Below are 57,671 nucleotides of genomic sequence, written 5' to 3'. Positions count from 1 at the left end.
CAAAGCCGGGAACTTCGCGATCGACGGAAAGACAGCCTTCTCCGCCTTCGAGGTACGTATTTTCAACGGAATGGCTGATTATTTTGGGATTAAACAGCATGTATTCATAGTGTTTCCCATGATCGTCGTCCAGCAACAGCGCAATCATCCGTTTGCTGATGGCGATCTGCGGTGCTGCCAGACCGATACCGGCGCGCAAATTGAATTTCTCAGCGGTTTCCTTATTTTGGCTGTTTTTTAGAAATTCGAGCATTTTTCTCAATGTCTCTTTCTCATCGCCGGTTGCCGGAAGCGGGACTTCCTTGGCCGTCTGTCGAAGAATGGGGTTGCCCTCCCGTATAATGTCGTCCATTGTAATCATGATTGATGCCACTCCTTTATTTCCATCCATTAATTCTGTAAGTACAGTGTATCATTAAAATCGGGCTATGTTTACTATGCTGTTTGAAAGGAGGCATCCGGGCCGTCCGTCCGCTTCCGTTTAAATCGGCAGCCGATGCCTGTCGGGAAGCCTCACGTTTGACTTAGCCGAATCAGGTATTATAAACTGAAAATGTGCTTTATGTCGCAGTTTATTTTTTCCTGACTAGGAAAAGTAAAAACGACAGATAAAGAGAAAAATCCCACTTCTGAGAGGCAGGACTGCCGGTTCTCCGCGCGGCAGGTCTCGGAAGATGAAAGCGCTTTTGTGATATTTGTCATTTTGTTTTTCAAAAATGAAAAACACATTCTGAAGGAGAAGGTGGAAATATGTCTGCAAAAAATTTAGAACAGATCGAGGATCATTTTCAAACCTTCCGGATCCTCGACGAACAGGGGCGCGTCGTCAATAAACAGGCTATGCCCCAATTAGAAGATGAAAAACTTAAAGAACTGATGTTTCGCATGGTCTATACAAGAATATGGGATCAGCGCGCACTTTCATTGAATAGACAGGGGCGTCTTGGTTTCTATGCACCGGTTGCGGGAGAGGAAGCTTCGATGCTGGCCAGTGAGTTTGCGATGGAGAGAGAGGACTGGCTGCTTCCGTCTTATCGCGATATTCCGCAGCTGGTGTGGCACGGGCTGCCGCTTTACAAGGCCTTTTTGTACTCACGCGGCCATTTTGAAGGCGGACAGATTCCGGAAGATTGCTATGCGCTGATGCCGCAGATTATTATCGGCGCGCAGTGCACACAGACGACGGGGATTGCGCTCGGCCTGAAAAAGAGGGGAAAGCGGAACGTCGCTTTTTCTTATTTCGGCGACGGGGCCACTTCTCAGGGTGATTTTTATGAAGCATTGAACTTCGCGGGCGTTTATAAAGTTCCGGCGGTCTTTATCAGCCAGAATAACCGCTTCGCTATTTCCGTTCCCGTTGAGAAGCAGACGGCGGCGAAAACGTTGGCGCAGAAAGCACTTGCTGCCGGGATTAAAGGCGTTCAGGTCGATGGGATGGATCCGCTCGCCGTCTATGCGGCGGCCAGGGATGCGCGCGAGCGGGCGATCGGCGGGGACGGGCCGACTCTGATTGAAACACTGACCTATCGGTACGGCCCCCATACCATGGCGGGAGATGATCCGACCCGTTATCGGACCAAGGATCTGACGAGCGCATGGGAAAAAAGGGACCCGCTGATCCGTTTCAGAATTTTTTTACAGAATCTGGGGCTCTGGACGAACGAGGACGAGGAACAAACGGTTGCCAAGGCAAAGGAAGACGTTGCTCTCGCACTCAAAAAAGCCGATACGGTGCCGAAGCAAAAGGTCAGCGACCTGCTTGACAATATGTATGAAAAACCGACGCAGAATGTACGGGAACAGCTGGCCAAGTACAGAGAGAAAGAGGGGGAGCAATGATGGCACAGATGACGATGATTCAGGCCATTACGGATGCGCTTCGCACGGAAATGAGGAATGATGGCGATGTCCTTGTTTTCGGCGAAGACGTGGCAAAGAACGGGGGCGTTTTTCGGGCGACGGAGGGACTCTACGATGAGTTCGGCGAAGACCGTGTTTTCGATACGCCTCTTGCTGAATCCGGAATCGGCGGTCTTGCCCTCGGGCTTGCGCTCCAAAAATACAGACCGGTTATGGAGATCCAGTTTTTCGGTTTTGTTTTTGAAGCGATGGACAGCGTCGCTTCGCAGCTTGCGCGTCTGCGTTACCGGTCGGGCGGTGTTTATCAGGCGCCTGTGACGATCCGTTCTCCCTTCGGAGGCGGAGTCAAGACCCCCGAATTGCATGCGGATAATCTGGAAGGATTATTCTACGAATGCCCGGGACTGAAAGTGGTGATCCCTTCTAATCCCTATGATGCGAAAGGGCTGCTTATTTCTGCGATCCGCGATAATGATCCGGTGCTTTTTCTTGAACATATGAAGCTGTATCGTTCGTTCAGGGAAGAAGTTCCCGAAAATGAATATACGGTCGAAATCGGCAAGGCGAAGATAGCGAGGGAGGGCTCCGATATATCGATTATCACTTACGGAGCAATGGTGAGGACCTCGCTGAAAGCCGCCGAACAGCTGAAAAAAGAAGGCATTGACGCCGAAGTGATCGATCTGAGAACGATCAGCCCGCTTGACGTCGAAACGATCGCGAAATCCGTTAAAAAAACAGGCCGGGCCGTAGTTGTCCAGGAAGCGCAAAAGCAGGCGGGCATTGCCGCCCATGTAATCGCGGAAATCAATGACCGCGCCCTCCTGTATTTAGAAGCGCCCGTCGGCCGCGTCACCGCACCGGACACAGTTTTTCCGTTTGCGGCTGCAGAAGATGTCTGGCTTCCGAATGAGAACGACGTGATCGGCAAGGTAAAGGAAATTGTCGGGTTTTGACATTTTCCATAGAGAAAAAAAAGAACCGCGCTTTAAACATGAGAAGGAGGGAAGCCCCGTTGGCCTATTTATTTAAATTGCCGGATATCGGTGAAGGAATCCATGAAGGCGAGATCGTCAAATGGCTTGTCAGGCCAGGCGATCAGGTAAAAGAAGATGATCCGCTTGCCGAAGTACAAAATGATAAAGCAGTTGTGGAAATTCCTTCCCCGGTTGACGGGAAGGTGCTGGAACTGAATGCTGAAGAAGGCGAAACCGTTGAGGTAGGAACTGTGATCGTTACACTGGAGTCGGATACAAATCAAAATGAGCCGGATCCGGCACAGGAGACAGCTTCCGTTCCGGAACAGGTATCGGGGTCCGGAAAAGAAGAGACTGTGAAAAAGGATCATGTCCGTGCGGCTGCCTCGGATGACCAGCCGTCGCGCCGTGTCATCGCCATGCCATCCGTGCGGAAATATGCCAGAGAAAAGGGAATCAATATTGAAACTTTGAAGGGAACGGGGAAAAACGGCCGCGTGCTCCGGGAAGATGTAGATCACTTTATCGCGCCGGCGAATGAACCGCGGCCGTCCGTTCCGGAACGTGCGGAAGAGGAATCTGAGCCGCCGGTACAGAAGTTTAACGAAGGCGGCTTTCCCGAAACAAGGGAAAAATTTATCGGCCTCCGGCGGGCGATCGCCAAGGCAACCGCTCAATCAATGCGGACAGCGCCGCACGTCACCCTGATGGATGAAGCCGATGTCACGAAACTCGTCGCCCACCGAAAACTTTTTAAAGAGGAAGCAGCGGAACAAGGCGTGAAACTGACCTATCTTCCTTATGTCGTCAAGGCGCTCATTGCCGCGCTCAAAGCTTTTCCGGTGATTAATGCGGCTCTTGATGCAGAACATCAGGAAATCGTCTATAAGCATTATTACAATATCGGAATAGCGACCGATACCGAGGCCGGTCTCGTTGTTCCCGTCCTTAAACATGCGGAAGCGAAATCGATGTATGAAATTGCCGGGGAAATTAAAGAAATGACAGACAAAGCCAGAAGCGGAAAACTGGCCGCGGAGGAGATGAGGGGCGGGACGTGCACGATAACGAATATTGGATCCGAAGGCGGGCAGTGGTTTACGCCGGTCATCAACCAGCCGGAATCGGCGATACTGGGAATCGGACGTATTGCGGAAAAGGCTATTATCCGCGATGGAGAAATTGTTGCGGCACCTATGCTTGCTCTGTCCATGAGCTTTGACCATCGCCTGATCGACGGTGCCACGGCTCAACGGGCAATGAATAAAATAAAAAGGCTGTTATCTGATCCACAGCGCCTAATTTTGGAGGGGTAAAAATGGTTGTCGGGGAATTTACGACGGAAGCTGACACAGTTGTCATCGGAGCAGGCCCGGGCGGTTATGTAGCCGCGATCCGTGCCGCTCAGCTTGGCCAGAAAGTCATTGTTATTGAAAAAGAACATGTCGGAGGAGTCTGCCTGAATGTCGGCTGTATTCCTTCGAAAGCACTGATTTCAGCCAGTCATCGTTTTGAGCAGACAAAGCATTCAGATGATTACGGAATCAAGGCCGACCATGTTTCACTGGACTTTCTGAAACTCCAGGAATGGAAAGGGACGGTCGTCAGCCGTCTGACCGGGGGCGTCAGAAGCCTTCTCAAAGCGCATAACATCGAACTTGTAGAAGGAGAAGCACTATTTGTGGAGCCGGATGTGGTCCGGGTCAATCATGGCTATGAATCGACGCGCTACAAGTTCAACCATTGCATCATCGCTACAGGCTCCAGTCCGATCGAAATTCCCGGTTTCAAATGGAGCGACCGGGTGCTTTCATCCACCGCGGCTCTGGCCCTTAAAGAAGTGCCGAAGAAGATGGTGGTGATCGGCGGCGGCTATATCGGCATTGAGCTGAGTTCTGCCTATGCCGGTTTCGGCACCGAAGTGACCATTCTTGAGGGGACGCCTTCGATTCTCCCGGCATTCGACAAACGCTTGATTGCTCCCGTAAAGAAGAGGCTGAAAGCCAAGGGCGTCACAATCTTCACAGAAGCGATGGCAAAGGGAGTCGAAGAGACACCGTCCGGCGTAAAAGTGACGGCCGAGATCAAGGGAGAAACCAAGGCTTTTGATGCGGATTATGTCATGGTTACGGTCGGCCGGCGCCCGAATACGAAAGATCTGGGTCTTGACCTGGCCGGAGTCGAAACAACGGAACGCGGCCTGATCAAGGTTGATAAGCAGGGAAAAACGACATCGGAAAAAATTTATGCAATCGGGGACATTGTTCCCGGGCTCGCCCTGGCACATAAAGCTTCCTATGAGGGAAAGGTGGCTGCCGAAGCTATCGGCGGTGAGTCTTCAGAAGTGGATTACCGTGCGATGCCGGCCGTTGTCTTTTCAGATCCGGAGATTGCGACCGTCGGCCTGTCGGAGGAGCAGGCAAAGGACGAGGGCTACGAGGTTAAATCCGGCCAGTTCCCGTTTGCGGCAAACGGCCGGGCACTTTCGCTGGGTGAAACGGACGGTTTTCTGAAAATTGTCGCCCGTGCGTCGGACGGCCTGATTCTCGGAGCACAGATCGTCGGAACCAATGCGAGCGACATGATCGCGGAATTCGGATTGGCGATTGAATCCGGAATGACGGCAGAAGATGTGGCGCTGACGATTCATGCGCATCCGACGCTCGGCGAGATGGCTATGGAAGCGGCCGATGTCGTTCTTGGAAAACCGATTCATATAGCTAAATAATCTTTTGGCGGGAACGGGCGGAGGGCGGCTTGCTTCACCGCCTGTTTCCTGCCGGCCATTATTCAGCGGTTTATAAAACATGAAATCAAAACTTTTTTAAGTCTTTGCGGATCCGCGGGCATCGGAGTGTTCATGGCAAGCGACGGCCGAAGTGCTTTAAATCGCCGGGGCGGGCTTGATTTTTCAGAATAAATGGGTTCGGCACTTTGAAAAAACAGGAATTTTTAATAGCAATATGAGCGTTTTTTCAGCATAAACTAAAGCAAAACCCGATTGAAAACTGAATATTGAGCTTTATTAAATGTCCCTTTTTTGAAAGCTCTCTTGGAAACGATAATGGAAGGGATGTGGCGGCTGCCATGAAGCAACTGAATCAAACCCTTAACAGGAAAGATGCCGAAAAGAGAATCCCGATTGTGCGCATGGAAATTGATGCGGAATTGGCGCTTTTACACAGGGCGATGCAGCAAAAAGACGCTGAGACGATAAAACAGTGCAAAGAGAAGCTGGAAGAATTAAGGCGCGAAATGATTCTTTTGGAGATTTGAGCAGGATACGGATTGCGGACCGCAGGTTTGACCGTTCTGTTATTTTTCGTCATGGCTGAAGACAAAGATAAAAGTCTGCCCGTTCGATACCGAAGCCCATTTTAATCATCGCAGTCAGGCGGTGATTTTTCTTTTTGCAGCAAAATGCGTTACTATTTTAAGTAATAAAGAAGCACACGGAAGGGCCTGGAAGTGTCCGCCTTGCGCGGAAACGGGAACCCGCCTGCGAGGGAGCGATCAAATGAATCAAAAAGACTGGCTGATTCTTGAGAAAAGGGCGACAGAATGGATAAAGGAGGCGGGAGAACGATTAAAGCAGTCATTCTCCGCGCCTCTTGAAGTCAGCTGCAAGAGTGCCCACAACGATCTGGTTACAAATATGGATAAGGAAATTGAGAAATTTCTGGTCGGAAAGATAAAAGACTATTACCCAGATCATAAAATCGTTTCGGAAGAGGGCTTCGGGGATGCTCCGGGTTCGACGGACGGCGTCGTCTGGTTTCTCGATCCGATTGACGGAACCATTAACTTTGTGATGCAGCGGCGCTTTTTCGCCATATCCATCGGCGTCTACGAGAACGGGGCCGGCAAAGCAGCCTTGATCTATGACGTGATGGCCGGCGAGCTGTTTCACTGTCTTGCCGGGAACGGGGCCTTTCGCAACGAAACACGGCTTGCGCCTCTGAAAAAAGTCGCTGTTGAGGACGCCCTGATTGATCTAAGCGCGACATGGATCAAACCGAACAGACGGATCGATCAGGATATTCTCACGGATATCGTCCGCAGGTGCAGCGGTACCAGAGCCTACGGGGCGGCTTCTATTGAGCTGGCTTACGTTGCCGCCGGGCTGATCGACGCCTACTTTACCATGAGATTGTCGCCGTGGGATTTTGCCGCCGGACTGATTCTGATCGATGAAGTCGGCGGAACCGCAACACGGGCAGACGGAACCGCGATTGATCTGCTTTCCGTCACGTCGATACTGACCGCCGGTCCCGAGCTTCACGGGGCGATCGCGCGGCACATCGGCCGTCAGACGGCATCCGGAAAGTTTCTGAACGAACCGCATTAAGATAAGACCCGGCGTAAAGCCTTGTTTCTGACAGCCTTACTTTTTCGGCGTCCGTGACGCCTGCTGTTTCGCTTTGATAAAGAATCCGAGCCACATGAACAGGATAAAGGCAAAAGCGGCCAGCAGAGCCAGCAGACCGTTTCCGTAGGCGATGGCTCCGGCGACCCCGACTAAAGCGGCGACAACCAAAACGGCCAGAATAGCGAGAAAAACATTCATCATAATGAGCACCTCCACCAACAATCATAATCGGAGAAAGAAAAAAGTACAACGGACGTGTATCCGATTCAACCAAGAAATAATTTTTCAAAGAAATATGATAGTTTGACAAAAAGGCTTCCTCTGTGAGAAAATAATTTGCATGTGTATTTTACGGAATAAATTATTTAATTATAATCAGTCATTGGAAATAAATGAGGAGAGTTAAAAGAAATGACAAAACGCAGGGAAGAATTGAGAAATATTGCGATTATCGCACACGTCGACCATGGCAAAACAACGCTTGTCGACAAGTTGCTGATGCAGTCGGGGACGTTCCGCAAAAATCAGCAGATCCATGAACGGGCGATGGATTCAAACGCAATCGAAAGGGAACGCGGCATCACAATACTGGCGAAGAATACGAGTCTGACTTACAAGGACCATACGATAAATATTGTCGATACCCCGGGTCATGCCGATTTCGGAGGAGAAGTCGAGCGGATCATGAAAATGGTCGACGGCGTGCTGCTGCTGGTCGACGCTTTTGAAGGCTGTATGCCTCAGACGAGATTCGTTCTTAAAAAGGCTCTGGAGGAACATCTGAAACCGATCGTTGTTGTGAATAAGATTGACAAGCCGATGGCAAGGCCCCGCGAAGTTGTGGATGAAGTGATCGATCTATTCATCGATCTGGGTGCCGATGAAAGCCAGCTGGAATTCCCGGTAGTCTATACTTCGGCAGTTAACGGCGTTGCGGGCACCGATCCCGACCATGTCGATCAGGATATGAGCGTTGTTCTTGATATGATTCTGCGGGATGTACCCGCTCCGGTCGACAATCGCGACGAGGGTCTGCAGTTTCAGGTAACGATGCTCGATTATAACGATTACGTTGGCCGCATCGGCATCGGGCGGATCTATCGCGGCAAAATCAAGGTCGGCGAGGAAGCGGCGCTGGTTAAAAACGGCGGAAAAAGCGTTGAAAAATTCCGGATTACAAAGCTTTTCGGATTCCATGCGCTTAAAAGAACCGAAATTAAAGAGGCTGCCTCCGGGGACATCATCGCGATCACGGGAGTCTCCGATATTGATATCGGCGATACGATTAATGATGTTGATAAAATTGAACCGCTTGCTCCGCTCAGAATTGATGAACCGACGCTGAAGATGACTTTCCTTCCGAACACGAGTCCCTTTGCCGGACAGGAAGGCAACTATGTCACAAGCAGAAAGATTGAAGATCGTCTGATGGCGGAAATGGAACGCGACGTCAGTCTGAAAGTGGAACTTAATTCCGATTCGCATGATTCATGGATCGTTTCGGGACGCGGCGAACTTCACCTTTCGATCCTAATCGAAACCATGCGCCGTGAAGGCTTTGAGCTTTCCGTTTCGAAGCCGAGCGTCATCACCCGGGAAGTTGACGGCAAACTCTGCGAGCCTTATGAGTCTGTTCAGATCGACGTGCCTGAGGAATACGTCGGGGCTGTCATTGAATCGATGGGGACACGGAAGGCTGAACTCAAGGACATGAGACAGGAGCAGCCCGGACAGACACGGCTGGTATTTATGATCCCTTCCCGCGGACTGATCGGCTATAACCGGCAGTTCATGGCCGACACGCGCGGTTACGGAATTCTGAATCATTCCTTCGATCACTTTGCTCCGTTTATTAAGGAGGAGATCGGCGGACGCAGGAACGGCGTGCTGATTTCTATGGACCAGGGACAGACGACGGCTTACTCTCTGGCGGCTCTTGAAGACCGCGGCGAGATGTTTGTCGGGCCGGGCGTCAGTGTCTATGAAGGGATGATTGTCGGCGAGCACAACCGTGAAGATGATCTGACCGTCAACGTGACCAAAGCCAAGCATGCCTCGAATGTCCGGTCGTCAAACAAGGATCAGACCGTGACCTTAAAAGAAGCAAGAAAAATGTCTCTTGAGGATTCGCTGTCTTATCTGAATGAGGATGAATACTGCGAGATCACGCCGAAGAGCGTCAGGATGCGTAAAAAAATCCTGAATAAAGGCGAGCGCGAGCGCTTTGAGAGACGAGGCAGCAAGATTCCGAAATTTAACGGCTGATGCCGATTGATTATGAAAAAACGTCTGCAGTTTTTCTGCAGACGTTTTTTCATGGTTAAAGCGTGCATTTCAAAGAAAGTCATATCGGCATTTTTCCGGCCGTCATCCGCGCCGCCGCTTACGCCGCGAAAGGATTTTTACCGTTCTTTGCTGCTTTTTTCCCCTTTTGCAGGCAAATGAAGGGTGAATTTGCCTGTCGCCCAGCGTGCTCTTGTCCGTTCGCCGATTCGTTTCGAACAATCTTCGCACATAAAAGTATGAATAGGCCGGTTTCTCAGACGTTTGGCGACTGCCGACTGATCATCGAGCTGGCAGATTTTTCCGCACAAAACGCATTTGACCCGCATATCTCACAACCCCCTTTGTCCTACCTATCAAGTATAGCAGGTTTTCATCTTTTTTATGAGAAAGATGCAGGCAGGGTCCGGCCGGCCGACTGATCATCCCTGTCCGCAGGGCTTAGGGATTAATGCGACATGGAAAAAAGTTCTTTACTGTTACTATAAGTTAATCATAACAATGGGTAACCGGATGGTTCAGCAGGCGATCTGCCCAGTGCAGATACCGGTGCCCGATCCCCTGTTTAACGGATTCCGCTTGCATCAGGCGAGTCTGCAGCTCTTTTGCCTGAATTAAATAGTTCAATGAAGCAGTATAGTTTCTTATGGACAGTGAATGCCTGGCTGATTGTTGCGAGGCAGTCTCTTATATCGCAGATGATTAAGAAAGTGGCCCAAACTTATAAAACATAATATAGGCATACTTTTTTATCTTTCGTTGTTCTCATATTCAGTGGCCAGTATGCGGGCTTCTTAATTGCAATTATTTTACTGACCTTTGACGAAGTGTTTGCGTTTCCGGCGATACCGGCCATAATCCGTTCAATGGCGCCAATGGGGCAAAAAGGATCCTATCAAAGCTTTGTGACTATATCATCCACCGCCGGAAGAGCGATCGGACCAGTGATAGGAGGAGCTATCGCTAAACAGATGTCCAACGCTTATCTCTATATTGTGATCATTATTTTGCTGGAAGTATCCGCATTCATATTTCACTGCTTGTTAAAACATGTTGGCTGTTATTGATTGGCGAAGGTATGCACATGAAACATTGCCAGAATTAGCTGGTAGGGTAACCGCAAATTCCGATATTTCAGATTAGAAAGCTGATCCTAATTGAATTTATCTGAACCAGGAATATATTTTAAGTAGCACTGTACGACATTTTGTTTAGCATTACATTATATTAGGTATCTTAAGCTCATTTTCCTGCTGGGCCGTCAGCCGATGAACGGTTTTTCCTGAGGCCGTCAATCTTTCGCAAGAAGGAGAGCGTTTCCGCGATCAATAACTTCCCTAACAATTTGATAGATCAGGTGCAACAGAATCGGAATCGGGCGCGGCGACCGAAACCCCGTGCGCAGCGACCGATAAATTGCTGTGAGCGAGAAAAGAAGCGAACGCCGGCTGAAAGCCATCCCCGTAACGGCGCGAAAAATCGCGAAAACCGCCCCGACCGAAACCCTGGCTGCGACGACCGAAAACCGCCCAATGCTGACCGAAACCCTCTCCGCGCTGACCGAAACCCCGTGCATGTCGACCGATAAATCCGGTGCGACGACCGATAAACTGCTGTGAGCAAGAAAAGAAGTGAAAGCCGGCTGAAAGTCATCCCCGTAACGGCTCGAAAAATCGCGAAAGACGCCCCCGACCGAAAACCTGGCTGCGACGACCGAAAACCGCCCAACGCTGACCGAAAACCTGTGCATAGCGACCGAAAACCGCCCAACGTTGACCGAAAACCTGTGCATGTCGACCGAAAACCGCCCCGCCCCGACCGAAAACCCATGCATAGCGACCGAAAACCGCCCGGCTATGACCGATAGACTGCGGCAGTGGGTGGATCCATCAATTGATGCTTTGGCCGTTACTGCCGATATTCTGCTATCTACTAATGATATTTTGCATTTTTCCTGTTGATGAGTGGCGTTTTACTGATATCCGGCATTTTCCGGCAATTTTCATCACGATTCGCAGGCATTCGTGCGGGCCGGAGAAAAAGATCGGACCCATGCACCGCCTGTCCGTGCCGGATAGCCTTCTTTTTCAGCGGAATCAAGCTCCATCCGCATGAACGTTCAAAAAAATAGACTGCCATCCGTGCCAAACGATCGCTTTTCGGAGAATTAATGGTGTTTCCGCGCCGCTCATTCGGGCACGGAAGAGGCCCCGGAGAGGATGTTTTGTCTCATTTTACCGTTTATAGAAAGAGTATCCTTTGCTTTTTAATGCATTTTCCCTATCCCGTGATTATTCTTGCAATTTCAAGATAGGGAATGTAAGATTAAACATAGATGTTGAATGAGACAGGGGGGATCAGATTGTCCACCGGAATGGCCATAGGTGAACGTGAAAAAGCCCATGAACTGCTGAAAGCCGATGCGCAGAAAATTTTGCAGCTTATTGGGGTGCAGATGGAGAATTTGACAATGCCCCAGTGTCCGCTTTATGAAGAAGTGCTGGATACGCAAATGTTCGGCTTATCACGCGAAATTGATTTCGCGGTTCGTTTGGGTCTCATTCGTGCCGATGAAGGAAGAGAACTGCTTGGTTCTCTTGAGCAGCAGGTTTCCGCTCTGCATGAGGCATCGACACACAAATAAATTAATCGCTCAAACTTGTACTCGTTACATTCCGTAAGGGGTTGGTTTGGGCTTTTTTTGCACTAGCAGCCTATTTTCGATCGGAAAGGAAGACCGATCGTCAGACGTGTCCTGTCTGGGCTTCCCATTCGGTTTGCGGCATCGCCCTGAATGCTCACGCCTTATCCGCGCATTGACATGATTCCGGCTTTAAAGGGTGATCTCGGTGCCCCGCGGAGAAATGAATTAAACAGGTGACTTGCATGATTAAGAAACTATTTCGCTACTACGATTATTCTTTGCTTGTTGTGATGCTCCTCCTTGTCGGTTTCGGGCTGATCATGGTATACAGCGCCGGCAGTGTGTGGGCGGATCTTGTCCTTAAGAAACCTTCGGATTATTTTTTTGTCAGACAGTTTGTATGGTGCCTGATAGCCGTTCCGGTAGGAATTTTCGGTATGCTGTTCCCTTATCAGGCTTATCGGTCTTTCGTGAAACCTTTGATTATTGTTTCGCTTGTTTTGCTTGTTCTGCTGTATTTTGCCGGTAAAACCGTAAACAGCGCTCAGTCGTGGTTCAGCGTCGGTACGGTAAGCTTTGAACCGGCGGAAATCGTGAAAATTACTTTGATCTTTTATCTGGCTTCTGTTTACTCGAATAAGCAGAAATCCATTTCCGATTTTAAGACATCCGTGCTCCCCCCGCTTATTATTGTCATGGTATTCTTTATTCTGGTTGCCTTGCAGCCGGATCTGGGGACGGCTCTGATTCTTATTTTTATTTCCGCGGTCATGGTATTGTGTTCCGGCTTAAAAATCAGGCATCTCTTTTTTCTGGCTGTTTCCACGGGCGGGTTTATCAGCCTGATGTTTGTTAAATTTCTGTTTAATTATCAGACCCAGAGATTTCAGGCCGCCTATGATCCGTTTTCAGTTGCGAGCACAACCGGTCGCCAGCTGATCAACTCCTACGTTGCCATTGCGGCCGGCGGTCTGACGGGCCGCGGATTAGGAAACAGCATTGAAAAGACGGGATTTTTACCGGAACCGCAAACGGATTTTATCATTGCCATCATTGGCGAGGAACTGGGGCTGCTCGGTATCCTTTTTGTTATACTATGCATCGCCTATCTGGTCTTTAAGGGATTTGTGACGGCGATCCGCTGCAAGGATGTCTTCGGCAGCCTGTTGGCGATCGGTATTTCCAGCATGCTGGCGATCCAGACATTTATTAATCTCGGCGCTGCGACAGGGCTCATTCCTATTACCGGCGTCACGCTGCCCTTTATAAGTTACGGCGGCTCATCATTGCTGATTATGATTTTTTCAATCTGTGTTTTGATAAACATATCTGCTTTTGTCAATATGAGGAGATCAAGCGTTACAACAGAAAGGGAGAAAGAGAATGTCACAACGCTCTATTAAAAAGCTGCTTGTTGCCAACAGGGGTGAAATTGCCATTCGTGTATGTAGAGCATGCACTGAACTCGGCATCCGTACGGTCGCCATCTATTCGAAAGAAGATATCGGCTCCTATCATCGCTATAAAGCCGACGAGTCCTATCTGGTCGGCGAGGGGAAAAAGCCGACCGAAGCTTATCTTGATATCGAGAACATTATCGAGATTGCCAAAGCTCACGGCGTTGACGCCATCCATCCGGGTTATGGTTTTCTGTCGGAAAATGCGGACTTTGCCAGGCGATGCGAAGAGGAAGGGATTCTTTTTGTCGGCCCGAAGCCTGAACATCTGGTGACCTTCGGGAACAAATCGACGGCACGGGCGGCGGCGGAGCGCGCAGGAATCACGGTGATCCCGGGTACCGGGGGACCGGTAAATTCCGTAGACGATGTCAGGCGTTTTGCCGCGGCGCACGGTTTTCCGATCATTATCAAGGCCGTGCTCGGCGGCGGCGGACGCGGCATGCGCATTGTCCGCAGCAATGAAAGCCTGGAGGAAGCGTTTGTGCGGGCCAAGTCCGAGGCCAAACAGACTTTCGGCAAAGAGGATGTCTATGTCGAACAGTACCTCGACGATCCTCGTCACGTCGAGGTTCAGGTCATCGCCGATCAGTCGGGAGAAACGGTGCATCTTTTCGAAAGAGACTGTTCCGTTCAGCGGCGCCATCAGAAAGTCGTTGAAGTTGCGCCGAGCCGGGGGCTGGGCGATAAACTGCGCCACGATATCTGTGAGGCAGCAGTCCGGCTGATGAAGAGCGTGAACTATCTGAATGCCGGGACTGTGGAATTTCTCATTGTTCCTTCCGGTAAATTTTATTTTATTGAAGTCAATCCGCGCGTTCAGGTTGAACACACGGTAACGGAGCTGATTACGGGGATTGATATTGTTCAATCGCAAATACTGATTGCTGAGGGATACGGCCTGCACGAAGATCCGGTCCTGATTCCCGAGCAGAAAGATATTCATACAAACGGTTATGCCATTCAGTGCCGAGTGACGACGGAAGATCCAAGCAATAATTTTATGCCGGATACGGGGAAAATCGTTGCCTACCGCAGCGGCGGAGGGTTCGGCGTGCGCCTCGATGCAGGAAATGCGTTCACCGGTTCCGTGATCACGCCGTACTATGATTCTCTCCTGGTCAAGCTCTCTACTTCGGGAAGGACGTTTAAGAGTGCCGCGGCCAAGATGCTGCGCAACCTTAAGGAATTCCGCATCAGGGGCCTGAAGACCAACATTCCTTTTCTGGTCAATGTGGTCCAGCATCCGGATTTTCTTTCCGGACGTGTCACGACAACGTTTATTGACACGACACCCGAGCTGTTCGTATTTGAAAAAAGCCGCGACCGCGGAACGAAAATGCTGACCTATATCGGCAACGTGACGATTAATGGATATCCGGGGATTCCCAAAAATAAAAAACCGGTGTTCGACGTTCCGCCTCTTCCAGATGTAAAGCTTTCCGATGCCTTTCCGAGAGGAACGAAGCAGATTCTTGAGGAAAAGGGAGCCCGTGGCGTTTCGGAATGGATTAAAGCGCAGCAGCATGTCCTGCTTACGGACACTACATTCCGCGATGCGCATCAAAGCCTGCTCGCCACGCGCGTCAGAAGCAGGGATATTGTCCGCATCGCGGCACAAACGGCGCATTTGCTGCCCCATCTGTTTTCGGAAGAAGCGTGGGGCGGCGCGACGTTCGATACGGCCTACAGATTTCTGAGAGAAGATCCATGGGCAAGGCTGCGCGAGATCCGCAGAAGAATGCCGAATATTCTCCTTCAGATGCTGCTCCGCGGGTCCAATGCCGTCGGCTATAAAAATTATCCGGACAATCTGATTAGAGAATTTGTCAAAGAGGCCGCTGCAGAAGGCGTCGATGTTTTCCGTGTCTTCGACAGTCTCAACTGGCTGGAGGGTATGCGGGTTTCGCTGGATGCGGTGATTGAAAGCGGGAAAATTGCCGAAGCCACCCTCTGTTACACAGGCGACATTCTCGATGGTTCGCGAACAAAATATAATCTGGATTATTATAAAAAACTGGCGAAGGAAATGGAAAATGCCGGAGCACATATTCTCGGCATTAAAGATATGGCCGGCCTGCTGAAGCCCGAAGCCGCCTACCGGCTCATCTCGACGCTGAAAGATACGCTGACGATTCCCGTTCATCTTCACACGCACGACACAAGCGGAAACGGCGTTTATACGTACGCCCGCGCGGTGGAAGCAGGTGTCGATATTATCGACGTCGCGGTTGAGGCCGTGGCGGGCACTACGTCGCAGCCGAGCGTCAATGCGCTTTATTATGCCATCGGCGAAAGCGAGCGGCGTCCGCAGGTTGATATCGGCGCTCTGGAGTCGCTCAGCCACTACTGGGAGAAAGTGCGCCGTTACTATTTTCCGTTTGAAAGCGGCATGAAGACATCTAATGCCGAGATATACAGGCTGGAGATGCCGGGGGGCCAGTACAGCAATCTTCGTCAGCAGGCGATCGCCGTCGGGCTCGGCACACGCTTTGAAGAAGTTAAAGATATGTATCGCCGGGTCAACCTTTTATTCGGAGACATCGTGAAAGTGACCCCTTCTTCAAAAGTGGTCGGAGACATGACTCTTTATATGGTGCAAAATGATCTGACTGAGGACGATATTTTTGAAAAAGGCGAGACGCTGGATTTTCCCGATTCGGTCGTTAACTTTTTTATGGGCGAAATCGGCCAGCCCTATCAGGGCTTTCCGAAAGAGTTGCAGAGTATTATCCTGAAAGGCAGAAAACCGTTGAACGACCGTCCGGGCAAGCATCTGGAACCGGTAGATTTTAATGATATCCGGACAATGCTTGAAGAAAAGTTTGAGCGCGACTTTAATAAAAGTGAAGTGCTGTCGTACGCGCTCTATCCGAAGGTATATATTGATTATCTGCATTTCTGTGAGACTTACGGCCGGCTTGCTGTCCTCAGCACGCCGACGTTCTTCTACGGGCTCCGCCTCGGCGAAGAGGTTGCTGTCGAAATCGAAGAGGGAAAGACGCTGATCGTGAAATTGATCTCGGTCGGCCAGCCGCATAAGGACGGAACGCGAACCATTTATTTTGAACTCAACGGCCAGCCCCGCGAAGTCTCGATTAAAGACATGAACATCCAGTCGACGGAAGTCGTTCATTCGAAAGCCGATAAAAATAATCCGATGCAGATCGGGGCTTCGATGCCCGGCACGGTCATCAAGGTGCTCGTTTCTTCCGGCGAACGTGTAAAGAAGGGCGATCATTTGCTGGTCACTGAAGCGATGAAAATGGAAACGACCGTTCAGGCACCGAGCGACGGTATCATTAAGAAGCTTTATGTGGGTGAAAATGATGTTATTGAGACGGGCGACCTGATGATCGAGCTGACGGATTAAAGCGGCAAGAAGCTGAATAATTAAAAAAGGAGAGGAGCGTATGCTCCTCTCCTTTTTCGGCATTCAACATAAAGTAATGCAGCAGCTGCTGCGGGTCATCGGTGTTCCGGTCCGCCGGTTTTCCTCAGACTGAGCATCAGCAGAATCATCAGTAATCCGAAGAAGCAGGTGACAAACAGGGAATGCAGAATTAAAGAATAGAGTGCCATATGCGACTTAATAATGATGATTCCGGAAACAGACTGAAGAAGGACGAAAATGAGCGATAGAAACAGAGTGACGGACAGGCTGGGAACGTTTTTATAGCGTTTTAAGCAGACAACCAGCGTAACGATCAGCCAGAGCAGAATAATGAACGCCAAAACGCGGTGCAGATACTGGACACCCGCTTTGCTGACGAGCGGCTGCGGGAACAAGCGCCCGTTGATGAGCGGAAAGTCCGTGCTTCCGAGAGTGGATCCCGTATGGCGGACGAAGGCGCCCGAGTAGATCAGAATGTAGGAATAAATGCTCAGCAGAATAAAGTTCCAGCGCATGCCGTGGTGAATCGGCGGCGCGATCCGGCGGGCGTGCGGCCCTGTTCCCTCAAAAACAATAAAAGCGATCAGCAGCATGCTGGCGAACGAAAGCAGCGAGATGCCGAAATGGAGAGCCAGGACGGGACCGGATTGTCCCCAGACGACTGCGGCCGCCCCGAGAAATGCCTGAAGAAAAATAAAGAAGACGGAGGCGATCGCCAGAAACTTTGTTTCTCTCACATGTTTCAGCCGGATCCAGATCCAGACGGCCTGAACGACAGTTAAAATTGATGCTATTCCGGAGACGATCCGGTGGCTGAACTCAATCCACGTCTGCTGTTTATCCGCGGTCGGAATCACCTGTCCGTTGCAGAGCGGCCAGTTGTTTCCGCACCCGTAAGCCGATCCGGTATTCGTCACGAGAGCGCCCATCAGTATGACAATTAAAACGGACAGTACACCTGCGATGCTCATAATTCTCAAGTAGCGGTCTTTCATATGTATCCTCCTGTTTTCCTATGCTTCGGCAGCATATAAAGGCATGATTCATAAAGCTTTTTACAGTTATATTCTAACAGATCCGGGATCAATTGCGAGAATGTCGGCCTTTATTTTGTACGAGCATTGTCGGCTCATCGCAACGGATAAGTGATTAATATCATTGTACTTTATTGAAGACAAAGCGGCGGCCTTCATTTATAATAAAACTGGGCGTGAATTATTCAGAACGGATTGCAGATAAAAGGTAAGTTTCCATTTACATTTAAACGATATGAAATCGGGAGCTCCGGTACGCGGCAATTGCCGTACCGGATAGGGACCGGATGAAGTGCCGGCTATTTCTTGGAAGGAAGGTCTGAAAATGAATAAAACGATTGTATCCGGACAAACATTTGAAAAGAAAGAGACGCTTGAGTCTGCCGACGCCGTCGGCATGACGTTTAAAGATGTTTTGACAACGGTAAAAATGGGAATTGTCAATTCAAACCTGATTACCGTTTTTACGGGTGTCTGGCTTGCGCTCTATTTCACTCAGCAGCCTATCTCCTCTTTTATTTTCCCGGTTCTTTTTGTTCTTGTCGGAACCGGGCTGATTATCGCGGGCGGATGTTCTTTGAACAATTATATTGACCGTGATATTGATCAATTAATGGAAAGAACGCAGGAGCGCCCCTCGGCGACAGGCAGGTTTGAAGGAAAGAAAGTCTTGACGATGGGAATCATTCTATCGTTTGCCGGGCTTGCGGCGCTTTTCGCAGCTTCCCAGACGTCTGCCTTGTTCGGCCTGATCGGCTTGATCGTTTATGTTATTATTTATACCCTGTGGCTGAAACGGACGCATTCGATCAATACAATTGTCGGGAGCATTGCCGGGGCTGTGCCGCCGATTATCGGCTGGGCGGCCATTGATCCTTCGCTTAATTCGCCCGTTCCCTGGCTGCTGTTCATGATCATGTTTCTCTGGCAGCCTCCCCATTTTCTTGCCCTGGCGATTAAGCGTGTCGAAGAATACCGGCGTGCGGGCATTCCGATGCTGCCGGTCGTGGCCGGATTCGGGATAACGAAGCGTCAGATGATTATCTACGTTGCCGTCCTTGTTCCGGTTTCTCTGCTTCTTTATTCGCTCGGTGCCGTTTATACAGCGGCCGCGGTGATTCTGGGCTTTGGCTGGCTGGCTCTTTCTGTGTACGGACTATATACGAAAGACACGGTAAAATGGTCGAGAATCATGTTTGTCGCCTCGCTGAACTACATGACGCTTCTGTTCCTGGCGATGATCGTTTCAACGTTTTTATAATTGCCGGCAGCCGAAGATAACAAAATACGAAGAGAGGGGCGCCGGCCGGCGTCCTTTTTTTGTTGTACCGAATTGTACGGCTGGACAGAAACGCCGCGTGCTGCGGGACCCGCCCATCTGTGCCGGGGATCCGGCGAAGCCGTGCTTTCTAATTTCTTTTCCGGGACAATAGACTAGTAAGTGAATGTTCGGGAAGGAGAGTGGAAACAAATGGCGGTTATCAGAAAAATGACGGCAGCGGATACAGAGGCATTTCTGCGCTTCAACCGCATATTGGGCGACGAGGCGAAATATATGCCTTTTGCAGGGAATGAGTGCCCAAACGCTGCTGCGCCGATGCATAAACGTCTGAAAGAAACAGAAAAATCGGTGCACAGCGCATGGTTTGCAGCCGAACATGACGGACAATTGATCGGTTTTACGGCTGTATTGGGCGACGGAAGGGAACAGATCCGTCACCGGGCGCGGACGGTGACAGCCGTCCTTCAGGCGTGGAGGCGGTTGGGCTACGGCAGGCTTCTGCTTGAAAAAGCCGAAAGCTGGGCAAAAGAAAATGATATTTTCCGACTGGAACTGACCGTTATGTCGGTCAACCGTCCGGGCATGCTGCTGTATGGGACGGCCGGCTATCAAGTGGAGGGGACACGCAAAGCGGCGGTTGTTCTGGACGGGAAACGCGTGGATGAATTTTATATGGCCAAGCTTCTCCAATGATCGTCTGACGGTGCAGACTCCTTATGTGTTTAGCGGCAGCGGGTTTTGGCGAAAATGATGCTGGATGACGAAGGAGGAAGCTTGATGAAAAGATCGGCCTTTTTCAGGTATCTTAGTTTTTTTTTCGCTGCTTTTGCCCTGACTGCCGCCTGCACTTTCATTACGCATGCGAGTACTGTTCAGACGGCGGAAGAACCATCGACATCGTCTTCTCAAAACGGGGATCATTTTTCTCCTGTCAATTCCCCGGAACGGCTGCTGGCCAATCGGATTAACGGAGAAAGGAAGAGGGCCGCACTGCCCGCACTCAAAGCTGACTGGGATCTGTTCCGGTTCGCACGTTCGTCTGCCGAAGATCTGGCTGCGGGACGGAGCGAAAAAGTCGATGTGGCGAAGCTGACCCGCCTTTTTGGCCGCGGCGGCGGTCAAGTCGTGGCATTGGTATTTCGCGCGTCCCTTAACGCACACTTTTCTCCGGCAGCAGAGCGTCTGGCCGACCATGAGGAGCGGCTCATCAAGAAAAAGACGTTAAAAAGAATCGGAACCGGCTACGCGACCGGGAAAAAAGGACAGGTCTGGGTGGTTCTTCTGTCCGAATAGATAAAAATGAGTATTCCTCTCCCCTCACGTATTCTGTTGGGCCGCGGCGTGAAAGCGCCGTCGATTTTTCCGAAAAACGATCGGTTTGCATGAGCAGCAGTCTATGGCTCTGAATGTTCAAGCGGACGGCGATTTATTCCTCAGAAAAGAGGGGTATTCTGCACGGACGTCATAAATGACGACTTATCAACCGCGGCAGGCCGTTTATCGATCGTTAGAAGCCGTTTATCGGTCATGACATCCGGTTTATCGATCGTTAGGTGCCGTTTATCGGTCATGACACCCGGTTTATCGATCGTTAGAAGCCGTTTATCGGTCATGACACCCGGTTTATCGATCGTTAGAAGCCGTTTATCGGTCATGACATCCGGTTTATCGATCGTTAGAAGCCGTTTATCGGTCATGACACCCGGTTTATCGATCGTTAGAAGCCGTTTATCGGTCGTTAGAAGCCGTTTATCGGTCATGACACCCGGTTTATCGGTCGTTAGAAGCCGTTTATCGGTCATGACGCCCGGTTTATCAGTCGTTAGGTGCCGTTTATCGGCCGCCGCCGGCGCTTGATCGATCTTCAGCCGGTACACCCGGTTATCAACCGCGGGAGTCTATCGACTGTTGCCGAAGTTTATTAATCGCGGAAACACGCTCCGTCTTTCAAAAGATAGATGATTTCAGGAAGAGTCGATCATCCATTGACGGTACAGCGGGACAAAGAGCTGAAGGGATACCCAAATAGATAAAAATCGGAAGGCGTTCATGGAAAAATTCCGTACTGAAACAACTCTTTTCCCTGCCAAACGCAAAAGTTGATATAATGAAAAAAAGTATTTATGTTTCAGAAGGAGGAAATGATGTTCCGGAAAATCAATCTGATCATTTTTTCCATAGCCGTTATTGTTTTTGCCGGATCATTTTTAATGAATTCCGGGAACGATCCCGCATCCGGACGAAACATTCAGATAAACAGTCATCGGACATCGGCCATTGCCTCTGACAGCCGTTCCGGCCCAACCGTTCCGAAGAGCGGAATACAAACATTCATGGGGAAGAGCCAGTCCGATATACTGAAAACGTTAGGAAAACCGGAGCGCATTGACGATACCAAGTACGGTTATCAATGGTTCATTTATGGAACAGGAAGTGAAAGCTACTGCCAGATCGGCATTGATCAGACGACGCACCGTGTGACCACCATCTATGCGCTCGGGAAAAAACTGCCGACAGCGCCGTTTGTGATCGGGGGGCAGTCTAGGACAAGTTATAACAATGTCCCGCTTCAAAATAACATTTCTCTGGCCTACAAGGGAACGGACATTGATTTTAATTTAAGTGAAGCAGACATGACGACCCGTCCGCTGATCAAGTTCGGCGGCATCTGGGTCCAGCTGACTCATGATCATGTGACGAACAGTCTGGTCGGCGTGCGCTACATGTCTGCCGATGTCCTGGTCAGGCAGCATCCGTATTCCATGAGCTATCTTGGCCGTCTGCCTGCGGACCCCGTTCTTTCCGGCCGGGATTGGCAGGCTGTCGATCAGGCGGAAGACCGGGAAATTTTTGATATCAGCAATCTTCTGCGGCTGCGTTTCAAAGAACAGCCGCTGAAATGGAGCGATGCCGCTTACCTGGCGGCTTATCAGCACAGCGAGGAAATGAAGCAGAAAAATTATTTTTCCCATGAGTCAAAGTGGTCGGGAGATCTAAAGACACGTCTTGAAAAGGAAAACATTCTGTTTCAGCTGGCAGGCGAAAATATAGCGGCCGGGTATCCGGATGCCATTGCGGTCACGCTTGGATGGCTGAACAGCATCGATCATCGAAAAAATCTATTGAACGGCGCTTTTACCGAATTGGGTGTCGGATCCTATCAAAATTATTACACACAGGATTTTGTGAAGCCGATGAATCCGTAAATGAAAACGTGCCGCGGGAAAATCCGGAACGGCCGGCCGCCGATATTTTTTGAATTTTGGGCGCACATCTTTTCCGACAGACGATTATGATGATCGTAGAAGGGCTGCAGAAAGGAGTGTGCGGACAAATGGCTGAGCAGAAAACGAATGAAGCAATCAAGCGGTTTAAATTGTTTCTGCGCGCTCATCCGGAAATCGTCAATCATGTCCGAAGCAAAGGGAAAAAATGGAGCGATGTTTTCGATGATTGGGTGATTTTCGGCGAATCGCATGAAATCTGGAAAACATACGGCGTAGATATCGAGAAGAAAAAAAAGGAAACGAAGCCTGCATTTAACTGGAATAAAGTACTGAATGCCGTTGATAAAATAGATACCAAACAGTGGCAGGAAAGGCTGGATACAATAAGCGGGGCGCTGACGGGCATTCAGACGTTTATCGGACAGTTTACGCAGGACGGCGGACAGAGCGGCCGCGCGGGGCAGGACGGCGGACAAAATGTTTCCGGAAGCACTTCGCCTTCCCGGCCTTCCGGCGGGACAGGCGGAGAGCAAAGACCATTTTTCTTTCGAAGGGATTGAGGCAATTGAGGCGCGAAGTACAACGCTACCTGGACGAGAGGCCCGAGGAGAGACTGTTCGTGCGCCTGCATCCTGAATGGTACCGCAAGCTCAGCCGGTCCCCTCAGGATCTGGCCGGGCTGAAGCGGGAGGCCGATTTTTTTTTCGGACGAACATTCGGCCAGAGGCTCGACAGACTGAACAGCCAGGCAAATATGCTTTTGCTGATGATGAGCGTCGCCCAGGCGATGGGCGCGGAAAATGAGAAAAAGGCCGGGCCGGGCGGAGGAAGTGAAGCGGCTGATCCGGCATGAGCTTTCCGCGGCACGGGTACTAACAGGATATAAGCCTGAATGGAAGTTTCCCTCCATTTGTTGTATATTTTAATTAAGCCGGAGGTGACAGAAATGATTGCGACGATAGAGAATACGTCTCTCCTCGACGAGACGGACGGTCTGGCTCAAATGTTTGTTCATTCGGAGCCATATGCCCATTACGCCGATTCAAGGGCGAAAATGGAGCAGGACGAGACGGCGCAGGCGCTGATCCGGCATTTTATCCGGATCAGGGAAAAATATGATGAGGTTCAGCGATTCGGGCGCTACCATCCGGACTATAAAACAGTGATCCGGCAGATGATGGAAGCGAAACGTGCCGTCGACCTGAACCCGCTCGTCTCCGAATACCGGAGAGCAGAGAAAAAGATGGAAGATTTGCTTGGACAGGTCAGTTTGCTGCTTGCCCGTGCTGTTTCAGATTCCATCAAAGTCCCGACAGGCGATCCGTTCTTTGATCGGTCCTGCGGGACGGGATGCGGTTCCGGCGGCAAATGCGGGTGCCGTATTTGAAGGCCGGGCGGGCTGTGAACCCGAAATGAAAACAGACAAAGAAAAATAGATAAGCTGATTCAACAGGGGTGGTTGCGGCAATGCCTTTTCAGAAAAGAGACGGACTCGTTATCTGGCTTCATAATCTAAAATATTTGCGCGTTCTGAGACGCTACGGTTATGTCCACTATGTATCGAAAAAGATGAAATATGCGATCTTGTATTGCAATAGCGAAACGGCCGATTCTGTTATCAGCCAGCTGTCCAGAATGAAATTTGTTAAGAGTATCGAACATTCACAACTGCAGGAATTGCGGACGACTTATGAAAACGGAAAAACAAAAAGAGAAGAAAGAGATCAGATTTACAATTGCTAAAAAATGCAGTGAACGGCAGCGGCAGAAGGGCCGTACTTCCCGGCCGGAGAATCCGGTACAGGCAATTCGGGAGAAAAGCCGCTTGAACAAAAAGAAACCCGCAGAAATCTGCGGGCTGTCTTAACGCATCGATTGATGCAAGACAATGGGAGAGGAGAAACCGGCGGAAAACTTATGGGGAAACGTAAGCATCCGCGGTTGGGTCAACATCTTAAAGGATGCTGCCAGCTCCTATTATTCACTCGTCCCATGGATTCTATACATCGTAAGCAGCGATTTTTCGGGACAGGCACGGGAGGAAAATCAGTGAGAGTCATTGCCGGAGAAAACAAAGGGAGGACGCTCAAGCCGGTTGGCGGCCGTCTTACCCGTCCGACTACGGACAAAGTTAAGGAAACTATTTTTAACATGATCGGACCTTTTTTTACGGGCGGAAGAGCCCTTGATCTTTACGGCGGCAGCGGCGCTCTCGGACTCGAGGCTTTAAGCCGGGGGGCGGACGTTGCCGTTTTTGTCGACAAAGCCGGTCCCGCCTGCCGTGTTATTCATGAAAATATTAAAAATTGCCGCTATGATAACCGTTCGGCCGTTTTACAGCTTGATGCCGCCAGGGCGATTGAGCGGCTGGCGGGTGAGGGAAAGCGCTTTGATTATGTTTTTCTCGACCCTCCCTATGCGAAACAGCACCTCTCAAAGGATATTGCCAGGATGCTTGAAACAGATCTGCTGTCCCGCGAAGCCGTTATTGTCGTTGAGCATGAAAACACGGTATTGCTTCCCGAACGTTTCGAACCGAATCTGATTCGCTGGAAATATCGGACGTATCAGGGAAAAACAGCCGTTTCGATTTATATTTTTCAGCCTGAAGACCGGGGAAGTGAATCCGTTGAGTGAAAGAGTTGCCGTTTATCCCGGCAGTTTTGACCCGATCACATTCGGCCATCTGGATATTATCCACCGCGGCATGACCGTTTTCGATAAAATTATCGTTGCCATCCTGAACAATCCGCGGAAGAATCCGCTGTTTACGGTAGATGAGCGTGCCGACCTGCTGAGACAGGCAACGGCCGGCCTTCCCGGCGTCACGGTGGATTCGTTTGACGGCCTGCTGATGGACTATGTTCGGGAGAAGAATGTCCACATCGTTCTTCGCGGCCTGCGGGCAATTTCCGATTTCGAATACGAGCTGCAAATCGCTTCAATTAATAAAAGCCTGTGCCCTGACATTGAGACGTGTTTTATGATGACAAGCAACAAATATTCTTTTCTGAGTTCCAGTATGGTTAAAGAAGTCGCGAAGTACGGCGGACCTGTGCATGAATTGGTTCCCCATGCTGTCGAAAAAGCATTGAAAAAAAAGTTTGTATAAGAAATAAGAGTCCTGCGAAAGGGAGAAAAAGGCTGAAGCGGAGCCGGGCGCTGCGCCTTGCCTTCCTGCCGCCGGCATCTATCGGAATGCTGTCGGGCGGGAACGGCCGCTGCGCCTACGCTTTCATTTCCACAGGAACGGGATGTCTTCATACTGCGTGCAGCACGTGTTTCCGCGGTGCGGACGGGAGTGACGCGCCTGTTCGGAGTCCTGCTTCGGAGCCATCCCTCCCCAGTGGAAGAGCTTTTTTCGGGACCTCTCTGCAGCGGCTATTTCTGGTGCGGCGATCCGATCGTCCTTTTCAGAAGGATCATGATAAAGATCAGCAGCACGCTCACGGTGACCCAGGGGCCGAGGGCAGAAGCACTGCCTGAAAGAACTTCGGATCGCGGACTGAAGGCCAGTGCCGTTTCGTTTTTCAGTTTTTCGTCTATATGAAGAAATCCGTACAGAAAGAGGGCGGCAGCGCCGGAAAAGAAGGCGTGGAAGAGCCGTCCGATGAGAAAGGGTTTGGCGCTGAGTCCGGCCTGCGAAAGGATACTGACGGCCTGGGCCTGTATGGAAAAACCGCAGAAACCGAGCAGCGCACTTGCCAGCACGACCCGTTCGATCAGCGGAGCCGGCCACCCCCCTATCTGGCGGACGCCGATGGTCAGTTCGAAAATACCGGGAACGGCGGCAGTGCCGAGATCCGGTTTGAATCCGGCAATGCCGAGAAGAAAACCGAATGCTTTCGCAAGCAGTGCCGAAACGCCGATCTGGATCATCAGCTGATTGATCATGGAAAAAAGGGCAATAAATCCGCCGATCGTAAGCAGGATGCCGACTGAAGAAGTAACGGCGTCGCCGAGTGCTTTTCCGAATGGCTGATATCGTTTCAGCCGCTCCTGGTGCATACTGCGCAGCGCTTTTGAAAACACTGAATGGTGAAGGCGCTCGTCGGCCGCTTTGTCTTTTCCGGGTTTGTAGCAGCGCATGATCAGCCCGACGCCGATGTTTCCGATGTAGTGAGCCAGTGCAAAGACAAAGCCGAGTACGGCCTGATGAAAAAATCCGATGGCGGTGACGCTGAATAGAAAGAGCGGATTGCTGAAGTTTGTGAAGCTGGACAGCCGCTCCGCCTCGATTTTGGTCAGTTTCTTCTCTTCGTACAGCCGCGCGGTCATCCGTGCACCGGCCGGGAAACCGGAGACGAGCCCCATCATAAAGACGAATCCTCCGATTCCGGGCACTTTAAAGATCGGCCGCATGATCGGTTCCATCAGGACGCCGGCAAAGGTGACAACGCCGAATCCGATCATGAGTTCGGAGAGAACGAAGAAGGGGAACAGCGCCGGGAATACTTTGTCCCACCATAACTGCAGTCCCTGGAGCGAGGCGTTGACCGCTACGGTCGGATATTTAACCATCAGAAAAGCCAGCCCCGCAGAACCCGCCGCGAGGAAATAGGTAACGCTCCTTGAACGGTTCATTGTCTCCCCTCCTTTTTTTGTTTGTATACGAGTTTGTTCGAAAAGGAGGACAAAGGGGGCCGAGGTCAGGCAAAGCGCCATGTCCTGCGGCATGCCTGACTACTGGCCCGGTCCCGGGCGTCGAAGGTCGGGAAAGCGCAGCTTCAGGCTGCCTGCGCGTGCTTTCACAGGATGTGATAGCTTCAACGTTTTGTACAGGACGTACGCGTTCTTAGTCGAAGTTTCCCTGTTAAATACGTGAGGAGCGGAGAAGCAAGCTGACGCGGAACTTCCACAGGATGTGGTGACTTCTGCGGTGCACAGGACGTGTGCGTTATTAACAGAAGCTCCTTTTTACTTTTTTCCCGGACTTTTCGAACACCCATTTATATGGGAAACAGCAACCTGTCCATTCATCACTATACTGAAAAGCGGGCACAGTTAGACCATCTAGTTGATTGAATAAATAAACCAATGATTCCGTTCATATGGATGATACGGAAACGGTGCCGGTCTTCATGGACCTGTTTTTCCGGAGCGTTGCCGTCCATTTTAAATGAAAGCAATCATTCACGAAACGGGGATGGCGAATATTTCACAGCGCAAAAAAAGAATTTTACGTTGGACAATCCTGATAGTCGTTCTGGTTTTACTTGCGCTGAATTTTGTCAGGCTCCCATATTACGTTCAGAGCCCGGGTAACGCCCAATCGATGGCGAAGACGGTGAAGGTAGCCGGCGGACATCGGGTAAACGGGGAATACAGGCTCGTGTACATATACCTCGGCCAGGCGAATATTTACCAGTACTTATGGACGAAATACGGCGGAAACAAGTACGTCACACTTGTTAGTGAAAATCAGGTAAAAATTCCGAACGAGAGCGATGCCGCTTATAATCTTCGCCAGGAAAACTATATGACATCCGCGCAGCAGAGCGCGACTTATATGGCTTATAAGGCGGCGGGGAAAAAACCGAAGCTGATCAGGGAAGGAATTTTGATTCTGGACGTTATGCCGGGGATGCCCGCCGCAAAAGTACTGAAGCCGGGCGATCTGATCATCGGTATGGAAGGCAGAAAGATTTCTTCAACCGGCGATCTGGAGGCCCTCCTTAAAAAGAAAAAATTGGGTGACCGATTTAAGCTGACGATTTCCAGAAATAAGCAAACAAAACAGGTTGCGGTGCAGATTGCAAAATTTCCTAAAGATCTGATCGGCAGCGGAAAAAGCAGCGGGATAGGAATCGTTCAGAGCGATCAGATAAAGGTAAGCGTCGATCCGCCGGTTCAATTTACGATCCAAAATATCGGGGGCCCTTCCGCCGGACTGATGATGACTCTTGAAATTTACGATCAGCTGACGCGTGCAGATCTGGCCAGGGGACGGGATATTGCCGGAACGGGAACCATTGAAATGAGCGGCGCTGTCGGACCGATCGGCGGGATCGAGGATAAGGTGGTCGGCGCTGCCAAATCCGGTGCCGGCGTTTTCTTTGCTCCGACTGCGGATCATGAATTTGAAACGGCAAAACGAACGGCGAAAGAAATCGGATCGCAGATGAAAATCGTTCCCGTAAAAACCTTTGCGGATGCCGTGAACTATCTGCAGCGCACAAAATGATTGGAAACGGGCTGTGGTTCCGCGCGTCAGCCGCCGGCGCCGATGAAGCGCCCGTTTTTTTCGTCATAGCGGATGGGCGCATGGCTTGTTTCCGAAGAATAGGAAAGCGGCGGCTGTCCGTTACCGGAAAGGAAGTCGTAGAGCTTTGCCGCTCTGATATCGAGATCGAGAAGAGGATCGCGGTGCTTTCTGATTTTGGCAATCAGCGGCACTTGAAGGTCCTTGCGGATCGCTGCGAGATAGTTCTGCCCCTTTCGGCTCATGCCGAGCAGGCGCAGATACGGAACTTCTCCGGCGGCTGCCGGCTGCCGGGCTTCGCTCTTGAGGGTATTGGTCAGGACGTGAACCGAGAGGCGCTGCAGCCTTGCCCAGGTGTAGCGTTTTGTTTTCACGGCCGCGATAAAGCCGTTAAAGCTGTCTGCGCTGCCGATGCGGGACAGCAGCCGATGTTCGATGCCTTCTTCCATTTCGTAAATGAGGGAAAGCTGCTCTGCGGTCGATGACAGCAATTTGTATTTAAGGAATGGGAAAAAGGTTTCCCATTCCGTCAATCCGCCGAATCTGTTTCTCCTCTCCAGAGAAGAATAGACATAGGGCGGAAGTTTATTTTGAAGATTGGCGGGGGATCGGCCGCCGAGAAGATAGCTTCGGATGCTTCTCGCGCTGGCGATCGGGGCATCGTTTGCAAACGTTCTGTCGCTGTGTCCGCTTTCCTGCCGGCGAATGGTCAGCGGGATCATGCTGCTTTTTCGATCGTGAATTGCTTCAATGTAATGGAATCCGAGGCTGTTGTTCGGCTGTGTCAGGTCGACAAATTCTCCTGCCGCCGCCGATGAGAGCAGCCGATAGGCGGCAGCGTGGGCATTCGGATAGCTTATGCCTTCGTGGAGCGCCTCTTTGAGCGTTTGATCGTAACGGGCTTTGTTGTTTTCAATCAAGGAAAGAGTCTGAAAAAAAGGCTCGATCCGGCCGATTTCGCTTCCGAAGGCCAGATGAGTCGCGCCCAGCCGATCCAGTATGGAAACGGCACCGCGAGCAAAGACATCGGCCTTCCCGACTGCAAAAACATAAGGGAGCTCAATGACCAGATCGATGCCGGCCTGAAGGGCCATACGGGTCCGCTCCCATTTAGAGACGAGCGCCGGTTCCCCGCGCTGCAGAAAGTCTCCGCTCATCACCGACAGGATAAGATCGGGGCGGAGCGTCTGCCGAAGCGTATTCAGCTGATAGAGATGTCCGTTGTGAAACGGATTGTATTCGGCAATGATTCCGGCGATGTGCATATGCATCTTCCTTTCCGCCGCTTTTAGTTGAACGGCCGGCAAAAATCATTTTACCATATTTTTTCCCCGACAAGAAATTGGCGCCGGCAGAGAGGCTGTGATAATCTAAATTCAGGCGGAATGCGTGGATTGACATTCCGCAGGGCGGAGATTATAATTACATTTGTTGTCTAGAGGTGGTTCAGTATGTCTTTATCATGGTCAGTACCCGATTTGCTTCAGCACAAGCAAGAGGGATTGAGTTTTCACGAAGAAGTTGTATTGCCTCTGGAATTGTTTCGCGCAGATCCTGAAATACGGAGAATGTCGCCTATTGACGTAAAGGGCGTTGTTGAATTTTCAAAACGGTCACTCACTTTTCACCTGCAGATCAGGGGCAAGATGGTGTTGCCGTGTGCTGTGACTCTGGAAGATGTCGATTACCCCTTTAAAATCAATTCGTCTGAGACGTTTTTGCTTGCCGGAGCCGCAGAAGATCCGGCGGTAAAAGGCGAATTTGTTCACAGTATTGAAGAAGAGCGTATCGACCTCGTGCCTTATTTGGTGGAAGCGATTATGGTTGAAAAACCGATGCGTGTCGTCAGTGAAAAAGCGAAAGCCGATCTGCATATAACGGGAGAAGGCTGGACGTTTGTTAAGGGCGGCCAATCGAAACGGCAAATAGATCCGAGGTTTGAAAAACTGAAGAAGTTTTTTGATGAATAATTGTTTGAGGGGGTGTGAACCGTGGCAGTACCTAAAAGAAGAACATCTACGACTCGCAAAAATAAACGCCGCACGCATTTTAAGCTGGCCGTTCCGGGCATGGTAAAATGCGACAATTGCGGAGAATATAAGCTGGCTCATCGTGTATGCCCGAATTGTGGCTCATACAGGGGCGAAGAAGTCGTTGAAAAATAATAGGCCATTCGAATGAAGAGCGTCGGCTCTTCATTTTTTTTTACAATGTTTTTTTTCGGGGCCAATGAGCGGGGAAAGGAAAGTCCGTCTCTCTCTCTTTACCGGGGCCGTCCGGAGGCGTGCGGCGCATGTTTCACCGCAGAAAAAGCTATTAATATTGCTTGAACATTGCCTGCCCCATCAATTGCTTGCCCGGGCGATGGGGCGGTCTTTTTTGAGCATCGCCGGGCCCCCATATTTCGAATCTTAACTGCATCGGCGGTTGCCCTTTTGTGACAGCCTCGTTTTTTTTAAACTTCTCTTCTCAACCGTTCAATCTTCTATTTCAGGGGCTGAAAACTTAGAGAAAAATCCGGCCTTCTCTTCTACCGATCCTATCATCCGCATATTGATGGAAAAGGAGCAATTCTCATGCTTCCGATCTGAGAGAAAAGAGGGGAAATCAATGCCGTCCATTCGACAGGATGCTTGGTCGCACACTGAAGATGTGAGACTTGCGGAAACCATTCTTCGGCATATCGGTGAAGGAAGTACACAACTGGCTGCATTCAAGGAGGCGGGCAGCCTTCTCTCGCGAACCCCCGCAGCCTGCGGGTTTCGCTGGAATTCAGCCGTGCGCAGACAATTCGAGAAAGAAATGAAAGAAGCAAAAGAGAGACGCCGTGCCTATAAAAAAAGAAAGAAGGCGGCGAAAATCCCGGAGCAGGCGGAAATTGTTTCAGAGTCCGCGTCCCCCGAACCGGCTGTTGCCGAACCTTTCATTAATCAGACGATCCGCTTTCTGAACCGGCTGAAAACGGATTCGGGCGCGAGCCTTCCGCACGATGTGAAAATTCAGCTGGAACGGCTCAAAAGCGAAAACAGAGTGCTCGATGAGGCATACAGAAGACTTGAAAAGGAATATTCCGGACTGAAGAAAAACTATGAATCACTCCTGAATGTTCTGGAAATTGTTGATCAGGCAAGAGCGAAGATGCCGAGGGGCGAAGAAAGAGCAGAAATAAAAGATCAAGCCCGTTGAAACGGACCGCACGAAACAGGCGCACCCGCAAGACTCCGAAAAGATGAAATGCAGCAGACGAAAGTCTCAGCCATTTGATCTTTTTTTGTGTGCAGCGGAGTTCTAGGAGGAATCTGCTTGCCCGGATCAGGCACCGTCCGGTATATTCGATCATTTTCAGTTTCCCGGGGAGGAAATCCTTAAAATCAAAACGAATAATTAAAATAGAGTGGTGCAAAGTGGGGGATTGTGGTACAGTAAGACAAAGAGGAGGCGGATCCCGATGTTTATGGGATCGTTCAATCACAGCATAGACATCAAAGGACGCCTTATTATTCCCTCGAAGTTTCGTGAGGAGCTGGGGGAAACATTTGTGATGACACGCGGTCTCGACCAGTGCCTTTTTGTTTATCCGATGGAGGAATGGCATCGAATTGAAGAAAAACTGAAAGCTCTTCCGTTCACCAAGAAAGACGCACGGGCATTCACACGTTTTTTTTTCTCGGGAGCGTGCGAATGCGCATTGGACAGGCAGGGCCGCGCCTCGATCGGCAGTGTGCTTCGCGATTATGCCAAACTGGAAAAAGACTGCGTGATCATCGGGGTATCGAGCCGGTTGGAAATTTGGGATGAAAGTACCTGGAAACATTATTATGAACAGTCGGAAGAATCTTTCAGCGATATTTCGGAAAGCCTGCTTGATTTGGATCTGTAATTTTGAAAAAGGATCGGTTTATCTGTCGGACAGGAGCCGGGTAGTATGTTTGAACATATCACAGTATTAAAACATGAAGCAGTTGACGGACTGGCTGTTAAACCGGACGGGGTGTACCTGGACTGTACACTGGGCGGCGGCGGCCACAGTGAAGAAATCGTCAAAAGATTGCGGAACGGCCGCCTTTATGCATTCGATCAGGACCAGGAGGCTCTGGATGCCGCGGAACAGCGCCTGAAAGACTACCGTTCCCAAATAACGTTTATTAAATCTAATTTTCGAAAGATGAAGAGTGAACTGGCGGAAAGAGACGTCCGGCACGTCGACGGAATTCTTTTCGATCTCGGCGTCTCCTCTCCTCAGTTCGATCATGCCGAAAGGGGATTCAGCTATCAGCATGACGGGCCTTTGGATATGCGGATGGACAGGGATCAGGATCTGAGTGCCGAGACGGTCGTCAATGACTGGCCTTATGAAAAACTGACTCACATTTTTTTCATGTACGGTGAGGAACGTTTCTCCCGGCAGATCGCGAAAATGATTGAGAAGCGCCGTGCAGAAAGCCGGATTAAAACGACCGGAGAACTGGCCGAAATTGTGAAAGAAGCCATACCTGCTCCTGCGAGACGGACGGGCGGCCATCCCGCGAAACGCGTTTTCCAGGCACTGCGCATCGCTGTCAACGATGAACTCGGCAGTCTTGAAGAGGCTCTTTATCAGTCGCTGGAACTGATAAATATAGGCGGAAGAATTTCCGTCATCACGTTTCAGTCGCTCGAAGACAGACTTTGCAAACAATTTTTTAAAAAATACAGTGAACCGCCTGAGTTGCCGCCGGGTCTTCCGGTGCTTCCGCTTAACGCTCTTCCTGTTTTGAAAAGAATCGGCAGGAAGCCGGTCCTTCCATCGGAGGAAGAACTGAAAGAAAATCACCGTGCACATTCGGCAAAATTAAGAGTGGCAGAAAAAATAAGAGCGATTAAGGAGGAGACCGTGTGATGAGTCAGACGCAACACGCACCTTTATTAGGACAGGGACAGGCTGAGACAAAAAGACGGGCCGCTGCCGAGCCGGTCACTGTGACCCGCCACATCAGCAAAGGGGAAAAATGGCTTTGGGCATCGGCCGGCGTTGTCGTCTTCTTTCTTGCTCTGATGATGGTCATTAATCAGACCCGAATTTTCATGGCCTCGAAAGATACCGCCATTCTGCAATCCAGGCTGGACAGTCAGTCGAAAACCACACAGCAGCTGCAGGCCGACGCGGACAGCCTGAGTTCTCCGGAACGCATCGTCAGCTTCGCAGAGAAACAACTGGGCCTGAAACTGGATATAAAAAATATCAAAGTGCTTCCATAAGGTGGTTCAGTCGGATGATTCAGAGAAAAAGAAAATCAATGAGTTTTTGGGCAGCAGCAGTCGGCGGGATTTTTATGCTGGCTTTTTTTATCCTTATCGGCCGTTTTGTATTTATTGCCCAGGGGAAAGAAATCGACGGCCATAATTTGATCCAGGTCGGAAAAAATCAATGGTCGGATTACGAAGTTGTTAATGAAAAGCGGGGAACCATTTATTCAGGCGACGGCCGGGTCCTTGCCGAAGATGTCCCCGCCTACACACTTTATGCCGTAGTCAGCTCCAAAGCCGATTCATATGTCAAAGATAAGGTGAAAACAGCAAGCGAGCTCGCCCCGATTCTGAACATGAAGGAATCGGCTGTGCTGGCTATTTTAAATAAGAAGGCTTATCAGGTCGAGTTTGGATCGAACGGGAAAATGCTGAGCGAGGCCAAAAAAAGTCAGATCGATCGTCTCAAACTTCCGGGAATCGGTTTCACGACCGAATCGGAACGTTTTTATCCCGAACAGTCCGGTGCCGCCTACACGATCGGATTCACACGGCCGAGCGCCGACGGCAGCCAGCAGACCGGTGTGCTGGGCATTGAGCAGTCACTGAATCGCTATTTAACAGAAAAGGACGGAATGGTCCGTTATTACCGAAGCCTGGGCGGCGTTCCGATTCCGGATGAGAGCCGGCAGATCACCCAGGCATCGCCCGGCAACGATGTCCATCTGACTTTAAATACTCAGATACAGACTGTGCTCGATCAGGCAATGACCGGCGTTTATAATACGTATAAGCCGTCAAGTATGATCGGCATCGTAGCCGATCCGAAAACGGGGAAAATTCTTGCCCTTTCCACTCTCCCCGATTTTAATCCCAATCTGCACAATATTACACAATTTAACAATATTGCCATTTCATCGCCCTATGAACCGGGATCGGTCATGAAAATTTTTACTGTTGCGTCGGCGATTGATTCCGGCTCATTCCACGGCACGGCGACGTACAAGTCGGGAAGCTATACGACCGCAGGCGGAACGATACACGACTGGAATTATTCCGGCTGGGGAATGATAGACTTCGATCAGGCGTTTGAACTGTCATCCAATGTCGGCATGTCCGTTCTGACCGATCAATATCTGGGGCCGGACAAGCTCGGCGCTTATTTAAAAAAATTCGGATTCATGCAGAAAACGGGTATAGATCTTCCCGGCGAAAGTTCCAGTCTCGTCAATTGGGGATCGAAAATTGATAAATTGGAAACATCGTTCGGCCAGTCATCCGCGTTCACAGCGATGCAGATTGTCCAGGCGGCGACGGCGATCGCCGACAACGGAACGATGATGCGGCCGTACGTGGTCGATAAAATTGTCAATCCGGATACGCACAAAACGGTTCTGGCAAACCATCCGACGGTAGCCGGCCGCCCGATATCGGCACAGGCGGCGGAACAGACACGGGCGCTGATGCGCCAGGTCGTCAGCAATAAGAATGTCGTTAACGGATACGGAGCGACCGGAACACTTTACGATCTGCCGGGCTATGATGTGATTGGAAAGACCGGCACCGCGCAGATTGCGGAAAACGGCCAGTATTTGACCGGGAAAAACAATTATGTTTATTCTTTTCTCGGCATGGCGCCGCAAAACGACCCGAAAGTCATCGTCTACGTTGCCGTCAAACAGCCGCACCTGAAGCCGACCGATACCGGAGAAGAACCTGTGGTGAACGTCGTAAAACCGGTCATGAGCAGTACGCTTGAGTATATGCAGGTTCAGAAAAAAACGACCGCAACCGTCAATCAGCAAAACAATAGCTCCTCCATTCTTAATCAATTTATCGGGAGTCCGATCGACCAGGCCGTCCAGTCATTGAAGGCCAAAGGGTTCGATCCGGTCGCTGTCGGTACGGGTCAGGTTGTCGGCCAGATGCCCTATCCGGGAGAACAGCTCATTAAAGGCAGCAAAGTGATTCTCTTAGGGAGCGGGACAGGGAAGATGCCGGATCTGACCGGATGGTCTCTTGCAGACAGCATGAAACTGGCGAACGCCGCCGGTATGAAACTGACTGCTAAGGGAGACGGATTTGTCGCTTCTCAGAAACCGGCTCCCGGTTCGATTATCAAGGCAGGCGATACACTGGCTGTTGAGTTAAAACCTCAATAAAATCAATTCCGGCAACAGCGCTAAACAGCTGCCGCCGGCCTTCACGGGCGAACGTCCGTGAAGCAGGAAGAGCCCGTTCTATTTTTCCGGTCCTGCACATATGGGTAGGACAAGGAGAGATGGGAGGGGCTCGTTTTGCGTTTATCGAATGCGAAGGTAAGAAAACGGCTGCTGCTGATACTGATACTGGGTCTTGTCGTGTTTGCGGTCTTTATCGGGCGTCTCGCTTATGTGCAGATTTTCCAGAACGGCTGGCTGACAGGAAAAGCACTGGATTCGTGGAGCCGCGAGATTCCTTACGAAGCGGAGCGCGGAGAAATTCTCGACAGTCAGGGCAAAGTACTGGCGGCCAATGTGAGCAGCCCTTCTGTTCTGGTCGTGCCGAAGCAAGTGCGCAACCCGTCGCTGACCGCTGAGAAACTGGCAAGCGCCCTGGGCATGTCCAAACAGACAGCTTTAGCGGACATTACAAAAAAGCAGTCGATTGTCCGTATTACACCCGAAGGCAGGAAAATAACGAATGACAAAGCAACGGCGCTTAAAGTACTGGGGCTTCCGGGCGTCTTCATCGCCGAAGACTTCAAGCGGAACTATCCGAACGGCAACTATCTGGCCCATGTGCTCGGATTTACCGGAATTGACAATCAAGGGCTTACCGGGCTGGAGTCCTATTATAACGATGGATTGAAGGGACAGAACGGACATGTCTCTTTCTACTCGGATGCTCAGGGGAACCGGATGTCGAGCCTGAAAGATCAATACATTCCCCCGAAAAGCGGGTCCAATCTGATGCTGACGATTGATTCGCGCGTTCAGTCGATTATTGAACGTGAACTGAATAACGCGATGGCCACGTATCACCCCGACAGTGCGCTCGCCATTGCGATGGATCCGAATAACGGCGATATCCTTGGCATGTCGTCGAAACCGGATTTTAATCCGGCAAACTATAAAAACGTTTCTGCTTCGGTGTATAATCACAATCTGCCGATCTGGAAAACCTATGAACCCGGATCGACTTTCAAGGTCATTACACTGGCTGCGGCTTTGCAGGAAAACGTCGTCGATCTGAATAAAGATCGCTTTTACGACTCCGGAGCAATCAGCGTCGGCGGCACGCAGCTGCATTGCTGGAAGAAGGGCGGGCACGGATCGGAAACTTTCCTGCAGGTCGTGCAAAATTCATGCAACCCGGGCTTCGTCGCTCTCGGGCAAAGGCTGGGTAAAGACCGGCTGTTTTCCTATATAAATAAATTCGGATTCGGCGAAAAGACGGGCATTGATTTACCGGGCGAGGGGAAGGGCATCCTTTTTAATAAAAATAAAGTCGGTCCCCTGGAACTGGCGACAACGGCATTCGGCCAGGGCGTCTCGGTTACGCCGATTCAGCAGATCGCGGCGGTTTCCGCGGCCATTAACGGCGGATACCTTTACGAACCGCATCTGGCCAAAGCGTGGCTTGATCCGAAAACGGGACAAATGATCGATCGGATCCAGCCTGTCATGAAGAGACAGGTTATCTCTTCGGCAACGTCGAAAAAGGTCCGGGACACCCTGGAAAGCGTCGTGGCGCAGGGAACCGGGCGCAACGCTTATGTGGAAGGCTATCGCGTCGGCGGAAAAACGGGAACGGCTCAGAAAGTCAATCCGAACGGCGGAGGCTACATGGCCAATAATTATATCGTTTCATTCATGGGATTCGCTCCGGCAAATGATCCTCAGATCGTCGTCTATGTGGCGATCGACAATCCGAAAGGAACGATTCAATTCGGCGGAACCGTCTCGGCGCCGATTGCCGGAAAGATCATCGGCGACAGCCTGAGCGCGCTCGGCATTAAAAAAACGGGCGGCGGCATAGAGAAACAGGTCAAATGGCCGGATCAGCCGTTGATTAAGGTACCCAATTTTGTCGGCATGAGAAAGGAGGAACTGATGAATTCGGTGACCGGTCTGAGGCTGGAAGAATTAGGAAAGGGCGATGTCGTGACGCTGCAGTCGCCGAAACCGGGCACTAAGGTCAAACAAGGTTCAACAATAATGATATACTTAGGTGACAAAAAGAAACCGTGAGATTACAATAAGCAATGGACAGAGAGCCGGGCGCGCCTCGTGCCGGGCTCTCTGATATACATAGGGGAAAATCCGCGCCGGGCGCGGATCGGTCCTGTATGTCGTCCAATTTATCCAAGTATAGTTAAGGACGTGTTTTCGATGAAATTGGCAGATTGCCTAGAAGCGCTGACTGACTTCAGGCAAGATGGAGAAGGAAATCCGGACATAACCGGAGTGACTGTTGACTCCCGGAAAATAAAGCCGGGTTGTTTGTTTTTTTGTATCAGGGGCCATCAGGCAGACGGTCACCGCTTTGCCGAACAGGCTGAGAAAAGGGGAGCGGCGGCAATTGTTGCCGAGGAGACAATCGCCTCAGATGTTCCCGTTATTTATGTTAACGATACGCATCGTGCTTTAGCGATGATCGCTGATCACTACTACGGCCATCCAAGCCACAGCCTTCATTTAATCGGCGTTACGGGAACAAACGGGAAAACGACGATTACTTATCTGATTCAGGCCATTCAGGAAGCGGAAGGGATCAGAACCGGACTGATCGGGACAATGGGGATGCGCTATAAAGATCATTTTGTTCCTGTCGACAATACAACACCCGAAACTCACCTCATTCATGAAAATCTCGCATTGATGAAAAAAGAAGGGGCGGATTCCGTCGTTATGGAAACTTCATCAAATGCGCTCTATGACGGCAGGGTCCGAGGCTGCGATTTTAATATCGCTATCTTTACCAATCTGACCGAGGATCATCTCGATCTTCACGGGTCGATGAAAGATTATATGTATGCCAAAAGCCTGCTCTTCTCACAGCTCGGCAATCGCTACGGGAATCCAAGGGAGCTGAAGGCCGCCGTGCTCAACGCCGATGACAGGGCATCCGAAGTCTATAAGCATATGACGGCGGCTCATGTAATGACTTATGCCATCGATCACGAGGCCGATTTTCGGGCCTCTTCGATACAGATTAAACCATCGGGAACGTCGTTTACTCTTTCGGCTAAGGGTGAAAATTATCCGGTGGCGATGCGGTTAATCGGAAAGTTCAGCGTTTATAATGTACTCGCCGCGTTTGCCGCCTGTTCGCTGAAGGGGCTGGACATCGCGGGGATGATTCGAACCGTGGAACAGATCAAAGGAGTACCAGGCCGCTTTGAAACCGTCAACGCCGGCCAGAATTTTACCGTCATTGTCGACTATTCCCACACACCGGATAGTTTGCAAAATGCCCTGTCGACGATTAAGGAATTCGCTGAAAAGCGCGTGATCACCGTTGTCGGATGCGGCGGAGACAGGGAACGGGGCAAGCGTCCGATCATGGCGAAAATTGCCGTGGACAACAGCAATCTTGCCGTTCTCACTTCGGATAACCCGCGCACGGAGGATCCGGCAGCGATTATTCGTGAAATGGAGGCGGGCGTCACCGGGCGGCCCTATAAAAAAATGACGGACCGCCGTGAAGCGATCAGATTTGCGGTGCGCCAGGCTGCGGAAGGTGATATCATATTAATTGCCGGAAAAGGGCATGAGACGTATCAGATCATCGGGACAGTCAAACATCACTTTGACGACCGGGAGACAGCGAAAGAAGCGATCATTGATCGGATGAACGAGACTCCATCTGCCGAATGATCCGTTGCCGACCGCAAGACGGCATTCATAACTTTTTTATAAAAGGAGATTTCCGAATGGGTATTGGTGTGGATTTAATCATGGGGCAGGCCATTCAAACGGCGGGCGATACGGGGAGGCTGAGCCGTTTTACGGTCATGACGGACAGCCGCAAACCGGTGATGAACGGCCTTTTTGTCCCCCTGGTCGGCGAACATTTCAACGGACACCGTTATCTTAAGCAGGCGATTGAGAACGGGGCCGCGGCTTCCCTGTGGATGGAAAGAGAGCCGCGGCCGACGGATATTCCTGCGGATTTCCCGCTGTTTTTCGTGGGTGATACTTTGGAAGCCCTTCAGGGCATAGCGAAAAGCTATTTATACCGCTGTCGGCCGAAAGTCGTTGCTATTACAGGGTCCAATGGAAAAACAACAACCAAAGATATGGTTTACGGTATTTTGCGTAAAACATTCAGGACATATAAAACACGGGGCAATCTGAACAACCACATCGGCATGCCGCTGACGATTCTTTCGATGCCTGAAGACACGGAAGTGCTGGTGCTCGAAATGGGGATGAACCATTTTGGGGAATTGACTTTTCTCAGCCAGCTGGCAAAACCCGACATCGCAATTATCACGAATATCGGTGAATCGCATATTGAATTTCTGGGCAGCAGACAGGGAATTGCCAGAGCCAAACTGGAGATTACGAACGGGCTCAGGCGGGGAGGAACTTTAATTATCGACGGAGATGAACCGCTTCTGTCCAATATTCACACGAAAGCTTTTCGCATTGTTTCATGCGGCTACAGCGATGACTGCGACTGGGAAATCACGGAGGTGAAGGAGCGTGCGGACGGTTACCGTTTCTCTCTCAATCATGGAGAAAATGTTTACACGGTCCCGGTGCTCGGCCGGCATAATGTGAAAAATGCGGTCTATAGTTTAGCTGCGGCGCGAATTCTCAATGTCAGCCGTCCGTCAATTGAAGAAGGCCTGAGCCATTTAAGTCTGACACAGATGCGTTTTGAAAAAGTCAGAGGCCTCAACGGCAGCCTGTTAATCAATGACTGCTACAATGCGAGTCCGACCTCGATGAGAGCCTCCCTGGAAACGCTCAAAACGCTTGGCGGCTTTGAAAAGCGCGTGGCCGTTGTCGGCGACATGTATGAGCTCGGAAGGGATGAGGAGCGGCTTCACAATAGCGTGGCCAGGGTGCTGACTCCTCCTCTGACGCATGTCGTTACCATTGGGAAAAAGGGCGCCTGGATCGTTGAACCCTTGCAGACAAGTGAAAAAGATCGGGCGCTGAGCGTCCGCTCCTTTTCGGCAAAGGAAGATGCCCTGCCGTATTTGAAAATGCTGCTCGATGATCGGACGGTCATGCTGTTTAAAGCCTCCAGACTGCTTCAGCTTGAGGAACTGGTCAAAGTATTGAGCGGCAGCCCGTTGCCGCAGAAATTATCCAGCGATTGATCCGGGGCCGGACATCGGCTATTATTGCCCTGAAACACGCCGGAATTCAGAAAGCTTTTTAATCAGTTCTGTGCCCGGACAGCCGGCCGGCTTCGGATGCAGATTTTGCGGACTCCGGACACCTTGGCGCCCGCAGGCGGAGAAATGTCTTTTTTCCGAAAAACCGGCCGCTCTCTCCTTCGGCATTCACTGATCACGCACCTAAAGGAGCGAAACGATTCATGACACTGGTTTTGTTGTTTGGTTTAGCGATATCATTTCTTATCACGCTTGTTTTTGCCCCCTTTTTTATACCCATACTAAGGAAGATGCACTTCGGGCAGTACATCAGGGAGGAAGGGCCGAAAAGCCACATGAAAAAGGCGGGGACCCCGACAATGGGCGGCGTCATTTTTCTGATCGGGCTGATCGGCAGCCTGCTGATCATGGCATTGAAATACCACATGGCAACGGAAGAAACCTATATGCTGCTGTTTGTCACGCTTGGATTCGGTTTGATCGGTTTTGTCGACGATTTCATCAAAGTCGTTATGAAACGCAATATGGGTCTGACGTCGAAGCAGAAAATGCTCGCACAGTTTATCGTTGCACTTGTTTTCTGGGTAATTGTTGCGCGATTTAACTATTCGACGTATCTTTCCATTCCGGGAACGGCCTGGATGATTGATCTGCACTGGCTGTATCCTCTCTTTGCCCTATTCCTGCTGATCGGCGTCCCGAACGCCACCAATCTGACGGACGGCATGGACGGACTGCTTTCCGGACTCGCATCCATTGCCTTCGCAGCTTATGCGATTATTGCTTATTTTTCGATGAATCTGGGCGTTGCCGTTTTCTCGGCCGCCATGCTCGGCGCTCTGCTCGGCTTTCTGATTTTCAATGCCCATCCGGCCAGGGTATTTATGGGCGATACGGGATCTTTGGCAATCGGCGGGGCGCTTGCGGGGATCGCGATTCTGACAAAAACGGAAATTCTGCTGGCCGTGATCGGCGGCGTTTTCGCGATTGAAACGCTGTCGGTCATCATTCAGGTCGTCTCATTTAAGACGACGGGACGGCGTGTATTCAGAATGAGTCCGATTCACCACCATTTTGAGCTTTCAGGATGGTCGGAATGGAAAGTTGTGACGGTTTTCTGGCTTGTCGGGCTGGTGCTTGCCGTCATTGGAATCTATTTGAAAGTGGGGCTGAGCGGTTGAAAAAATCAGATAAATACCTGGATAAACGAGTGCTTGTGCTTGGACTGGGCAGAAGCGGCTATGCTGCAGCCAAATTAATGAAAAGTCTCGGGGCGGACGTCACGGTGAACGACCGCGGGAATCTTGAAGGGAACCCTCACGCGGCCGAGCTGAAAAAAATCGGCATCCGTGTGGTCGGCGGCGGGCACCCGCCCGATCTTGTTGATAAGGAACTGGCGGTCCTGATTAAAAATCCGGGGATTCCCTACAGCAATCCGCTTGTTCAGAAAGCCCGGCAGCTGGGCATACGGATCATCACCGAAGTCGAAATAGCGTACGAACTGTCCGATGCTCCGTTTATCGGCATTACCGGATCCAACGGGAAAACGACGACAACAATGCTTCTCGGGGAAATGATGAAGGGCTCGGCCGCCGTGCCGATTGTTGCCGGAAATATCGGGACCGCGCTGACCGGAATCGTTGGGGAAGCAACGGATAAAAATGTGATTGTCGCCGAGTTGTCGAGTTTTCAGCTGCTTGGAACGGAACAGTTCCGTCCGAAAATCGCTGTTGTACTGAACATTTTCGATCACCATCTGGACTATCACGGAACCGTTGAAAATTATGCGCGTGCCAAGGCACGCATTACGGTTAACCAGACAGCGGACGACGTACTCGTCTATAACGCCGACAGTGAACGGGTTGTCTCTTTTATTGCCGGAAAAACAAAGGCGCGGAAGGTCCCTTTTTCGATGACCGGCAGAACGGAGGACGGCGCTTATATCGAAGACGGAGCCATTTATTTTCGGACGGAGCGGATTCTTGAATGCAGCGAAATGGGGCTGCCGGGCACCCACAATCTTCAGAACGCGCTTGCCGCCGTTGCGGCGGCAAAAATATGCGGCGTACCGACGGCGCATATTGTCCGGATATTGAAAACATTCACGGGCGTCCGTCATCGCCTCCAATATGTCAATGTCACACGGGGCAGGACGGTCTACAACGATTCAAAGGCGACGAACATACTGGCAACGTCGAAAGCGCTGACTTCTTTTCCCGGAAAATCGATCGTGCTGCTGGCAGGCGGACTGGACCGCGGCAATACGTTCGATGCGCTGATCCCTTATTTAAAAAAGGCCGATATCAAAGCGGCGCTTCTTTTCGGCGAGACAAAAGACAAACTGCGTGATGCCTGCGAAAGAGCCGGCATTGCGCGGGTTGAAAATGTTGAAAATGTCGAGCAGGCCGTTCCGGAAGCTTTCCGCCTTTCCGGGCCGGGCGACGTCGTTCTCCTGTCGCCGGCCTGTGCCAGCTGGGATCAATATGACTCATTCGAACAACGGGGTGACATCTTTATTAGCGAAGTGAATAAGTTTAGATAAGGACAGGTCGGTCTGCGGCAGTTCAGCAGGCGACTCGAGGGCCTGATCTGAACGGAGTGTTGTGCATGCCCGAACATCGATCGTCACCGGACCGTTTGCTGCTTGTCGTTGCTTTCGCCCTTTTGGCTGTGGGGCTGATCATGGTATATAGTGCAAGCGAAGTCTGGGCTTCCTACAAGTTCGGAGGAGATTCGTTCTACTTTTTTAAAAGACAGCTTCTTTTCGCTGCGATCGGAACCGTGCTTATGTTTATGGTGATGAGGATTGATTATCGGATCTGGCGTTCGTGGGCGAAAGTCGGCATGGCTGTCTGCTTTCTGCTGCTGATTCTCGTGGTGATCCCGGGAGTCGGCCTTGTGCGCGGGGGGGCGAGCAGCTGGCTCGGAGTGGGAGCTTTCTCGATCCAGCCTTCTGAATTCATGAAAGTTGCCTTGATCATTTATTTGTCCAGACACCTTTCCGAGCATCAGCCGGCGCTTCGCTATTTCAGAAAGGGCCTGCTGCCGGCCCTTCTTCCTGTTTTTCTCGCTTTCGGGCTGATCATGCTTCAGCCCGATCTCGGAACGGGGACGGTGCTTGTTCTGACCTGCATTACCATGATATTTGTCGCCGGAGCCCGTATCCGCCACTTTGCCGTTATGGGAGCGGTCGGAGCGGCCGGAGCGGCTGCACTGATCCTGTCGGCGCCTTATCGGGTTAAGCGGCTGACTTCGTTTGTTAATCCATGGCAGGATCCGCTCGGAAGCGGATTCCAGATTATCCAGTCGCTGCTGGCTATCGGGCCGGGGGGGCTGCTCGGATTCGGGCTGGGCCAGAGCAGACAGAAATATCAATATCTTCCGGAGCCGCAGACCGACTTCATTTTCTCGATTATATCGGAAGAACTGGGGCTCATCGGGGCCGCGGCTGTACTGCTTCTCTTCTGCATGCTGCTCTGGCGCGGCCTGCTGATCGCGATGAAAGCGGACGACTTGTTCGGAACATTGCTGGCCGTCGGAATTACGGGCATGATCGCCATCCAGGTGATGATCAATATCGCTGTCGTCACAGGCCTGATCCCGGTGACCGGAATCACGCTGCCTTTCCTGAGTTACGGCGGATCATCGCTGACTCTGATGCTTGTGTCGATCGGCATACTGCTGAACATCAGCATGTCCGCCCGGCAATAGACAATGTGAACAGCAAACTCTGTTTTATGCGGTCGGTCTGCATAACGGGTTTGCTGTTTTAATCAAAAGAAAATAAAATAGAATTAACGGAGAAGAAAGCGAACAGCGTTTAAAACCCTTCTTCCCGAAGCACCGTATTATCCGATAGATGAGAGAGGGGGAGAGCCGTGGACAGGAAAAAAGTCGTGCCGCTGGAAGACCGGCTTCCGCAATTAAAAAAAGAACGGAAACAAAAGGCAAACCACCGTTTTGTTCTTTACGCATCCTTCTTTTTCCTTCTGCTATTGGTTGTGGTCTATTTTCAGTCTCCGTTCAGCAAAGTCAGCCAGCTTTCCGTATCGGGCGAGCAGCTGGTCAGCTACAGCCAGGTCGTTCAGGCCAGCGGCATTTCCGACCGGACACATATCTGGGATGTCCGGCCCGCAGCCGTTGAAAAACAGATTGAAAAGCTTCCGACCGTCCGGACCGCTTCCGTCCGGGCCGAATTTCCAAACCGCGTAACGATTCGGATACAGGAATACGAACGGAAAGCTTATCTGGAAAAGAACGGCGGATACTATCCGATTCTTCAGAACGGCGCGCTGCTTGCCAAAATTTCCGGCAGCAGGCTGCCTGTTGATGCGCCGGTGTTATACGGTTTCAGCCGTCAGGCCGATTTAAGGGCGGTTACCGAGGGATTGGCGAAGATTCCTCAGCAGGTGATTCATAGCATTTCCGATATCCATTACATATCCGCTCCGACGGACAATGACAACCTGATGCTTTATATGAATGACGGCAACCGCGTAGTTGCCAGTACGAATACTTTTGCTAGGAACATACAGCTTTATCCTGAAATTGCCGCCAGTTTGCCCAAGGGAGCGCACGGGACGATTCATCTCAGTGTCGGCAGTTATTTTGTCCCCGACAGCACGCAAGGCAGCGCCGGAAACTGACCGGAGACAGACGAACAGCACGGGAAGAACCGTCCTGCGAAAAAATTCGGATGGATTAATCTTCTGAATTTTATGTCTTTAACCGGATTAAAAGAAGTTTTCAAATGGATTACTAATCGTGATTATGCCTTTTCTAGTCTACCAAGTTGGTGTAGACTAGAATTTAGTTCTAGTTTCATCGTTTGCTCTTTTAATTTGGGAATGAAAAAGTAAGGGATTCTCTTCATTTTATTCTCAAGAATGCCGATGAAAACATGTAGAACGGGATGATTTTTTGTTTTATCGATTAAAATAAAGGGATATGTTCTGTTTTGTAGAATACAAAGATTAAGGTGTGTTTCTATAATGAGGAGCAGAAAGCGTTGGGTTGAAAATAAAATGAGCCTTCCTTTGTCTTTCAGAAGTCCAGCCATTTATCACTCGATCCAAACATCCCGAATAGAGGAACAACGGATGCTCAGGTAAAGGGGGTGCCACAGAATGAACAGCGAGGATGTATTTGTTAGCCTAGACATCGGTACGTCCAGTATTAAGGTTGTCATCGGAGAAATGGCCGGCGAATCCCTTAACGTCATTGGTGTTGGCGAATCTGTATCATATGGGATCAGGAAAGGTTCTATTGTTGATATCGATGAAACGGTCCGGTCCATTCAGAATGCCGTGGAACAGGCTGAAAGAATGGTGGGTCTGAATATTAAAAGCGTGATCGTCGGTGTTTCCGGAAACCATATCCAGCTAAGGCACTGTCATGGTATTGTAGCTGTCTCCAATGAGAATCATGAGATTGGCGATGTCGATATCGCAAGAGTCATAGATGCCGCCCAGGTCATGTCCATTCCTCCCGAGCGGGAGATCATCGACGTTGTGCCGGAACAGTTCATCGTTGACGGAGTGGATGAAATTCACGACCCGAGAGGAATGATCGGGGTCAGGCTTGAGATGGAAGGAACGCTGATCACAGGATCCAAAACTGTTCTCCATAATTTGCTGCGTTGCGTGGAGAAGGCGGGATTGCAGATTTCGGATGTCTGCCTGCAGACACTTGCGCTCAGTTCGGTTGCCCTGTCCAAAGACGAGAAGAATCTCGGTGTCGCCCTGATCGATATAGGCGGGGGAGCGACGAGTGTTGCCGTTTTTGATCAAGGATCTCTGCTTTCCACATTCGAGCTGCCCATCGGAGGAAATCATATTACAAAAGACATATCGATTATTCAGCGAATTCCCACGGATGAAGCGGAACAGCTGAAGGTCAAGCATGGCGCGGCCTTTGTCGGAATCGCATCCGAGGAGGATACTTTTACGGCTTCGCAGATCGGCAGCGCCAAAAAACAGATGCTCAATCAGGAAGAGCTTGCGGAGATCATTGAAGCAAGGATGGCGGAAATTTTCGATATTGTCCGCGAAGAACTGGAAAGAATCGGAATTTACGATCTTCCGGGCGGCTTTGTGCTGACCGGCGGCGTGACGGCTATGCCCGGCGTGCTGGATCTTGCGGTCAATAAACTGGCTTCCAACGTCCGCATTGCGGCACCGGATTATATCGGCGTTCGCGAACCAAAGTATACGGCCTGCATCGGTCTCATCCAGTTCGCCTATCACAATGTCAAGATTCAGGGCAAAGAAGTTGCGGCTGCCGTTGCTCCCGAACGCTATGAAGCTGAGCCGAAACAACGAAAGCAAAAAAAGAAGATAAATCTGGATCGAAATGAACATGAAGGCGTAACGGCCAAAGTGAAGAACTGGTTCAATTTATTCTTCGATTAATCGGGTGGCGGAATCATTATATGGGAGGAAATGAACAATGTATGAGAACGATGTGGAGATGGAGGAACGTCTCGCGAAAATAAAAGTCATCGGCGTGGGTGGCGGCGGAAATAATGCGGTCAACCGAATGATCGAAAGCGGCATTCAGGGGGTTGATTTTGTATGCGCTAATACGGATGCGCAGGCACTCAAGCTGTCGAGGGCGAGAGTCCAGCTTCAGCTCGGCGAAAAGCTGACCCGCGGACTCGGCGCAGGCGCGAACCCCGACATCGGTAAAAAGGCCGCTGAAGAAAGCCGGGATCAGGTCGAAGAAATTCTGAAGGGTGCCGATATGGTATTTATCACGGCCGGCATGGGCGGCGGAACCGGAACGGGTGCCGCACCGGTTATTGCCGAAGTCGCAAAAGAAGTCGGCGCGCTGACTGTCGGGGTAGTTACCCGGCCGTTTACCTTTGAAGGAAGAAAACGGGCCAAGCAGGCTTCGAACGGAATCGCTACACTCAAGGAAAAAGTAGATACATTGATCGTGATTCCGAATGACCGCCTGCTGGAAATCGTCGATAAAAACACACCGATGCTTGACGCGTTCAGAGAGGCAGACAATGTTCTGCGCCAGGGCGTTCAGGGCATATCCGACCTGATCGCTGTTCCCGGCCTGATCAATCTTGATTTCGCCGATGTGAAAACGATCATGACCGAGGGCGGTTCGGCACTGATGGCGATCGGCATTGCTTCGGGAGAAAACAGAGCGGCCGAAGCAGCGAAGAAAGCGATTGCCAGTCCGCTTCTGGAGAAATCGATTGACGGCGCGAGAGGTGTGCTGATGAACATCACGGGCGGGAGCAATCTCAGCCTGTACGAAGTTAATGAAGCAGCGGATATTGTGGCTACGGCAGCGGACGAAGAAGTTAACATGATTTTCGGCTCGGTCATCAGTGAAGAACTGGAAGACGAAATCGTTGTCACTGTGATCGCGACCGGTTTTCAGGAAGAAGCGCAGGAGCATCAGCAGATCAAACCGGAACAGGAGCCTCACCTTGGCCGCCGTCAGGCGGCGAGTGCGGCTTCCGATACGGAAAAAAAGCCGGGCGGCTTGAAACATGAAGTCCGCCGCGATGAAGGGCCGGGTCTTCCGAAACAGCCGCTCCGCAGGCCGCATAGCCTTGTGGAGGACGAGGAGACGTTGGACATTCCGACTTTCCTGCGCAATCGGAGAAGCAAAAATCAATAAGCGGCCGTGCAGCCGGATCAGGCTGCATCCGCCGGATCAGACAGATTCTCTCAATGATTGTTCCACGCAACGCACAATGAATAGTGACAGGCTCCGGAACGATGATTCTTGCAATCATCCGTTTCCGGAGCTTTATTTTTGTTCTGCGAGCGACAAAAAGAGCCAAAATAACAGGGAAAATCCTGCCAAGGAATGACAGACTTTCATGGATAAAGGCCCGTATACTATTCCTAAACATGCAAAGGAGGTGGGAGCTTGGTTCTTTACCTGGATGCCGTATGGCTTCTTAATCTGCTGATCGATGCCAGTTTGCTGCAATTGACGGCGCTGATGCTCAAGCGGCGGACAAATCGGCTGCGCTTCTGGCTCGGCGCACTCACGGCATCGTCCGTCGTTCTGATCCTTTTCACGCCTCTTGCTTTTCTGGTCGCCCATCCCTTAGGCAAATTTCTTTTTTCCGTGCTGATCATATACGTCACCTTTGGATTCCGCCGGCTATCCGTTTTTGTACAGAATCTTGCAGCTTTCTACTTTCTGGCATTTGCGATCGGGGGAGGACTTTTTGCCCTGCATTATTTTTTTCAGAATGATGCGTTCTATGCGAACAGCCGTTTCCTGACGACACTGAATTACGGGGATCCGGTCAGCTGGATTGTAATCGTCGCCGGTTTTCCGTTTCTTTGGTTCTTCTCGAAAAAAAGGATCGATCATACGGTAGTCAGAAAATGGCAAAGTTCTGCGGGCGCCGAAGCGATCATTCAGATGGCTGATCTGACGATTAAAGCGAAAGCCTTCATCGACAGCGGCAATAAACTGTATGAACCGCTGACCCGGTTTCCGGTCATGTTTCTGAGCCGGGAGGCTTGCAAGGATGCGCTTCCCGCCGAACTCTTCCGGGCTTTTTCCGGAGAGGAAGGCATGCTGGGCCGGGAGAGCCTGGCGGCCGAATGGAAAAACCGTCTCGCACTGATTCCGTACACGGCGGTTGACGGCAGCCGCCGCTTTGCGACCGCCGTCAGGCCGGATCGCGTTCTGATCATACACGAAGGGAAACTGATTGAGTGCCGAAAAGTCTATGTGGCACTGACGGAACACGCTCTCAGCGCAGCGGGTGATTTTGACAGTCTTCTTCACCCGGACATGCTGCTTCACGGCAAGGTGATTGAACCGGCATCCTGACCTGCGACTGCAATCAAGGAGGAATAAGCGAATGAAAACCTTTTTTCGGAAAATGTGGTTTCGGATTCTTGTTAAGCTCCATATAAAACCTGAAGAAATTTACTATATCGGGGGAAGCGACGGACTCCCTTCTCCGCTTTCGAAAGATGAAGAGGCGGAGCTGATGAAAAAGCTGCCTTCCGGCGATCAGAAAGTGCGCGCCACGCTGATTGAGCGCAATCTGAGGCTCGTGGTCTATATCGCGCGCAAGTTCGACAATACGCGGATCAATATTGAAGATCTGATCAGTATCGGAACCATTGGATTAATTAAAGCCGTCAATACCTTTAATCCCGAAAAGAAGATCAAACTGGCGACCTATGCATCGCGCTGCATTGAAAATGAAATTCTGATGTATCTGCGCAGAAATAACCGGACACGTACAGAGGTTTCGCTGGATGAACCGCTGAATGTGGACTGGGACGGCAACGAATTGCTGCTGTCGGACGTGCTCGGCACGGCGGTCGACATAACGACAAAAGGCATGGAGCGGAAAGTGGATCGTTCGCTTCTGCAGCGGGCGATGCTGATGCTGAGCGACCGGGAAAAAGAAATTATGACGCTGCGTTTCGGGCTGGCAGGCGGAAAGGAGAAGACGCAGAAGGATGTTGCCGATCAGCTCGGCATCTCGCAGTCGTATATTTCAAGGCTTGAAAAACGGATTATCAAACGGCTGAAGAAGGAATTCAGTAAAATGGCCTAGTCCGCCCGCGACGGAAAACAGGAGGGAATTGCCGTGCATAAAATGACATCCGCAGGAGATACTTGACGTTATAGAAAGCTCCGATTATGTGGGGAGGTCATCCTTTATGGCACGGCACAAAGTAGAAATCTGCGGGGTGGACACAGCAAAGCTTCCTGTCCTGACGAACGTAGAAATGCGTAAGTTATTTACAGAACTTCAGTCGGGTACGATCGAGGCGAGAGAGAAACTTGTAAACGGCAACCTTCGCCTTGTACTCAGTGTGATTCAGCGTTTTAATCACCGCGGCGAGTCTGTGGACGATTTGTTTCAGGTCGGCTGTATTGGACTGATGAAATCGATTGATAACTTTGATCTAAGTCAGAATGTCCGTTTTTCGACCTATGCCGTCCCGATGATCATCGGCGAAATCCGCCGCTATTTGAGAGACAACAATCCGATCCGCGTATCGCGTTCTTTGCGCGACATGGCCTATAAGGCGCTGCAGGCCAAAGAACGCTATATTGCTAAACACTCCAAGGAGCCCTCCGCCTCCGAACTGGCAAAAATGCTTGATCTTCCTGTCGAGGATGTCGTTTTTGCCATGGATGCCATCCAGGATCCCGTTTCTCTTTTTGAGCCGATCTACAGCGACGGCGGCGATCCGATTTTCATCATGGACCAGATCAGTGATGAAAAGCACAGAGACAGAGAATGGGTGGACAAGATAGCCCTTAAAGAAGCGATGGGCAAGTTGCATGATCGCGAAAAGAAAATCGTTGCCATGCGCTTTTTTTATGGGAAAACCCAGATGGAAGTGGCTCAGGAAATCGGTATTTCACAGGCGCAGGTTTCCCGCCTCGAGAAAATGGCAATCAAGGAAATGAATCAGGATATCGGGCCGTGACGGATGCCTGATGGAAAACAACAATCCGGCGCTTGCTGCAGGCAGGCGCCTTTTTTATGTCCGCCGTGATAAGATCTCTGCAGATACCGCTCCTGCCGCCTGCTGCCGATCCCGTCTCCATTTTTCACTTCTCAACCCGCACGCGCCCCCATATATTAAGATAGTGAGAGGGGGAGAAGCCGTGCCAAGAATTTCCGATTTCCAGACAAAAGAGGTTGTCAATGTTGAGAACGGTAAAAGGCTGGGTCATATAGGAGACCTTGACGTGAATCTGTCTACGGGAAAAATTGAGAATCTGATCATCCCCGGTGCCGGCCGCGTCATGGGCCTGTTCGGAAGAGAAAACGATGTGGTTGTACCATGGAACAATATTGTACGCATTGGAGCCGATGTCATCCTTGTCCGCTTTTACAATGATCGGGATCCGGCTCCGGGCGAAAAAGAATCATAAATTAAAGCGCTGTTCCGGCGGATATGGTAGAATAAAGGAAAATAATCGTGCCCTTGAATCCGCGAAGAAGGGATGAACGTGATGGCGGAACCTTTCTCCATTAAGAATAAGCTGACTCTGATGACGGAACCGGCTGCTGCAGGGCATAGAATGATCCTGTCCGGCATTTCGCTGCGGACGGGAGGGACGAGTCGGGCGCCTTTTGCCTCGCTGAATCTGGGCCTTCACGTCGGCGACGATCGGGAAAATGTTGTGGCAAACCGCAGAAAGGCTGCCGAAGAGATCGGCTTTTCTTTAGAGCGCTGGGTTTGCGCGCAACAAGTGCACGGTACAAACATCGCCCGTGTGACGGGTGAATGTGCCGGCGCCGGAGCGACAAGTCCCGACACCGCTGTTAAAAATGTCGACGGCCTGTTTACAACAGAACCGGATCTGCTGCTCGCGCTCTGTTTTGCAGATTGTGTTCCCGTGTACTTTTACAGTAAACAGCCCGCTGCCGTCGGGCTGATGCACTGCGGCTGGCGCGGCACCGTTCGGCTCGGTGCCGTCAGAATGGTTGAAACTATGTGCAGGACGCTTGATCTCGTGCCGGAGGATATTTATGCGGTCATCGGTCCGGCGATTGCCGGTGCGGACTATGAAGTAGATCAGACGGTTATCGATGAAGTATCAAAGCTTGGCCGCGGGATCCGGAACGGTGCAGTCACGCCGCACGGAGACGAGCATTATCTGCTTGATCTTCAGGCGCTGAACCGGGCTGTCCTGATCAGGGCAGGCGTCCCTCAAGAACAGATTCAGGTAACCGGCTATAAGACGAGCGTCTTCCCGGAACTTTTTTATTCATATCGGAAAGATCATGGGCGCACCGGGCGTATGATGGGATTTATCGGCATGAAGAACAAAGGGGAAGGTACAAGTTGACAGTTGCGGAAAATCTTCGTATCATTGATGAAAAAATTGAGGAGGCCTGCAGGAAATCGGGCCGCCGTCCGGAAGAGGTGACCGTGATTGCGGTCACAAAGTATGTCGGAAACGAACGGGCGCAGGAAGCCGTCGATTGCGGACTCTTCAATCTGGCCGAAAACCGGAAAGAAGGGCTGCTCGAGAAACAGAGCGCCATCCATGACGGCCGCGTTGTCTGGCATCTTATCGGGACGCTTCAGACAAGAAAAGTAAAAGACGTTGTCGGCCGGATCGACTATTTTCATGCGCTTGATCGCTTAAAGCTGGCGGCCGAAATCAATAAACGGATGAAGGCCGGCAAACTGAAATGTTTTATCGAAATGAATCTTTCCGGAGAAGCATCGAAGCACGGAATCGCTGAAGAAGAACTGGATTCTTTTATTGAAGAGCTCGGGGCTTTTGAACATATTCAGGTGATCGGCCTGATGACGATGGCGCCGAATACAGAAGACACGGCACTGATCCGCAAAGTATTCCGCGGCCTTCGCCAGTGCCGCGACCGGATCAGAGACCGCCGCCTCGACTATGCACCGTGCACGGAGCTTTCAATGGGAATGTCCCATGATTTCCAAATTGCCGTTGAAGAGGGTGCAACATTCGTCAGAATAGGGACCTCGCTGGTTGGAAATGAATGGAAGGGGAGCTGAAAAAGATGGGGCTCAAAACGACATTCAGGCGGTTTTTTGATCTCGAAGAAACTGTGGAACCTTCGGACGAAAGTGCTTTTTACAAAAATAAGGATGCTGTTCAGATACCCGCCGAGAAACGAACGATTGAAAAGGGCGGGAGAATCGTTGCTATTCAGAACGTCCGCCAGCGGGACAAGGTTGTTCTTGTCGAACCGAAATCGTTTGAAGAGGTGGAAGGCGTGGTCGGACATCTGAAGAACAAACGCACGGTCATCTGCAACCTGCAGAGTGTGACGAAAGCGGAGGGGCAGCGGATCCTCGATTTTATGGGCGGGACCGTTTTTGCCCTGGACGGACAGATTCGAAAAATAGGAAGGGATACATTCTTATTTGCACCGGATTTTGTCGATATCACAGGAATCATTAACGACTGGAAAGAAGACGGACAATCTTATTGACCGGATGAAGCGAGGTGAATGCATTGTATCTGATTGCAGTGATTTTGTCCCAAGCAATTAATATCTTTAAATGGATTTTGATAATATATATATTAATGTCTTGGCTTCCTAACCTGCAGAATTCTCAAGTAGGTCAGCTGTTTGCCAAAATTTGTGAACCTTTTCTTGAACCATTTCGTAGAATTATACCCCCTATAGGTGGAGTTCTTGATATTTCACCAATAGCTGCTTTTGTAGTACTATGGTTTGCGCAAATAGGAATTGCAAATCTTGCTACAATGTTCGGGTGATTCAATATGTCCGTTTATGAACATTTCCGCCGCGAAGAGCGGCCGATTATCGATCATTTTCTGGATTTAAAGGATCAGGTTTCGAAATACTATGCGCCAAAACTGACCGATTTTCTCGACCCGCGCCGGCAAAAAATTTTACATTCGGTGATCGGCGGCGAGGAGATCACGTTTGCTCTGTCGGGAGGCCATGCGGAGGCGGAACGCAAGCGGGCGCTGATTCTTCCGCCGTACTGCGAAGCTCGGGAACAGGATTTCGGGCTTTCATATATTGAGGTGGATTATCCTTCGCGGTTTGCGGATCTGTCGCATGCGCAGCTGCTCGGTGCGCTGCTCGGGACCGGCCTTGTCAGAAGCAAACTGGGCGATCTGATTGTTTCGGACGGGCGGGTTCAGTTCATTGCCGCAACGGAAGTTGAAAAATTTTTGCTGATGAATCTGACGTCTGTCGGAAAAACAGCGGTGACCTGCCGGAAGATTGACCGGGCGTCACTGATACATAGCGAAGAGAGCTGGCTGGAGTCTGAGGGAACGGTCGCTTCCCTCAGACTGGATGCGGTCATGGCGGAAATTTATCATTTGTCCCGCTCTAAAGTCTCCGAGCTGGTTGCGCGGGGAATGGCCAAAGTGAACTGGCAGATTGTGGACAGAAAAGATTTTTATATCGAAGAGGGTGACACACTGTCTTTACGCGGCTACGGACGAAGCAAAATAATCGTGATCGCCGGCCTTACAAAAAAGAACAAAATTCGTTTGCGATATGGTAAACTGAAATAAGTAATTCTATACGTGACTATACATTGACTGGGAGGTGAACCGGATTGCCATTAACACCGTTGGATATTCATAATAAAGAATTTTCTCGTGGTTTTCGCGGTTACGATGAGGACGAGGTCAACGATTTTCTTGATCAGATCATTAAAGACTATGAAGCCTTGATCAGAGAGAAGAAAGATCTGGAACTGCAGGTTAAAAATTCAGAAGAAAAGCTCAGCCACTTTTCAAACATTGAAACAACATTGAATAAAAGCATTCTGGTCGCTCAGGAAACAGCGGAAGAAGTGAAACAAAACGCTAATAAAGAAGGCAAGCTGATCGTGATGGAGGCAAAGAAAAATGCCGACCGGATCATCAACGAAGCACTTGAAAAATCGCGCAAAGTGACAGTCAATATTGAAGAACTGAAAAAAGAAGCCAATGTCTACCGCACCCGTTTTCAGATGCTGATTGAAGCACAGCTTGAGCTCCTGAAAAGCGACGACTGGAAGAATCTTGCCGCCGGTTCGGGCGATGAGGACGAAACGGCGGATCAGGACGGCAGTGTCATACAGACGCGAGCTTGACACCATGCCGGCAAATGCATATACTGACTTTATATGAAGATTTTTAATATTCAGCAGGCGATGACGGAGAGAGTACTCAGTGCGGCGAAAGCAAGCGAGCCGGGAGGCGGTGCAAGCCCGGTGTTTCAAGCACTGAAGAAAATCACTCCTGAGTTCGGATCTGAACGGGCGGACAGCTCCGCTCCGAGTAGGGAAGACGCTTCATTCGCGTTATGGAATGATTCGAGCGGCAGAGCAGATCTGTCAATAGGGTGGTACCGCGGTCCTTCCGTCCCTTTGGGATGGGGGGGCTTTTTTGATATAAATTTTTTGTGACTGACTTTGAGAAAGATGGAGGCGCAAAACATTGGATTATAAAAAAACCTTGCTGATGCCGAAGACGGCTTTTAAAATGCGCGGCAATCTGCCGAACAAAGAGCCGGTGATGCAGCAAAAGTGGGATGACGATCACATCTACGAGCAGTCTTTAAAACGCAACGAGGGCAAACCGAAGTTTATCCTGCATGACGGTCCTCCCTATGCCAACGGCGATATTCATATCGGCCATGCCGAGAATAAAGTGCTGAAAGATATCATTAATCGCTTTAAATCGATGTCCGGCTACCAGACCCCTTATGTACCCGGATGGGATACGCACGGGCTGCCGATCGAACAGCAGCTGGCCAAACAGGGTATCGACCGCAAAAAAATGTCTGTTGCCGAACTGCGTGAGAAATGCAAAGACTATGCGCTCGGTCAGGTAGAGCGTCAGAAGAAGCAGTTCAAACGCTTGGGCGTCCGCGGCGACTGGGATCATCCTTACCTGACCCTTAAAAAGGAATTTGAGGCGGAACAGATCGAAGTCTTCGGCACCATGGCGAAAAAGGGGTATATCTATAAAGATAAAAAAACTGTTTATTGGTCTCCGTCCTCAGAATCTGCGCTTGCCGAAGCCGAGATTGAATATAAGGATGTCCAATCTTATTCGATCTATGTCGCCTTTCATGTCACGGACGGCAAGGATGTTCTGCAAAAAGACGAAGAAGTGGTAATCTGGACGACCACACCCTGGACGATGCCGGCCAATCTTGCCATCGCGGTCAATCCGAAATTCGATTACAGTGTAGTTCGGGTCGGAGAGCGAAAATTTGTCGTGGCGTCGGATCTGGTTGCATCGCTCACAAAGACGCTGGCCTGGGAGAATCCTGAAGTGCTTCGGACTTTTAGCGGAAAAGCACTTGAAGGCGTGGTCTGCCGCCATCCGTTCTATAATCGCAATTCGCCGCTGATTCTCGGCGACCACGTCACGCTTGACGCCGGAACCGGCTGTGTCCATACGGCGCCGGGCTTTGGCGCAGATGATTTTAATGTCGGCAAAAAATACGGCCTCGATATTCTTTGCCCCGTCGATGATCGCGGCTGTATGACGGACGAAGCACCGGGTTTTGAAGGCATGTTTTATGAGAAAATCAATGAACCGGTCCTTGACAAACTGAAAGCAGTTCATGCACTGTTGAAAGTCGGCACCTTTACTCATTCGTATCCGCATGACTGGCGGACGAAAAAACCGGTCATCTTTCGGGCAACGAAGCAGTGGTTTGCTTCCATCAAAGCATTTCGTCAGGATATTCTAAAGGCGATTCATGAAGTGAGATGGATCCCTTCATGGGGCGACGTCCGTATGACGAACATGATTAAGGATCGCGAAGACTGGTGCATTTCACGCCAGCGTGCCTGGGGCGTCCCGATCCCGGTCTTTTACGGAGAAGACGGCGAGCCGATCATCACCGATGAAACGATCCGCCGCGTTGCCGAATTG

The 57,671-nt window shown here is 50.7% G+C and carries 56 protein-coding genes and 1 pseudogene (2 of these 57 running past the window's edge); 49 read left to right on the top strand and 8 right to left on the bottom strand.

Annotated elements, in window-relative coordinates; genetic code table 11:
• Positions 1-361: the 5' portion of a peptide deformylase gene (def, locus tag OYT88_RS01370; protein ID WP_274397566.1), read on the bottom strand. The gene continues 194 nt to the left of window position 1, outside the view; only the first 361 of its 555 coding nucleotides appear in the window; it begins with the start codon at positions 359-361; the stop codon falls past the left edge of the window.
• Between the two features lie 389 nt (positions 362-750).
• On the opposite strand from def, the gene pdhA reads away from it, so the two are divergent.
• From pdhA to OYT88_RS01340, 6 genes are all read left to right on the top strand, one after another.
• On the top strand, positions 751-1,839 hold the full coding sequence (gene pdhA, locus OYT88_RS01365; protein ID WP_274397565.1) for a pyruvate dehydrogenase (acetyl-transferring) E1 component subunit alpha: 1,089 nt from the start codon (positions 751-753) through the stop codon (positions 1,837-1,839).
• A complete protein-coding gene (locus OYT88_RS01360; protein ID WP_274397564.1) occupies positions 1,839-2,816 on the top strand; it encodes an alpha-ketoacid dehydrogenase subunit beta in 978 nt (325 codons plus the stop codon). Before pdhA ends, OYT88_RS01360 begins: the two co-directional genes overlap by 1 nt.
• Positions 2,817-2,875: 59 nt before the next feature.
• Complete coding sequence (locus tag OYT88_RS01355) at positions 2,876-4,153, top strand: dihydrolipoamide acetyltransferase family protein (RefSeq protein WP_274397563.1); 1,278 nt, start codon at positions 2,876-2,878, stop codon at positions 4,151-4,153.
• A gap of 2 nt (positions 4,154-4,155) precedes the next feature.
• Positions 4,156-5,565 carry a dihydrolipoyl dehydrogenase gene (gene lpdA, locus OYT88_RS01350; RefSeq protein ID WP_274397562.1) on the top strand — a complete coding sequence of 470 codons (1,410 nt, stop codon included), beginning with the start codon at positions 4,156-4,158 and terminating at the stop codon, positions 5,563-5,565.
• A gap of 359 nt (positions 5,566-5,924) precedes the next feature.
• Positions 5,925-6,113 (top strand): YkzI domain-containing protein, encoded by a 189-nt coding sequence (locus tag OYT88_RS01345; RefSeq protein WP_274397561.1) that lies wholly within the window; start codon positions 5,925-5,927, stop codon positions 6,111-6,113.
• A gap of 241 nt (positions 6,114-6,354) precedes the next feature.
• Complete coding sequence (locus tag OYT88_RS01340; protein WP_274397560.1) at positions 6,355-7,185, top strand: inositol monophosphatase family protein; 831 nt, start codon at positions 6,355-6,357, stop codon at positions 7,183-7,185.
• 36 nt (positions 7,186-7,221) lie between these two features.
• Here OYT88_RS01340 and OYT88_RS01335 read toward each other — a convergent pair whose 3' ends face one another.
• Entirely contained in the window at positions 7,222-7,407 is a 186-nt protein-coding gene (locus OYT88_RS01335; RefSeq protein WP_274397559.1) for a hypothetical protein, read from the bottom strand.
• 210 nt (positions 7,408-7,617) lie between these two features.
• Here OYT88_RS01335 and typA point away from each other — a divergent pair, with 210 nt between their 5' ends.
• Positions 7,618-9,471, top strand: coding sequence for a translational GTPase TypA (gene typA / locus OYT88_RS01330; RefSeq protein WP_274397558.1), 1,854 nt, complete (start codon positions 7,618-7,620; stop codon positions 9,469-9,471).
• A 137-nt stretch (positions 9,472-9,608) separates the two neighbouring features.
• Here the strand turns inward: typA and OYT88_RS01325 are convergent, their stop codons facing one another.
• Positions 9,609-9,818: a YlaI family protein gene (locus OYT88_RS01325; protein WP_274397557.1), complete on the bottom strand. Its 210-nt coding sequence runs from the start codon at positions 9,816-9,818 to the stop codon at positions 9,609-9,611.
• Positions 9,819-10,250: 432 nt separating this feature from the next.
• On the opposite strand from OYT88_RS01325, the pseudogene OYT88_RS20865 reads away from it, so the two are divergent.
• Positions 10,251-10,556, top strand: a pseudogene (locus OYT88_RS20865) (MFS transporter); the annotation flags it as partial.
• Positions 10,557-10,780: 224 nt separating this feature from the next.
• On the opposite strand, the gene OYT88_RS01320 reads toward OYT88_RS20865, so the two are convergent.
• Positions 10,781-11,239, bottom strand: coding sequence for a hypothetical protein (locus OYT88_RS01320; RefSeq protein WP_274397556.1), 459 nt, complete (start codon positions 11,237-11,239; stop codon positions 10,781-10,783).
• Positions 11,240-11,863: 624 nt separating this feature from the next.
• Here OYT88_RS01320 and OYT88_RS01315 point away from each other — a divergent pair.
• The 3 genes from OYT88_RS01315 (at position 11,864) to pyc (ending at position 16,963) form a co-directional block, all read left to right on the top strand.
• Positions 11,864-12,133 (top strand): Fpa/YlaN family protein, encoded by a 270-nt coding sequence (locus OYT88_RS01315; protein WP_443029700.1) that lies wholly within the window; start codon positions 11,864-11,866, stop codon positions 12,131-12,133.
• Positions 12,134-12,375: 242 nt separating this feature from the next.
• Positions 12,376-13,536 carry an FtsW/RodA/SpoVE family cell cycle protein gene (locus tag OYT88_RS01310; protein WP_274397554.1) on the top strand — a complete coding sequence of 387 codons (1,161 nt, stop codon included), beginning with the start codon at positions 12,376-12,378 and terminating at the stop codon, positions 13,534-13,536.
• Entirely contained in the window at positions 13,517-16,963 is a 3,447-nt protein-coding gene (gene pyc / locus OYT88_RS01305; RefSeq protein WP_274397553.1) for a pyruvate carboxylase, read from the top strand. The genes OYT88_RS01310 and pyc overlap by 20 nt, the downstream gene beginning before the upstream one ends.
• Positions 16,964-17,058: 95 nt before the next feature.
• On the opposite strand, the gene OYT88_RS01300 is transcribed toward pyc, so the two are convergent.
• Positions 17,059-17,979 (bottom strand): COX15/CtaA family protein, encoded by a 921-nt coding sequence (locus tag OYT88_RS01300; RefSeq protein WP_274397552.1) that lies wholly within the window; start codon positions 17,977-17,979, stop codon positions 17,059-17,061.
• A gap of 364 nt (positions 17,980-18,343) precedes the next feature.
• Here OYT88_RS01300 and cyoE point away from each other — a divergent pair, with 364 nt between their 5' ends.
• The 3 genes from cyoE to OYT88_RS01285 all read left to right on the top strand — a co-directional run bounded on the left by cyoE (position 18,344) and on the right by OYT88_RS01285 (position 20,593).
• Entirely contained in the window at positions 18,344-19,279 is a 936-nt protein-coding gene (cyoE, locus tag OYT88_RS01295) for a heme o synthase (RefSeq protein WP_274397551.1), read from the top strand.
• A 210-nt stretch (positions 19,280-19,489) separates the two neighbouring features.
• Positions 19,490-19,993: a GNAT family N-acetyltransferase gene (locus OYT88_RS01290; RefSeq protein WP_274397550.1), complete on the top strand. Its 504-nt coding sequence runs from the start codon at positions 19,490-19,492 to the stop codon at positions 19,991-19,993.
• A gap of 84 nt (positions 19,994-20,077) precedes the next feature.
• Positions 20,078-20,593 carry a CAP domain-containing protein gene (locus OYT88_RS01285; RefSeq protein ID WP_274397549.1) on the top strand — a complete coding sequence of 172 codons (516 nt, stop codon included), beginning with the start codon at positions 20,078-20,080 and terminating at the stop codon, positions 20,591-20,593.
• A gap of 140 nt (positions 20,594-20,733) precedes the next feature.
• On the opposite strand, the gene OYT88_RS01280 is transcribed toward OYT88_RS01285, so the two are convergent.
• On the bottom strand, positions 20,734-21,177 hold the full coding sequence (locus tag OYT88_RS01280; protein WP_274397548.1) for a hypothetical protein: 444 nt from the start codon (positions 21,175-21,177) through the stop codon (positions 20,734-20,736).
• Positions 21,178-21,444: 267 nt separating this feature from the next.
• Here OYT88_RS01280 and OYT88_RS01275 point away from each other — a divergent pair, with 267 nt between their 5' ends.
• The 7 genes from OYT88_RS01275 to coaD all read left to right on the top strand — a co-directional run bounded on the left by OYT88_RS01275 (position 21,445) and on the right by coaD (position 25,639).
• Entirely contained in the window at positions 21,445-22,506 is a 1,062-nt protein-coding gene (locus OYT88_RS01275; protein WP_274397547.1) for a CAP domain-containing protein, read from the top strand.
• Between the two features lie 128 nt (positions 22,507-22,634).
• On the top strand, positions 22,635-23,087 hold the full coding sequence (ylbD, locus tag OYT88_RS01270) for a spore coat protein YlbD (RefSeq protein ID WP_274397546.1): 453 nt from the start codon (positions 22,635-22,637) through the stop codon (positions 23,085-23,087).
• Positions 23,088-23,092: 5 nt separating this feature from the next.
• Complete coding sequence (locus OYT88_RS01265) at positions 23,093-23,380, top strand: YlbE-like family protein (RefSeq protein WP_274397545.1); 288 nt, start codon at positions 23,093-23,095, stop codon at positions 23,378-23,380.
• Between the two features lie 93 nt (positions 23,381-23,473).
• Positions 23,474-23,914, top strand: a complete 441-nt coding sequence (locus tag OYT88_RS01260) for a YlbF/YmcA family competence regulator (RefSeq protein WP_274397544.1) — start codon at positions 23,474-23,476, stop codon at positions 23,912-23,914.
• 80 nt (positions 23,915-23,994) lie between these two features.
• Positions 23,995-24,270: a YlbG family protein gene (locus OYT88_RS01255; RefSeq protein ID WP_274397543.1), complete on the top strand. Its 276-nt coding sequence runs from the start codon at positions 23,995-23,997 to the stop codon at positions 24,268-24,270.
• 306 nt (positions 24,271-24,576) lie between these two features.
• The gene (gene rsmD, locus OYT88_RS01250) at positions 24,577-25,164 is read left to right on the top strand and encodes a 16S rRNA (guanine(966)-N(2))-methyltransferase RsmD (RefSeq protein ID WP_274397542.1); all 588 of its coding nucleotides are present in this window, start codon (positions 24,577-24,579) and stop codon (positions 25,162-25,164) included.
• A complete protein-coding gene (gene coaD, locus OYT88_RS01245) occupies positions 25,157-25,639 on the top strand; it encodes a pantetheine-phosphate adenylyltransferase (protein ID WP_274397541.1) in 483 nt (160 codons plus the stop codon). Before rsmD ends, coaD begins: the two co-directional genes overlap by 8 nt.
• Positions 25,640-25,908: 269 nt before the next feature.
• On the opposite strand, the gene spoVV is transcribed toward coaD, so the two are convergent.
• Positions 25,909-27,111, bottom strand: a complete 1,203-nt coding sequence (gene spoVV, locus OYT88_RS01240; RefSeq protein WP_274397540.1) for a dipicolinic acid transporter SpoVV — start codon at positions 27,109-27,111, stop codon at positions 25,909-25,911.
• A gap of 535 nt (positions 27,112-27,646) precedes the next feature.
• Here spoVV and OYT88_RS01235 point away from each other — a divergent pair.
• Positions 27,647-28,711 (top strand): SepM family pheromone-processing serine protease, encoded by a 1,065-nt coding sequence (locus OYT88_RS01235; protein WP_274397539.1) that lies wholly within the window; start codon positions 27,647-27,649, stop codon positions 28,709-28,711.
• Positions 28,712-28,737: 26 nt separating this feature from the next.
• Here OYT88_RS01235 and OYT88_RS01230 read toward each other — a convergent pair whose 3' ends face one another.
• The gene (locus tag OYT88_RS01230; protein ID WP_274397538.1) at positions 28,738-30,000 is read right to left on the bottom strand and encodes a nucleotidyltransferase; all 1,263 of its coding nucleotides are present in this window, start codon (positions 29,998-30,000) and stop codon (positions 28,738-28,740) included.
• A 180-nt stretch (positions 30,001-30,180) separates the two neighbouring features.
• On the opposite strand from OYT88_RS01230, the gene OYT88_RS01225 reads away from it, so the two are divergent.
• The 27 genes from OYT88_RS01225 to ileS form a co-directional block, all read left to right on the top strand.
• Complete coding sequence (locus OYT88_RS01225; protein WP_274397537.1) at positions 30,181-30,699, top strand: YceD family protein; 519 nt, start codon at positions 30,181-30,183, stop codon at positions 30,697-30,699.
• Between the two features lie 21 nt (positions 30,700-30,720).
• Positions 30,721-30,894, top strand: a complete 174-nt coding sequence (gene rpmF, locus OYT88_RS01220) for a 50S ribosomal protein L32 (protein ID WP_274397536.1) — start codon at positions 30,721-30,723, stop codon at positions 30,892-30,894.
• A gap of 445 nt (positions 30,895-31,339) precedes the next feature.
• Positions 31,340-31,915 carry a hypothetical protein gene (locus tag OYT88_RS01215; protein WP_274397535.1) on the top strand — a complete coding sequence of 192 codons (576 nt, stop codon included), beginning with the start codon at positions 31,340-31,342 and terminating at the stop codon, positions 31,913-31,915.
• 262 nt (positions 31,916-32,177) lie between these two features.
• Entirely contained in the window at positions 32,178-32,609 is a 432-nt protein-coding gene (gene mraZ / locus OYT88_RS01210) for a division/cell wall cluster transcriptional repressor MraZ (protein ID WP_274397533.1), read from the top strand.
• A gap of 45 nt (positions 32,610-32,654) precedes the next feature.
• Positions 32,655-33,608: a 16S rRNA (cytosine(1402)-N(4))-methyltransferase RsmH gene (rsmH, locus tag OYT88_RS01205; RefSeq protein ID WP_274397531.1), complete on the top strand. Its 954-nt coding sequence runs from the start codon at positions 32,655-32,657 to the stop codon at positions 33,606-33,608.
• Entirely contained in the window at positions 33,608-33,967 is a 360-nt protein-coding gene (ftsL, locus tag OYT88_RS01200; protein ID WP_274397529.1) for a cell division protein FtsL, read from the top strand. Before rsmH ends, ftsL begins: the two co-directional genes overlap by 1 nt.
• 14 nt (positions 33,968-33,981) lie before the next feature.
• Positions 33,982-36,117: a penicillin-binding transpeptidase domain-containing protein gene (locus OYT88_RS01195; protein ID WP_274397528.1), complete on the top strand. Its 2,136-nt coding sequence runs from the start codon at positions 33,982-33,984 to the stop codon at positions 36,115-36,117.
• 135 nt (positions 36,118-36,252) lie between these two features.
• Positions 36,253-38,187, top strand: coding sequence for a stage V sporulation protein D (locus OYT88_RS01190; RefSeq protein ID WP_274397527.1), 1,935 nt, complete (start codon positions 36,253-36,255; stop codon positions 38,185-38,187).
• A gap of 141 nt (positions 38,188-38,328) precedes the next feature.
• Positions 38,329-39,816, top strand: coding sequence for a UDP-N-acetylmuramoyl-L-alanyl-D-glutamate--2,6-diaminopimelate ligase (locus OYT88_RS01185; protein ID WP_274397526.1), 1,488 nt, complete (start codon positions 38,329-38,331; stop codon positions 39,814-39,816).
• Between the two features lie 56 nt (positions 39,817-39,872).
• Complete coding sequence (locus OYT88_RS01180) at positions 39,873-41,273, top strand: UDP-N-acetylmuramoyl-tripeptide--D-alanyl-D-alanine ligase (protein ID WP_274397525.1); 1,401 nt, start codon at positions 39,873-39,875, stop codon at positions 41,271-41,273.
• Between the two features lie 221 nt (positions 41,274-41,494).
• Complete coding sequence (gene mraY, locus OYT88_RS01175) at positions 41,495-42,472, top strand: phospho-N-acetylmuramoyl-pentapeptide-transferase (RefSeq protein ID WP_274397524.1); 978 nt, start codon at positions 41,495-41,497, stop codon at positions 42,470-42,472.
• Positions 42,469-43,833, top strand: coding sequence for a UDP-N-acetylmuramoyl-L-alanine--D-glutamate ligase (gene murD / locus OYT88_RS01170; RefSeq protein WP_274397522.1), 1,365 nt, complete (start codon positions 42,469-42,471; stop codon positions 43,831-43,833). Before mraY ends, murD begins: the two co-directional genes overlap by 4 nt.
• A gap of 65 nt (positions 43,834-43,898) precedes the next feature.
• The gene (gene spoVE / locus OYT88_RS01165; protein WP_274397521.1) at positions 43,899-45,002 is read left to right on the top strand and encodes a stage V sporulation protein E; all 1,104 of its coding nucleotides are present in this window, start codon (positions 43,899-43,901) and stop codon (positions 45,000-45,002) included.
• 167 nt (positions 45,003-45,169) lie between these two features.
• Positions 45,170-45,937 carry a cell division protein FtsQ/DivIB gene (locus OYT88_RS01160; protein WP_274397520.1) on the top strand — a complete coding sequence of 256 codons (768 nt, stop codon included), beginning with the start codon at positions 45,170-45,172 and terminating at the stop codon, positions 45,935-45,937.
• A 480-nt stretch (positions 45,938-46,417) separates the two neighbouring features.
• Positions 46,418-47,701: a cell division protein FtsA gene (gene ftsA, locus OYT88_RS01155; RefSeq protein ID WP_274397519.1), complete on the top strand. Its 1,284-nt coding sequence runs from the start codon at positions 46,418-46,420 to the stop codon at positions 47,699-47,701.
• A 37-nt stretch (positions 47,702-47,738) separates the two neighbouring features.
• Positions 47,739-48,932: a cell division protein FtsZ gene (gene ftsZ, locus OYT88_RS01150; RefSeq protein ID WP_274397517.1), complete on the top strand. Its 1,194-nt coding sequence runs from the start codon at positions 47,739-47,741 to the stop codon at positions 48,930-48,932.
• Between the two features lie 255 nt (positions 48,933-49,187).
• On the top strand, positions 49,188-50,111 hold the full coding sequence (spoIIGA, locus tag OYT88_RS01145; RefSeq protein ID WP_274397516.1) for a sigma-E processing peptidase SpoIIGA: 924 nt from the start codon (positions 49,188-49,190) through the stop codon (positions 50,109-50,111).
• 31 nt (positions 50,112-50,142) lie between these two features.
• On the top strand, positions 50,143-50,853 hold the full coding sequence (sigE, locus tag OYT88_RS01140; protein WP_274397515.1) for an RNA polymerase sporulation sigma factor SigE: 711 nt from the start codon (positions 50,143-50,145) through the stop codon (positions 50,851-50,853).
• Positions 50,854-50,959: 106 nt separating this feature from the next.
• The gene (sigG, locus tag OYT88_RS01135) at positions 50,960-51,739 is read left to right on the top strand and encodes an RNA polymerase sporulation sigma factor SigG (RefSeq protein WP_274397514.1); all 780 of its coding nucleotides are present in this window, start codon (positions 50,960-50,962) and stop codon (positions 51,737-51,739) included.
• Positions 51,740-51,920: 181 nt separating this feature from the next.
• Positions 51,921-52,190, top strand: coding sequence for a YlmC/YmxH family sporulation protein (locus tag OYT88_RS01130; RefSeq protein WP_274397513.1), 270 nt, complete (start codon positions 51,921-51,923; stop codon positions 52,188-52,190).
• An 81-nt stretch (positions 52,191-52,271) separates the two neighbouring features.
• Positions 52,272-53,111: a peptidoglycan editing factor PgeF gene (gene pgeF, locus OYT88_RS01125; protein ID WP_274397869.1), complete on the top strand. Its 840-nt coding sequence runs from the start codon at positions 52,272-52,274 to the stop codon at positions 53,109-53,111.
• Positions 53,108-53,800: a YggS family pyridoxal phosphate-dependent enzyme gene (locus OYT88_RS01120; RefSeq protein ID WP_274397511.1), complete on the top strand. Its 693-nt coding sequence runs from the start codon at positions 53,108-53,110 to the stop codon at positions 53,798-53,800. Before pgeF ends, OYT88_RS01120 begins: the two co-directional genes overlap by 4 nt.
• A gap of 5 nt (positions 53,801-53,805) precedes the next feature.
• Positions 53,806-54,240, top strand: coding sequence for a cell division protein SepF (locus tag OYT88_RS01115; protein WP_274397510.1), 435 nt, complete (start codon positions 53,806-53,808; stop codon positions 54,238-54,240).
• Positions 54,241-54,263: 23 nt separating this feature from the next.
• Positions 54,264-54,530 (top strand): YggT family protein, encoded by a 267-nt coding sequence (locus OYT88_RS01110; protein ID WP_274397509.1) that lies wholly within the window; start codon positions 54,264-54,266, stop codon positions 54,528-54,530.
• 6 nt (positions 54,531-54,536) lie between these two features.
• Positions 54,537-55,307: a YlmH family RNA-binding protein gene (locus tag OYT88_RS01105; RefSeq protein WP_274397508.1), complete on the top strand. Its 771-nt coding sequence runs from the start codon at positions 54,537-54,539 to the stop codon at positions 55,305-55,307.
• 44 nt (positions 55,308-55,351) lie between these two features.
• Positions 55,352-55,873, top strand: a complete 522-nt coding sequence (locus tag OYT88_RS01100; protein WP_274397507.1) for a DivIVA domain-containing protein — start codon at positions 55,352-55,354, stop codon at positions 55,871-55,873.
• Between the two features lie 346 nt (positions 55,874-56,219).
• A protein-coding gene (gene ileS, locus OYT88_RS01095) for an isoleucine--tRNA ligase (RefSeq protein ID WP_274397506.1) crosses the window boundary here: on the top strand, positions 56,220-57,671 show its 5' portion. It continues 1,326 nt past the right edge of the window; only the first 1,452 of its 2,778 coding nucleotides appear in the window; its start codon is at positions 56,220-56,222; its stop codon lies off the right edge, out of view.

This window comes from Sporolactobacillus sp. CQH2019, from assembly GCF_028765345.1.
GTDB lineage: Bacteria > Bacillota > Bacilli > Bacillales > Sporolactobacillaceae > Sporolactobacillus.
This window is presented reverse-complemented; position numbering and strand designations above follow the sequence as displayed.

Excerpts from the sequence above, each read along its gene's own strand:
- pdhA (WP_274397565.1), top strand. The coding sequence starts at position 751 with ATGTCTGCAAAAAATTTAGAACAGATCGAGGATCATTTTCAAACCTTC.
- OYT88_RS01360 (WP_274397564.1), top strand. The coding sequence starts at position 1,839 with ATGGCACAGATGACGATGATTCAGGCCATTACGGATGCGCTTCGCACG.
- lpdA (WP_274397562.1), top strand. The coding sequence starts at position 4,156 with ATGGTTGTCGGGGAATTTACGACGGAAGCTGACACAGTTGTCATCGGA.
- OYT88_RS01345 (WP_274397561.1), top strand. The coding sequence starts at position 5,925 with ATGAAGCAACTGAATCAAACCCTTAACAGGAAAGATGCCGAAAAGAGA.
- OYT88_RS01340 (WP_274397560.1), top strand. The coding sequence starts at position 6,355 with ATGAATCAAAAAGACTGGCTGATTCTTGAGAAAAGGGCGACAGAATGG.
- OYT88_RS01335 (WP_274397559.1), bottom strand. The coding sequence starts at position 7,407 with ATGATGAATGTTTTTCTCGCTATTCTGGCCGTTTTGGTTGTCGCCGCT.
- typA (WP_274397558.1), top strand. The coding sequence starts at position 7,618 with ATGACAAAACGCAGGGAAGAATTGAGAAATATTGCGATTATCGCACAC.
- OYT88_RS01325 (WP_274397557.1), bottom strand. The coding sequence starts at position 9,818 with ATGCGGGTCAAATGCGTTTTGTGCGGAAAAATCTGCCAGCTCGATGAT.
- OYT88_RS01320 (WP_274397556.1), bottom strand. The coding sequence starts at position 11,239 with ATGCACAGGTTTTCGGTCAGCGTTGGGCGGTTTTCGGTCGTCGCAGCC.
- OYT88_RS01315 (WP_443029700.1), top strand. The coding sequence starts at position 11,864 with ATGGCCATAGGTGAACGTGAAAAAGCCCATGAACTGCTGAAAGCCGAT.
- OYT88_RS01310 (WP_274397554.1), top strand. The coding sequence starts at position 12,376 with ATGATTAAGAAACTATTTCGCTACTACGATTATTCTTTGCTTGTTGTG.
- pyc (WP_274397553.1), top strand. The coding sequence starts at position 13,517 with ATGTCACAACGCTCTATTAAAAAGCTGCTTGTTGCCAACAGGGGTGAA.
- OYT88_RS01300 (WP_274397552.1), bottom strand. The coding sequence starts at position 17,979 with ATGAAAGACCGCTACTTGAGAATTATGAGCATCGCAGGTGTACTGTCC.
- cyoE (WP_274397551.1), top strand. The coding sequence starts at position 18,344 with ATGAATAAAACGATTGTATCCGGACAAACATTTGAAAAGAAAGAGACG.
- OYT88_RS01290 (WP_274397550.1), top strand. The coding sequence starts at position 19,490 with ATGGCGGTTATCAGAAAAATGACGGCAGCGGATACAGAGGCATTTCTG.
- OYT88_RS01285 (WP_274397549.1), top strand. The coding sequence starts at position 20,078 with ATGAAAAGATCGGCCTTTTTCAGGTATCTTAGTTTTTTTTTCGCTGCT.
- OYT88_RS01275 (WP_274397547.1), top strand. The coding sequence starts at position 21,445 with ATGTTCCGGAAAATCAATCTGATCATTTTTTCCATAGCCGTTATTGTT.
- ylbD (WP_274397546.1), top strand. The coding sequence starts at position 22,635 with ATGGCTGAGCAGAAAACGAATGAAGCAATCAAGCGGTTTAAATTGTTT.
- OYT88_RS01260 (WP_274397544.1), top strand. The coding sequence starts at position 23,474 with ATGATTGCGACGATAGAGAATACGTCTCTCCTCGACGAGACGGACGGT.
- OYT88_RS01255 (WP_274397543.1), top strand. The coding sequence starts at position 23,995 with ATGCCTTTTCAGAAAAGAGACGGACTCGTTATCTGGCTTCATAATCTA.
- spoVV (WP_274397540.1), bottom strand. The coding sequence starts at position 27,111 with ATGAACCGTTCAAGGAGCGTTACCTATTTCCTCGCGGCGGGTTCTGCG.
- OYT88_RS01235 (WP_274397539.1), top strand. The coding sequence starts at position 27,647 with ATGAAAGCAATCATTCACGAAACGGGGATGGCGAATATTTCACAGCGC.
- OYT88_RS01230 (WP_274397538.1), bottom strand. The coding sequence starts at position 30,000 with ATGCATATGCACATCGCCGGAATCATTGCCGAATACAATCCGTTTCAC.
- OYT88_RS01225 (WP_274397537.1), top strand. The coding sequence starts at position 30,181 with ATGTCTTTATCATGGTCAGTACCCGATTTGCTTCAGCACAAGCAAGAG.
- OYT88_RS01215 (WP_274397535.1), top strand. The coding sequence starts at position 31,340 with ATGCCGTCCATTCGACAGGATGCTTGGTCGCACACTGAAGATGTGAGA.
- mraZ (WP_274397533.1), top strand. The coding sequence starts at position 32,178 with ATGTTTATGGGATCGTTCAATCACAGCATAGACATCAAAGGACGCCTT.
- rsmH (WP_274397531.1), top strand. The coding sequence starts at position 32,655 with ATGTTTGAACATATCACAGTATTAAAACATGAAGCAGTTGACGGACTG.
- ftsL (WP_274397529.1), top strand. The coding sequence starts at position 33,608 with ATGAGTCAGACGCAACACGCACCTTTATTAGGACAGGGACAGGCTGAG.
- OYT88_RS01195 (WP_274397528.1), top strand. The coding sequence starts at position 33,982 with ATGATTCAGAGAAAAAGAAAATCAATGAGTTTTTGGGCAGCAGCAGTC.
- OYT88_RS01185 (WP_274397526.1), top strand. The coding sequence starts at position 38,329 with ATGAAATTGGCAGATTGCCTAGAAGCGCTGACTGACTTCAGGCAAGAT.
- OYT88_RS01180 (WP_274397525.1), top strand. The coding sequence starts at position 39,873 with ATGGGTATTGGTGTGGATTTAATCATGGGGCAGGCCATTCAAACGGCG.
- mraY (WP_274397524.1), top strand. The coding sequence starts at position 41,495 with ATGACACTGGTTTTGTTGTTTGGTTTAGCGATATCATTTCTTATCACG.
- spoVE (WP_274397521.1), top strand. The coding sequence starts at position 43,899 with ATGCCCGAACATCGATCGTCACCGGACCGTTTGCTGCTTGTCGTTGCT.
- ftsA (WP_274397519.1), top strand. The coding sequence starts at position 46,418 with ATGAACAGCGAGGATGTATTTGTTAGCCTAGACATCGGTACGTCCAGT.
- ftsZ (WP_274397517.1), top strand. The coding sequence starts at position 47,739 with ATGTATGAGAACGATGTGGAGATGGAGGAACGTCTCGCGAAAATAAAA.
- sigE (WP_274397515.1), top strand. The coding sequence starts at position 50,143 with ATGAAAACCTTTTTTCGGAAAATGTGGTTTCGGATTCTTGTTAAGCTC.
- sigG (WP_274397514.1), top strand. The coding sequence starts at position 50,960 with ATGGCACGGCACAAAGTAGAAATCTGCGGGGTGGACACAGCAAAGCTT.
- pgeF (WP_274397869.1), top strand. The coding sequence starts at position 52,272 with ATGGCGGAACCTTTCTCCATTAAGAATAAGCTGACTCTGATGACGGAA.
- OYT88_RS01115 (WP_274397510.1), top strand. The coding sequence starts at position 53,806 with ATGGGGCTCAAAACGACATTCAGGCGGTTTTTTGATCTCGAAGAAACT.
- OYT88_RS01105 (WP_274397508.1), top strand. The coding sequence starts at position 54,537 with ATGTCCGTTTATGAACATTTCCGCCGCGAAGAGCGGCCGATTATCGAT.